Source organism: Pseudomonas sp. UMAB-08 (assembly GCF_900095225.1).
GTDB lineage: Bacteria > Pseudomonadota > Gammaproteobacteria > Pseudomonadales > Pseudomonadaceae > Aquipseudomonas.
The window spans coordinates 1-56,429 of sequence record NZ_LT607433.1 but is presented as its reverse complement, the minus strand read 5'-3'; the positions used below and the strand labels follow the sequence as shown (position 1 = coordinate 56,429).

Genomic DNA, 56,429 nt, shown 5'->3' with positions numbered 1-56,429 from the left:
GGGCCAGCGCGGATTATTTACCGAACAGGTGGTCCGCGAAATGCACAAGCATTGCGCCAAGCCGTTGGTGATGCCGATGTCCAACCCAACGTCTAAAGTCGAGGCCACGCCGGAGGAAATCCTGCGCTGGACCGATGGCAACGCCCTGGTCGCCACCGGCAGCCCGTTTGCTCCGGTATCGATCAATGGCCGTACGGTCCATATTGCTCAATGCAACAACTCTTACATTTTTCCCGGGATTGGCTTGGGCGTCATCGCAAGCAAAGCCTCGAGAATCACCGATAAAATGTTGATGGCCGCGTCCAACGCCTTGGCGGAGTGCTCGCCGATGGTGACGGGGCTGGGCGATGCAGTGTTGCCACCGATCAAGGATATCCAGGCAGTCAGCAGGAAAATTGCCTTGGCGGTCGCCAAGCAGGCTCAGGCTGACGGCGTGGCATTGGAAACCTCAGAAGATGTATTGCTCGCGGCAATCGAGCGCAACTTCTGGATGCCTAACTACCGCGACTATCGCCGCAAGTCTGTTTAATCGTCATCCGGCTTAAAAACCGTTGATAAAGGCCGCTGCAAGGCAACTTGCAGCGGCCTTTCGTTTTCTTGGAGAAAGCATAGGATGGCCCCGGACAACAAAACAATAAGAAGACCAGCGAGGGCTGCATGCAAGCGACGAGTGAGCCGTATGACTATGTGATTGTCGGTGCCGGACCCGCGGGCTGCCTGCTGGCCAATCGGCTTTCGCAAAACCCTGCACACCGCGTGCTGTTACTTGAAGCCGGCGGGCTGGACAACTACCCCTGGATCCACATCCCGGTCGGCTATCTCTACTGCATCGGCAACCCACGTACCGATTGGTGCTTCAAAACTGAAGCTGAACCCGGGCTTAATGGTCGTTCGCTCAACTACCCCCGAGGCAAAGTGCTGGGCGGCAGTTCATCCATCAACGGCATGATTTATATGCGTGGCCAGGCTCGTGATTATGATGACTGGGCGGCGCAAGGCAATGTGGGCTGGGGCTGGAAAGAGGTATTGCCGTTATTCAAACGCTCAGAAAATCACTACGCCGGCGACTCTGCCATGCATGGCGCGGGGGGCGAATGGCGGGTTGAACAGCAGCGATTATCGTGGGGCATTCTGGACGCTTTTCGCCAGGCTGCAGCGCAGACCGGCATCGAGTCTATCGACGACTTTAACGGCGGTGACAATGAAGGTTGCAGTTACTTCCAGGTCAATCAGCGGCGTGGCGTGCGCTGGAATGCTTCCAAGGCATTTTTGCGACCTGTCGCACAGCGCAAGAATCTGACAGTCCTCACCGGCGTGGAAGCGTCCCGTATCGAATTCGAGAACGGCCGCGCGAGTGCCATCGTTGCGCGTGTTCAGCAGCACGAGCAGCACCTGCGCGCTCGCCGCGAGATCATTCTGTGTTGCGGGGCCATCGGTTCGCCAGCGCTGTTGCAGCGTTCGGGCATCGGTCCGCGACCCTTGCTTGAGAAGCTCGGTATCGGTGTGCGCCATGAGTTGCCAGGCGTAGGGAGCAATCTGCAGGATCATCTTCAACTGCGGTTGATCTATCAGATCAGTAACGGTCAGACCCTCAATCAGATGGTCGGCAGCCTTTGGGGCAAGATGAACATGGGCCTGCGTTACGCGATCAATCGCAGCGGTCCATTGGCGATGGCGCCAAGCCAATTGGGCGCCTTCGCCCGCTCGGACCCTGAGCAGCGCTCGGCCAATCTTGAATATCACGTGCAACCGTTATCGCTGGAGCGCTTCGGTGAGCCGTTGCACAGTTTTGCCGCGTTCACTGCTTCAGTCTGCAATCTGCGGCCCCAGAGTCGCGGGACGGTCGAGATTCGTTCTGCCCTTGTGGATGAGCCGCCTTCGATTCGCCCTAACTATTTAAGCCATGAAGCCGATCTCCATGTGGCGGCCGATGCGATACGCCTGACCCGGCGGATTGTCGCGGCGCCTGCGTTGGCGAGTTTTCAGCCGGTGGAATATCTGCCTGGCGCGAGTCTGCAAAGCGAAGAACAACTGCGTCAGGCCGCCAGTAGCATTGGCACGACGATTTTTCATCCTGTCGGCACCTGCAAGATGGGGCAGGGCAGCGACGCTGTTGTCGATGATCGTCTGCGGGTGCGAGGTATCAGTGGTTTGCGCGTGGTGGATGCGTCGATCATGCCGACGATTGTGTCGGGCAACACCTGTTCGCCGACCCTGATGATCGCCGAGAAGGCTGCGGAGATGATTCTTGCTGACGGGGCTGCGATCAGACCAGGATAAAGGTGCGACGCCAACGCCATGCCGAGCAAAAAGGAAGATTGAAAGACAGGCTGGCGCGAATGGCGCAATCGACGGATGAGAGGGGATCAACGCGCCAGCGCCAGCCTATAGGGGAAAACGCTGAATGACTTCAGCGTTCCAATCACAACGAGAGGTCAGGCTTTAGAACTTCGCTTCCACATCCAACTGCAGGGTGTTGGTTTTGGCGTCGGTCTGGGTGCGGCTGGCGTAATCTGCGTCAGCCATGTAGTAAGTGGCGCCGAGTGCGAAGTTCTTGTCGATGTCGTAACCCACTTTGAACTTGTGCCCACGCGAACCGGTGGTGCCGTTGGCGAAGTCAGAGTCGGTGAAGGCGCCGACCACCGCGTTGCGCTGAACATCGCGGTAGTTGTAATCGAGGTTGAAGACATACAGGCGCGTCTTGAAGCCCGTCAGCCAAGCGGTGTCCTGGTCGCTGCTGGTCCCGCCGTTGACAACATATTGCCCATAGAGCGTGAGCGGTACTGGCAGGTTGCTGATGTCCACCTGACCGAAGCCTTCGTACAGTCGGAAGTCGGTAGTGGAGTTGCCGTTGACAGCCAGCGCGCAAGGTGTGGTCGTCGTTGTGCAGCGGCTGTCCTTGTCGTTGTCATAGGCATAGACGCTGCCGCCCAAGGTGACCTTGAGGCTATCGGTCGGCGCGAAGCGAGCACCGAGCTGACCTGCATACAGGCGCAGGTCGTGGCGGAATTGCACGCCATCGCCATCGACGTTGTCTTTGAGCGTGTAGTGACCGGCGCTGCCGAACAGCTCGGTTTTGCCGCCAAGCGGGTATTTGTAAGTGGCAGCCAAACCTTCGGGGTTGATGTCGTTATCCCAGATAATATCGCCCATGCTCACCCACGGCTGGGACATTTTACCGCCGATCAGGTGAAGGTTTTCCACCGCTTTGGGGTGGAAGTCGATATAGGCCTGGTCCAACCAGATTTGTTTCTTGTCGAAGTAGTTATCCAGGTCCTGGTTGGTGGAGCGGGCATCATCGCCGCCGCCAGTGGCGATGCGGATACCGGTGTCGACCTGCGGGTTGATTTCGCTATAGGCACCCAAGCGAGCACGGATGCGTTGGCGGTTCTTGTCACGGCCACCGTTGTTGGATTCGCCGTCGATCTTGACGGTCTCCTGGCGCACGCGGACATCGCCCTTGAACTGGGTCTTGGCAGCCCAAGCCACTTTTTGCTCGAACGCGGTCAGGTCATCTTTCTTGATCTGTTGGGAGGCAGCCTGTTGCTGGGCTTGCTGATCTTTGCTCAGCTCGGTTTGCAGCTCAGCATACTGTGCGGGCGAGATGGAGCCATTGGCCTTGAGCATTTCGAGCAGTTTTGCATCGACTGCGGCACTGGCTGGAACGCTCATGGCCAATACCATGCCACCACAAAGTCCCGCTGCAATTCGTGTAGAAACAAAACGCATATTGATCTCCAAATTTATGATGAGGTGACATAGGCCTCCTCAGGAAAAGCTGGCGCTTTCCGCACGCGCCATGAGGGGTTAGTAACCCCTCGTTCTAAAAACTGGCGCCAGTATTACCGGAGATCATTACAGAAAAGTGGCAGAGTGATAGCAGATTGGTGACACGGCCGTTTGACCGAAAAGGCTTGATCTAGAGCCGCTGGTGACATAGGAAGGAAGCGCAATTACGCCCAGACGGCGTAGCGCATTTTCGGGTTTTGATACGGCCGATGGAGGGCGTATCAATCTCACCATCAGTTCATTTTCCCTCGGACCATCCCCTCTTGTGCCTTAAGCAAAAGGGCGAGCTGGCGCCTGATCGCGAGCCCTATGGCTTGTCTTCGTTAAGAAGTGCCGTTCAAGTAAGTACGCTGCCTGAATAAACCTGAATGGGGTTTATCAAAAGACGGGTTTTGGTTTGGCGTGAGCGCGCGCATGGATGTTTTTGCGAATATTTAACCAGAAAGAAGGAGGCATTAATGATATTCAAAATAACGCTGAAGTGTGCCTGTAAAACCAATCGACTTGGCCTGGCACTAACCAAGCATTGGTGCGTATAAATGTTTATCCGGTATTTATACAGAATGCTTTGGCGCGCAGCTAAAAAATATCAGTTTGTAGGAAAGGTCTCTCGCGAATAACGGAATTGTACTTCAGGGTGTACTGAATCGGTGGGGCGAACAGATAATGCTATTGAGTTAGGATGGTCATGGTTGTACGGTTCAGCTTCGTTTGCAGGTTAATATAATTCAGGGTCATTAAATGAGCGAAGAAATTGCGCCTCAAAACTTGAGATTGACCAAGCTTGAAGCGAATAAGATAAAAATAGTTTTTAGCGATATTCCCTATAAACCGTATGGAGATCAATCCTATATAAAGCAACTCCGAATATTGGCGTATAAGCATTTCCCTGATCGGCTGCTGACCACGCTTGAGGATCTTAAAGGTAATAGCAGTTCGTACTGTATTTTCGATAATTTACCCATCGATGACGTTTTTGGGAGTCCGACGGGTGACGTTGATAGCATCAATTTTAAGAATGGCTACCTTTCAGAGAATATAATCTTGGCTTTCGCCTCAATAGTGGCAGAACCCTACTCTATACATTTCGAAGGGAAAAAAATCGTCAATGATCTTACACCTCACCCTGAAAGTACTAATGAGTACACCGGGCTAGGCTCCAAGGTGGAATTGGATTTTCATATAGAGAACGCTGCGCAAGTTTATGATTCCAGAGGGGATACCTCTCCCCTAGCGTTGTTTTTGCTTGGTCTTAGAAGTGATCCCGATGTCATTGGTCCAAAAACATATGTCGCTGACTCACGAGAGGCATTGAAGCGGATGACAGCCGCTGATATTAAACTTTTGTCCGAAAAAAAATTCATCATTCGTCAGCCTTACAGGTGGAGATCACATGATTCCGAAAATAGAGATACTGTTTTACACTCTGTACTCAGTGGTCCTATGGATCAGCCAAGAGTTACCATAGCTTTTTATCCTGATATGGTGATACCTGTAAGTAAAGAAGCAAAAACCGCATACGATAATTTTTATGAGCATCTCTACGATGTCGCTATTGGTGTTGACATACAGCCGGGACGACTAGTCTTTGTGAATAATCGTTTTACCTTGCATTCTCGTGAAAAGTTTACTCCAACCTTCGACAAAGATGGTATGCCTTATCGTTGGGTGCAACGAGTTTTTGTGACGGATAGCCTTTGGTCCTTTCGTTCATTTCATAAGCAGGGTGAACGCATTTTCGATCCGGGATTCTCTACGGTTAAATAATTATTTTTGAGGGTTGAGGTGAACGGTATGCCTGGAAGTCAATTTGAAAGTAGACCCTATAAAACGATTATTACTAATATTGGCGTGTTGCTTACGGGGGATCTGCAGTGTCCGGTATTGAATGTTGATACGGTGATTTGTTTGGACGGTATTATCACCATGATTGGCATGGCGAAAGATTTTGATTTGTCCGATGCGGATCTGTTGGTCGACGTTAAGAAGACGACTGTTATGCCCGGTCTTATCGATAATCACACTCATCCCACGCTGGGTGAGTTCAGCCCCCGATCAGGAAACCACAACTGGATCTGGCATTGCTTGCAAGGTGGCGTTACTACGATGGTGTCTGCAGGTGAGGTTCATGTTCCGGGTCTCCCTGATGATCGAGTAGGTATCAAAGCAATGGCGATAGCCGCGCAACGTGCCTACAGCCGTGCTCGTCCCTCGGGTGTAAAAGTGATCGCGGGTTCACCGTTGCTTAACAACGAATTTGAAGAAAGTGATTTTAGAGAATTAGCACAGCAAGGGATCACCCAGCTGGGCGAAGTAGGCATTGGGCCGGTAAAAGATGTCGCGAAAGCTGCCGAACTCGTGAAGTGGGCAAGGAAACACGGTTTAACTTCAATCACACATACCGGTGGCCCCTCTATTGCTGCTTCAAAGCGGATGGGCGCCGAAGAAGTGCTTGAGATTAATCCCGATATTGTTGGGCACATAAATGGAGGTTATACCGCTCTTCCTAAAGCTGAGATTCGATGTTTATGCGAATCTTGTTTAGGGTCGCTTGAGATAGTCCACAATGGCAATGAACTAGCGGCCGTGATGACGCTGAATTACGCCCGGGAGTTAGGTCGGCTAGATAGAATTGTTATTGGTACGGACGCACCCGCAGGTTGCGGTGTTCCTGCATTGGGTATGCTGCGCACGATCGCTTTATTAAGTAGTTTTGGAGATATTTCGCCTGAAAAAGCGATTTGCTTCGCAACCGGAAATACTGCAAAAGTCAGAAAGCTCAATAGCGGGTTCATTGAAGTTGGCAAGGATGCCGACTTCGTTATCGCTAGCGCCCCGTTGGGCGGAGGCGGACATGACGTGCTTTCAAGTCTTGCGCTAGGTGACCTTCCCAGTGTGACCTCGGTAATTATCGATGGCCGATTGGCGGTTCGTCAGTCGAAAAACTCTCCACCACCAGAAATAGCTCCTTATATTGTTGAATGCCACTGATTCATACTACTCCAATAAAAGGTTGGCTTTTTGTTTTAGGTTTTTTAATGAATAAGTTTTTAGAGTGGATCACAAAAAATGGCCCAAGTGTGCTGGCGCTCGGTGCAGTAGTAGGGCTTTTGGTCCCGGTGTTGACTGAGTGGGCCAGGCCGTTAATGCCTGTGACGGTATTTATATTTGTACTGGGTACGTTGTTGAGGATTGATAATCAGCAAATGCTGTTGGCCGCGAGAGATTTAAAGGTTTCTATCGTTTTTCCTTTTTTTATGGTTGTTATATGTCCGTACGTTGTCGGTACCTTCTGTTTGTTTGTCAACGTTGAACAGGAACTTTCGTTGGCGATAGCGCTTGCCGTAGCGGCGCCTCCCGCCAGTGGGAACGCTGCAGTCGCGAGAATGCTTGGACTTGATCCCTCGATGTCGCTTGTGGCTACGCTATGTTCAATGATGATTATGCCAATGACAGCACCCGTCATAATGAATTATTTTGGTGATGGCCTTGGCTTAACGATTGATCCGTTTGAATTGGCGTTTCGCCTGGCGCTATTGATTGGCGGTGCTGAGGGTATTGCGTTACTCATAAGGCGTGTCGCATCTAAACAGTTAAAGAATTATGGCGTGGCCATCGATGGGGTCGTGGTTGTGTCTCTGTTTGTTTTTGCGTGCGGAACCATGCGCGGTATGCAGAGCATCATCATAGAGACTCCCGGGATGGCGCTAACGCTGATGTGTGCGGCTTATGTGGTTAATATTTTTCTTCAAGTGGTGTGCTTTTGTTTTTATCCGGGAGATGTCAATGCGAGGTTCACAATGGCGCTTACAGGTGGGAATAGAAATGTAGGTTTGCTTTGGTCCGCGTTGGGTATCACTATTTCACCTTGCATGGCGCTTTTTTTTGCGTGCTCTCAATTACCTATTCATACGATGCCGAAAATACTTCAATATTTAATTCCTGCTATTAAGTTGATTCGCTTGAGGTGTAAAAAGACATAGCGATGGCCTTGGACTGTACGTACCTGGCAGCCTGGCCATTCGGCAATGGCGAGATGCAGTACGCCCCCCACAACGCTGCGCACCAAAAAAAACCGTAGGGATACGAACGCATTCTAAAACGGGCGTTTTCGAGCGTGTTTCAACCCTGCAGGCCCATGAGATTGCTGATCGGGTGGTGGCATTCTGCTTGCATGTGTTGGGTAAAACTGGGGGACATGTATGTTGCTATTGCGCGCACGGAAACGCCGAGCCCAAGACGATGATGCCTTGAGCATGCTCTTTGATGATCTTGACCTCACCGTACAGTTGTCTGAACACCAACCGCTGAACGCGCGTCTGAACAGGTTCAGTAAAACCCTGCACCAACGGTTGGGGGAAAGTCTCGCGGCATCGGTCGACATCGCCGCTCACGCGCCGGAGCTGGCGCGTATTGCGACGGCCACCGAACAAAGTGGTCAGACCCTGGCGAAAGCCTCGGAACTCATTGCCAGCGCCAGCGAGGAAGTCAGTACCACGCTGGATTCCGAGTTGGTGCCGGGCGCCGCTCAGGTCGCCAAGCTGTCCACTGAAGTCGCCACCACCTTGCGACAATGCCAGCAAACCGGCAATGAGGTGCTGGTTCAGGTGGACGCTATTGGCGCCAGCGAATTGAAACTCGAAGAGGTGATTGGACAGCTATTCGGGCAGTTGGAGGAGGTCAGTCAGGTACTCGGTGTGATCGCCAGCATCTCGCAACAGACCAATCTTTTGGCGCTCAATGCCGCTATCGAAGCGGCGCGCGCAGGCGAGCATGGTCGTGGTTTTGCCGTGGTTGCCGATGAAGTGCGGCGCCTGGCCGGGCACACCACGGAGTCTACGAAGAAGGTGAGTCACATCATCGATCGTTTCCGTGCAGACATGGACCAGCTTGGCGCCGCTGGCCAGAAAATGCATGCCGCCGTCGCCGATGGTCGTGAAGGCATGACGCGCATGGGCGAAGACTTGCACAGCACACGAGCGGCGATGGATCAGCTCGATCAACGTGTGGGTCATATCGCCGCCGGTACCGAACACATTGGCATCGCGGTTCACGCGATCAATCGCGATGTGCAGAACATTGCCGGGGTCGCCGCTGACCTGCTCAGCAAGGCGGGTCTGGTGCTCACCCACAGCGATGCCGTGCGCAAGAGTGGCGATCGTCTGCTCGACGGACTGGGTGGTTTTCGTCTGCAAATTCATAAAGAGGTGCAAGCCAGCGTCGAACGTCTGGCAATGGACGCGGCAATGCATGGCGACATCATCAGCGCAGAACGATTTATGCGCGACACGCTGCGGCATGATGCTCGTTTCGAATTGTTCTATCTGGTCGACAGAACCGGTGCGCAGGTCAGCGAAAACATTTCTGCCGAACAGCACGTCCAAAGTAAAAGCTACAAGGGCAGTAACTGGTCGCAGCGGCCCTGGTTCAGAGCGGTTGCCGAGCGCCTGAGCAGCCATATCACCCCGGTGTATCGTTCCTCGGCAACCGACGCGTTCTGTTTCACTGTTTCAGTGCCGATATTCGCCGCCAATGGTCAGCTTCAGCGGGTTCTGGCGGCGGACGTCAGGCTTTCGGCAATGATCTGAACGTCGCGCATTAATCATCCCGCGTCAGTACTTCCAGCAACTCAATGTCGAAAATCAGGTTTGAGTTCGGCTTGATGTGGGCGCCGACCTGCCTTTCGCCGTAGGCGAGGTGGGCAGGCACAAAGAGTTTGCGCTTGCCGCCGACTTTCATGCCCATTAATCCTTGATCCCAGCCTTTGATCACGCGTCCGGTGCCGATGACGCACTGGAAAGGTTTACCGCGATCATAGGAGGAGTCGAATGTGGTTCCGTCCTCCAGAAAGCCGTTGTACTGGGTGGTGATCAGGGCGCCTTTGACCACCGCCTTGCCGTCACCGAGTTGAATGTCCACGACCTGTAATTCGCTGCTCATCACGTACTCTCGTTCATTCGACAAACGCTGAAACGCTATCAACGCCTGTTCAGGAGGCGTGATCGTAGCCCACGGCGTTGCCCCATCAAAGCGAACTTGCCCCGTGGGGCATTTGACGAAGGGTGCGGAGGGCGAATGTTTAGTCCGCGTGTAACCAAGCATTGTTAAAACTGGATTGAATGACCTATAGCGCTGTGTGACGCTGCAACGCATCTATTGTCGGCGGCATTTTCTATGGATGGGTTGGGCGGAGGGATCAGGCATGGACTATCGGCTGATACAGCCGTGGCCTGCGTTCAGCCTCAACACCCCCTGCCGATGTCGGTGCCAGGCAGTTGCGCGCTCCCTTCCGAGTTGGACTTTTGGGCGTTGTGGCATTGTCGCCACGCGCGTCCACCGGATGGCTCTTTTTCGGGTTAAACCCTCATTCGCATTTGCCTGACGTTTTTCAACGTGCGGCAACGTGTGTGTTTACCACCTGGCAAGCGCTTGAGCGCGTGCCTGGACGGAAAAGTGAATCGCCATGAGTTTTGCTCCCCTGCAAGAAGCCCAGAGTTTTCTTGAGCTCAATCCCGATATCGAGATGTTCGAACTGTTCATCCTCGACAACAACGGCGTACCTCGCGGCAAGTTGCTGCACCGTGATGAATTACTCGCGGTGTATGAGAGCGGCCGGCCGCTGCCAAGCACGATTCTTGGCCTGACCATCAACGGTGAAGACGTTGAAAACTCCGGGCTGGTCTGGGACGTGGGCGATATCGATTGCCGCGCTTATCCAGTGTCCGGCAGCCTGCAGCGCATGCCCTGGCGGCAGATTCCCACGGCGGCGGTGCAGGTCAGCATGCACCCGGAGCAAGGTATGCCGGCATCGGTGGCGGACCCGCGCCGCCTGTTGGTCAAGGTTATTGATGGGCTCAGGGCTGACGGGTATTACCCGGTGATGGCGGCGGAGCTTGAGTTTTATCTGCTTGATCGCCAGCGTGACAGCAATGGCCGTCCGCAGCCGCACCGCGATGTAGATGGCGGTCGGCCTGTGGCGACTCAGGTGTACGGCTTACGCGAACTGGAGCAGATCGAGCCATTTCTCGCCGATCTTTACAGCGCCTGCAAGTTGCAAGGGATTCCGGCGCGCACGGCAATCTCCGAATATGCGCCGGGGCAAGTAGAGATCACCCTTGAGCACCGTGCCGATGCGTTGCAGGCGATGGACGAAGCGGTCCGTTACAAGCGATTGGTCAAAGGCATCGCGCACAAGCACGGAATGATTGCCTGTTTCATGGCCAAGCCGTTCGATGATCTGGCGGGCACCGGCATGCACATGCACGTCAGTCTCGCGGACGAGCAGGGCAACAACCTGTTCGCCAGCGAGGCTGCTGACGGCACGCCACTGTTGCGCCATGCCGTGGGCGGGATGCTCACGACGCTGCTTGATTCGTTATTGCTGTTCTGCCCGAACGCCAACTCTTATCGTCGTTTCCAGACCAACAGCTATGCACCGTTGGCGGCGAATTGGGGGGTAGACAATCGCACGGTCAGCCTGCGCGTACCGGGCGGTCCAGCGTACACACGGCATATCGAGCACCGTATCTGTGGCGCCGATGCCAATCCCTACCTGGCGGCGGCCGCGATTCTGGCGGGTATCCATGTGGGTATCCGCCAGCAACTGGACCCCGGTGCACCGGTCGAAGGCAATGGTTATGCGCAGGCCGCGCAATTATTGCCGACAGACTGGCTGACGACTTTACGCGCGCTGGAAGCCTCTGGCTGGGCGCGGGATGTATTTGGCAGTGAGTTTTTGCAGGTCTATCTCGCCGTCAAACATGCCGAGTATCGGCAGTTCATGGGTGAAGTCGGCGAGCAGGATTGGCGCTGGTATTTACATCAGGCTTAGGCCGCCAAGTGTAGCCAGTAGGCATGCTGAACGAAGACTCTGGCCTGTCATGGTTTCTTGTCCTACAGGAAAAGAAACCATCCGGACCCCTTCGTTCGCATCCTTTTCACAAAAAATTGATGCTTGATTGAGTAGAATTTACTGAGTCGGAGGTGGCCAGTGACCGGGTTTGTTTCGACGTATTTTAAATTTTATTAAGCAGACCTCATGCTGAACGTCAAAGCTGTACGCCCTGAACTTGTCACCCTGCTTGCCAGCTGTTTTTTGCTGTTCGGGTTCAACGTAACCCTGTGGCAGCACCTTTTTGCAATCACGGACGCCGACTGGAAAGGCATCGCCATGCGCGTTGCCTTTGGCGTCATGGTGTTCTGCATTTTTAATATCGTATTGACGTTTTTGGCGTTCAAACGTGTATTGAAGCCCGTCTTGATATTCTTGTTTTTGGTCAGTTCCAGCGTGGCTTATTTCATGAGTCAGTACGGCGTCATGATCGACACCGGAATGCTGCGAAACTTTGCCGAAACCAATGCCACTGAAGTGCGTGACTTGCTCTCGGTGAAGATGGCTGTGTATATCGTTTTGTTGGGTGTCGTGCCGTCTTTGATCCTCTGGAAAACCACGATCAACTACCGTCGCTGGCACCATGAACTGATCAGTAAAGCCGTGGTCACGGTGGCCTGCGCCGGGCTGATTGGCGTGGTCGCGATGGCGAACTATCAGGGCTTGTCGTCCTTGTTTCGCAATCACCACGAACTGCGTTTGATGGTAGTGCCGAGCAATTATATCGGTGCCTCGGTGGGGTACTTGCGTGAGCAGGTCGTTTCGGCGCAACGCCCGTTCGTGAAAATCGGCGAAGATGCCAAACGATCAACCGGCTGGGACCTGCACACCCGTAAATCATTGACAGTTCTGGTGGTGGGGGAGAGTGCGCGAGCCGAGAATTTCGGGATCCTTGGCTACGACCGCGATACAACACCGCAGCTTCAGAAAGAGAAGGGTGTGATTGCCTTCAGCGACGTACATTCTTGCGGTACCGAGACAGCCGTGTCGGTGCCCTGCATGTTTTCCAACATGGAGCGCAAGGACTACAACGCCAGCAAGGCCAAGAATCAAGAGGGCATGCTTGATGTGCTCAAGCATGCCGGGCTGAACGTCGTCTGGCGCGACAACCAGTCAGGCTGCAAAGGTACCTGTGATCGAGTCACCGTCCAGGACGTGAGCAAGCTCAAAGACCCCGTGCTGTGTGCCAATAACGAATGCCGCGACGAAATCCTTCTGCAGGGCCTGCAACAGTTTATCGATAACCTGGATCAGGACACGGTCCTGGTGCTTCATCAAATGGGCAGTCACGGTCCCGAGTATTTCAAACGCTACCCCAAGGCGTTTGAAAAATTCACCCCGGTATGCGAAAGCAACGCCCTGAATAATTGCAGCCGTGAAAGCATCGTTAACGGTTACGACAATACCTTGTTGTACACCGACCATGTCCTGGCCAGCTTGATCGATATCCTGCGCAGCAATCAGGGCAAGGTGGATACCGCCATGCTGTACATGTCCGATCACGGCGAGTCATTGGGTGAGTACAACTTGTACCTGCACGGCACGCCCTATCTGCTGGCGCCGGACCAACAGAAACATGTGCCGATGGTGGCCTGGTTTTCTGAGGCTTATCAGCGCGCGTTTTCGCTCAATGCGAACTGTTTGCTGCAACAGCGAAATGTGCCCTTGAGTCAAGACAACCTGTTTCACTCCATGCTCGGCTTGTTGCAGGTCAACAGCACCGTCTACGACCCCGGCCTTGATATGTTCGCGGGCTGTCGTGGCGTGATGACAGACGGTGTGTTGGCCAGTCAATAGCGTCGTGATGGATACCTTTGTTTTTGGCTTTTTGGCCGTTTATCTGCTGATCATTTAAAAAGAGTCTGCTGGCCATGTCTGCGCAACCACCCTCACCCATTGATCGTGAATTTTCCAGGCGGCGCGAGCATGAGCTCGCTCGGCACTCTCTGGAAAAACACCCTCTTGGGTTTTCAGGACGACTGGCCCATTGGCGTGATGAGCAATTGGCCCGGCACGCCTTGAAGGTGGCTGGCGACCCTGGGTTGGTTCTGGCCCTGCCCAGTGATGCAGGCCGTTTCTGGCCGGTACTGACCGAACATACCAATCGGGTGGTCCTGGCAGCGGACAACTCCTTGGAGATGCTTGCCATCGCCGAGGCCAGCTTTCCAGCTGAAAAGCTTAAACGGATCAAGACCTTTCAAACATCGCCGCTTTCTATCGACCTGTCAGCCAATGCGGTGGACTGCATTTTCTGCATGCGCCTGTTTCATCATGTCGCTGACAGTGAGCAACGCTCGGCAATCCTGCGTGAATTCCATAGGGTGACCCGTGACACCGTTATTGTGTCCTTGTGGGTGGATGGCAACATCAAGGCCTGGCGGCGCAAGCGTTTAGAGCGTGGCCGTGCGAGTACTGAGCCGACAGTCTCGAGGATGAATCGCTTTGTCGTAAGCAGGGGCGCTATAGAAGCTGAGTTCGAACAGGCAGGTTTCCAGATCCTCGGCCATCATGATGTTCTGCCCGGCTATGCGATGTGGCGGGTTTATGTGTTGCGTAAGTCATAAGTTTTAGCCCGATCATCGGTCGGGCTTTCCTCGCTGTATCGCAGGAAGTTGTTCAAGACTTGCAGTGCAGATGCGCGGTAATCGGTGAGGGCGATATATACTGCGCGCCATTCTTCAAGGGAGAGCCGTGTGGCCATTGATATTCACTGGATTCGCGACGACGCCAGCCTCGCCCAACATTGCCTCGAATGGCAGTCATTGCCCTTTGTCGCCCTCGACACCGAATTCATGCGGGTCGACACGTTTTACCCGATTGCCGCGCTGTTGCAGATCGGTGATGGTGCTCGCGCCTACCTGATCGATCCGTTGCTGATCAACGACTGGCGGCCAATGTGCGCGCTGCTCGAAAACCCCGCCGTGATAAAAGTGGTCCACGCCTGCAGTGAAGACCTGGAAGTACTCCTGCGTCTGACCGGCAGTCTGCCTGCGCCGTTGTTCGACACGCAGTTGGCTGCCGCGTACTTGAATCTCGGGTTTTCCATGGGCTATTCACGTCTGGTTCAGGAAGTGCTGGGGATCGACTTGCCCAAGGGCGAAACCCGTTCCGACTGGTTGCAACGTCCATTGTCCGAGACTCAGATCAGCTACGCCGCGGAAGATGCAGTGCATCTGGCTGAGGTCTACAGCATCCTGCAGCCCAAGCTGTCCGAAGAGAAACATGCCTGGCTGCTTGATGACGGTGCGGAATTGGTCGCCAATCTGCGCCGCGAAACCGATCCTGACGAGCTTTACCGTGAAGCCAAGCTGGCGTGGAAGTTGTCCCGCTCGCAGCTGGCGGTGCTGCGCGAGTTGTGTGCCTGGCGCGAGCGTGAGGCGCGGGCCCGCAACTTGCCGCGTAATCGGGTTATTCGCGAGCACTCACTGTGGCCCTTGGCCAAGACCCAGCCGGACAACCTTTCCGCGTTGGCAAAAATTGAAGATATTCATCCCAAAACCGTGCGGCAGGACGGTGAGTTTCTGATCGATCTGATCAAGAAGTCCGCCAGCCTGCCTCCGGAGCAGTGGCCACAAGCGTTGCCCGAGCCATTGCCTATCGAAGCAGCAGCGGTCCTGAAAACGTTACGTGTTATCGGCCAGCAACAAGCAGAACGGCTGAACATGGCCCCTGAACTGATGCTGCGCAAAAAGACCCTGGAAGCGTTGCTGAAAAGCGGCTATCCCAACGGTCCCTATCAATTGCCTGATTCGCTGCGTGGCTGGCGCCGCGAGCTGATGGGCCAAGCGCTGCTCGACAGCCTTGCCTCTGCTGGAGAACAGCCTTGAAACGTATTTGCTCCATTTATAGAAGCCCGCGTAAAAACGAGATGTACCTGTATGTGCTCAAAAGTGATGCACTCAAAAAGGTGCCGGCAGACTTGCTGATCGCTTTCGGGCCACCGACCCATACGTTCGATCTGGTGCTTAGCCCCGAGCGCAAGTTGTCCCGCGAGGACATCAATCAAGTGCTTGAGAATCTCGACAAGCAGGGCTATCACCTGCAAATGCCACCAGCAGAAGACGAGTACATCGAGCATCTTCCCGAAGAGCTGCTGCGCCGTAACGATCCTCTGTAAAGAGCTCTCGTTCGACACGTTGGCGCAGTGGACTGCTTCTTGAGTGCGACTGATATTGATGGGGGCTGCCCCCCGTCGACAGACGCATGTTCTGTTTTTAAAGGTTTTGAGCCATGCGCGTTCTGATTGCTGAACACGATTACCCCCTTTACACCCAATTGCTGGGCCAGATTGCACCCGACCTGGAAGTCATGAGTACCGGCGATTCGGCAGAGCTGTCTCGAATGGCCGCAGACTGCCCGGTCTGGCTGGGTCAGCCGGACCTGCTGGCCACCCTCTTGCGCCAGGGGCATACCCCGCAGTGGCTGCAATCGACATGGGCCGGGATTACTCCGTTACTGGCTGAAGGTCTGCCGCGGGAATACCGGTTGACCCGTGCCGTGGGCATCTTCGGTCAGGTCATGGCCGAGTTTGTGCTGACTTACATGCTGGGCCATGAGCGTGAAGTGCTGGCGCGGCTCGTTAGCCAGGTCGAGCGCAAATGGGATAACCGATTGGGCCAGAGTCTGGCCGGGCGCAAGGCGTTGATCGTCGGCGCTGGCGATATCGGCCAGAGCGTGGCGCAGTTCCTGCTGCCGTTCGGGGTTGAGTTGTATGGCATTGCTTCTGCGCCGCGTACCCAGGCACCGTTCGTTGAAGTCGGCGCTCTGACGGATCTGGATCGTCTGGTCGGCGAAGTGGATTACGTTATCAACCTGCTGCCGAACACACCGGAAACCCACGACCTGTTCGATGTGAAACTGTTCGCCAAATTCAAGCCCACAGGCGTGTTCATCAACGTCGGGCGTGGTGTGGCGGTGGTCGATGCGGATCTGGTCGAAGCGTTGAAGGAAGGGCATTTGGCGGGCGCGGTGATCGATGTCTGCCGTCAGGAGCCATTGCCGCAACGCCATCCATTCTGGACGGCCTGGGGCTTACTGCTGACCGGACACAGCTCGGCGCCTACTTCGCCTGCGGCGATGGTCCGGCTGTTTGTCGATAACGTGCGGGCGTTTCAGGCGGGAGAGGCGTTGCGCGGAGAAGTGGACTTTTCCAGAGGTTACTAGGGCGCTGCGCAATTGTGTGAGAGCGAATGTATTCGCTCTCACACAGCCTGCACAAGTATCGGCAATCGGCAATCGGCTTACAGGCTGAAATCGCCTTCGGCTGCCAGCTCCGACAGCGGACGGCGCGGGCTTGGTGTTTCCCGGGCTTGCAGGTATTCCGCCAGGGTCGATTTGTCGCCGAGTTTGCCAATAGCAATCGCCGCGTGCAGGGCATAGCCCTCAGGGATCTTCAATTCTTTGCGGGTCAGTTCCTGATCGAAGCCGGCCATGCCATGCGTGTGCCAGCCGCTCAGGCTGGCTTGCAGGGCGAGGTGGCCCCAGGCTGAACCGGTGTCGAAGGTGTGCCACAGGGCCGGGGTTTCTTCCGTGGCGCCGGGCGCGGTAAAGGTGGTTTTCGAGATCACGATCACCAGTGCCGATGCGTGCTGTGCCCAGCCACGGTTGAATTCATTGAGCAGGCCGAGGAAGCGTTCCCAGTTTGGCGTGTCGCGGCGAGCGTACAGGAAGCGCCAAGGCTGCGAGTTATAGGCCGACGGCGCCCAGCGTGCGGCTTCAAAAAAGCTCAGCAGGGTTTCCTCGGGAATGGCCTCGCCGGTAAAGGCGCGGGGCGACCAACGGTCAGTAAATTGTGGGTCGATCGGGTAATCGGCGATGCGGGGATTAATGCTCATGAATTTCCTGGCTAAATGACAAAGAAACAGACAACTCGGCAAGGCGCTCATCAGGCCTTGTCGGGCATGGCGAGATGGGCCGTGGACGGCAGGCATCGTCGAAATCAGGTTGATAAAATTACTTTGCTGGCCGACATCTGACAAGTCCGGCCTTACCGACAGTCGCCAGCGCTTGGCCCGCGCCTCTCGTGCCACTAGACTGGCGGCCTTTCATTCTTTGATGCTGATTGCCCAAACCCATGGCCGCTAAAGTCGAACCTTTCTGGATACGCAAAACCCTCGAACAACTCGATCAAGACGAGTGGGAGTCGCTGTGTGATGGCTGCGGTCTGTGCTGTCTGCAAAAACTCGAAGATGAAGAGGACAACAGCGTCTATTACACGCGCATCGCCTGCAAGTTGCTGGACCTGAAAACCTGCCAATGCACCGATTACAGCAACCGTCGTGCGTCAGTGCCGGACTGCATTCAATTGACGCCCGGCCAGGCTGATGAATTCAAGTGGCTACCACCGACCTGCGGCTACCGCCTGGTCAGCGAAGGCAAGGATCTGCCGCTCTGGCACCACTTGGTGTGCGGTGATCGCGACGCGGTCCACCATGAGCGTATCTCTCAGTCCGGGCGCATGCTCAGCGAGAACAGCGTGTCCGAAGACGATTGGGAAGAGCACCTGATTTTCCGTGCAGGCTGACGTCGTCATGTTCAACAAGGAGTCGTAAGCCTGTGCGTTACCCACTGCCGTTGTCCTTGCTGTTGTTGCTGTCCTTGCTGGTGAGCACGCCGTTGCTGGCGGCGAAGAATGTTGATCTGGATTACTACGTCAAACTACTGCCCCAGAGCGATCAGGCTGAAGTGCGCCTGACCCTGTCGAAGGGCGAGGCGGTGCGCAGTCTTGATTTTGATCTGGGTAACAAGGGTGACTACAGTGCTTTCAAGGCTGACGGCGAGTGGCGGATCAATACCGGGCAACCGGCAGGCAGCCAACGCGGGGTTTGGAGACCGACCAGCGGCAAGGCAAGCCTGACCTATCGCGTGCGCATCAGCCATGCACACGCGCCTGTAAGTCCGGTCTCGAGCAAGGTCGTGAGTTTCGACACACGGATGACCCCGAACTGGGCGTTGATGCGCGGCGAGGACCTGGTACCTCCGGCCCGACTGGATCAGCAGGACGGCACCCAACTGGTCTCACGCCTTGAATTCGAACTGCCCAGCGGCTGGATCAGTGTCGAAACCGCTTGGCCACGCATTGGCAAAAACCGCTTTCGGATCGACAACGTTTCGCGCTTGTTTGATCGCCCCACAGGTTGGATGTTGGCCGGTACCTTGGGCAGCCGCCGTACCCGTTTGGGCGAAACCGATGTCACGGTGACCGCCCCGCAGGGCCAGGGCATGAGGCGAATGGACGTGTTGACGATGCTGACGTTCGTGTGGCCGCAACTGCAAGCGGTGTTTCCGCGTAATCCGCCCAAGCTGGTGGTGGTGGGGGCTGCTGACCCGATGTGGCGCGGGGCGACGGCGGGCAATAACTCCATTTACCTCAACAGCACCCGGCCGGTGGTCAGCGAAAGCGGGACCAGCCCGTTGGTGCGCGAATTGGTTCATGTGTTCAGCCGGATCAATGACAACCAGCGCAGCGAATGGATCGGCGATGGCTTGGCCGAGTATTACGCCATCGAGCTGATGCGCCGTGCCGGGGGCATGAGTGAGGATCGTTATCAAACCGTACAAACGAATCTGACCAAGGTCAGCCGTAAGGTGACGACCCTGCGCGGCGAGCGCATCAACGCGGCGACCGTCGCTCGGGCTGTGCTGCTATTGCAGGAACTGGACCGCGAAATTCGCCAGCAGACCCGCAACGAAAAGTCGCTGGATAACGTCAGCCAGGGCTTGATGCGCCTCGATACCGTGAGCACCAAAGAATTCATCCAGCTCAGTGAAAGCGTGATCGGTGGGCCATCCACGGTGTTGGCGAGCGGGTTGTTGCAGTAGCGGCGTTGCGGCCCTTCGCATAAATTCGCTCCACCAGAGCAGGAGCTCCGAGGGAGTGAATTTATTCGCGATGACGGCGGAAAGTCAGGCGCAACAAGGGTGGAATCAGACCCCGGCTTTCGAGCTCTTCAACGAATCATTGCCTGTCACCACCGCCGCTTCAGTCGCAACCTCTGCATTGGTTTTCAGCTGGCTCAGCTTTGCGCCGACGCGTTCGATGCGTGAACGGGCTTTGTTCATGTCGCTGCGGCTCTGTTCAATTAGGGTTTTTGCCCCGCAGTGGCCGGTGATCCCGCGAGCCAGCACCGCACCGCCAATGGCCAGCTGGACCAGGCCCAAAAAGCCGCCACGACGCAGACCCTTGCCCATCATCAGTACGCCACCTGCCAAAGAAGCCGCGCGCTCCCAGCCGTGCACATTTTGCTGGGGCTGAGTGTCGAAAGGGGCGGAGTCAATGCGTTCGCTGCCTGGGATGTCGCTCATGATCGTTCTCCATGATGAGATGAGGTGAGTTCATTAAAACTGACTGCCCCCGGACACAACTGTTCAATCGGGAGGGGCGTCATCGGTCGCCGGGTGGATTCAGAACTTGGGGCCAGACCGGGTGTTATTGCCTTTGGCCATGCGGTCATACAACACCACATTGACGGTGGCAGCCAGGTTCATGCAGCCCGTGGTGGGGATGTACACCACGTCTTCGCACCAGTCACGGATGCTTTTATCCAACGTACCGTCTTCAGGGCCGAAGATGTAAATAGCGCGATCCGGGTGAGTGTATTCAGGCAGCGAGCGGGCGCCCTCGACCAGTTCCACGGCGACCGGGACGCAGCCCAGAGGCAGGATTTTCTTCAGATCGTCGATGCCGATCAGCGGAATGTCTTGATGGACTTTTTTGGTGTCGGTGATGAAGTCACGGGCGCGCTCATAGCGTTTGCCGGTGTAGAACACCGACGCCACGCCGTAGCAACCAGCCGCACGCATCACCGAACCGACGTTTTCCGGAGATTTCGGGTTATACAAACCAATGCAGCTGTACCGTTTATTCGCCACGTGCCGGTGCTCTTGAAGGAAAGCTGGCGATTATACGGCATAGATGATCGTTCCCACGCAGAGGGTGGGGCACGATCATCGTTTACAGGCTACTCGTCTTTCTTCATCAACCCCGCCAGGGCGGCGAAAGGGTTGTGGGTGGCTTTGGCAATCTTCGGGCTGCTGGTCGAGCCTTCGGAGAAGTACTGCTGATCGGTGTACCGCGAGTGTTCATTGTCGTGGCAGTACAGGCACAGCAGCTCCCAGTTGGAGCCGTCCTGGGGGTTGTTGTCGTGGTTGTGGTCGCGGTGGTGCACGGTCAATTCGCTCAGGCGCTTGCCTGCGAACTCACGGGCACAGCGGCCGCAAACATGGGGGTACATCTTTAACGCTTTGTCGCGATAACCCATCTCACGGTCGCGCTGGTTGTCGGCCAGAATGCGGTCCAGCTTGGCGGTGTGGGAGGGTGGGTTGGCCGAACTCATGGGTTTCACCTGTTTTACTGATCGGTAATGGATGCAAGTCTAGCGCTTTGCCGCGCGATCAGCCTTTGAGTTTTTCCGCGATCCAGATGGTGTGCCGGGTGCCCTTGTTACCGTGGGCGAACACCTGCACCTCTTCAGCCTTGAAACCGGCTTTGCGCAGCTTGTCGGAAAACTTCTGGTCCGCGCTGGCCGACCACACGGCCAGAATGCCTTTGGGCCGTAGCGCCTGGGCGCAGGCGCTAAGGCCGCCAGACGAATAGAGCCAGCTGTTGGACTTCTGCGTCAGCCCTTCAGGGCCGTTATCGACGTCAAGCATGATCGCGTCGAAGCCCTGGGGCTCGCTCTTGAGCACTTGGGCGACATCCTGAACGACAATTTTAGCCCGGGGATCGAGCAATGGATTGCCCGACTTCTCCCCCAGCGGCCCGCGATTCCACTCGACCACGCCAGGCACCAGTTCGGCGACCACGACTTCAGCGTTTTTGCCCAGGTGCTTGAGCGCGGAGGCCAGGGTAAAACCCATGCCCAATCCGCCAATCAACACCCGTGGAAGTACGCGATGGGTGACTTTTTTGCAGGGGATTTCGGCGAGCGCATCTTCGGAACCGTGCATGCGCGTGTTCATCAACTGGCCGCCATCGCCGCCCTGAATTTTGATCACGAAATCTTCGCCGTACTCGAACAGGCACAAGGCACCGCCGTTATCGGGAATCGGAGTGGTGTCGAGCAGAACGAAACGTTTCATTGAGAACTCATTGAAAGACAGCTTTTTGAGAGGGCAACTTTGCCACGCAAGGAGTAGCCTGAGCTTGACGAAAATTGCTTGGCATCGGAGGCCATTGATGAAGCGCTCTATTCTAACGGCGATTGTCCTGGCGACGCTCTCGGTAACTGCCGTTTGTGCAGACAATCTGCAACCTGTTCCCACGACACCGGCCCCCGGTTCGCCGGGTACAGCAACGCCGACGCCTTATCCACAAGTGATGCCGCCCAGCATCCCCCGAGCGGGTGGGAACGAAGGCAATGCGCCGTTGCTGCCAAAAATCGAAATGCCGCGCCCGCCCAAGGACCAGTCGTTGCCAGGTCTTGAGCAAAACGGCAAACACCTGGAAGACTCATCGCAAAAAGACAGCGCGCAAAAAAGTCTGTAGCGATCAGACCTGCTGTGAAAGCAGTTGTCCGTCGACCATGCGCAGGCGTTTGGACAACGCGACGGCAATCGAACGAATGATTTTTGCGGCAATTCTGGGTGCGTCGTTGAGCATTTTATCCAGCGAGTCCTTGCCCAGATTCAGCAAGCAGCAAGGGGTGGCCGCGATGCAACTGGCTGAGCGGCGTTCACCGTCAAGCACCGCCATTTCACCGAACGCGCGACCTTTACGCAGGTTGGCGATCTCGATCGATTGCCCATCATTGTTGAGTTTGCGCACCGAGACCGTGCCTGAATGGATGATGCACATGAAGCTGCCGGCATCGCCTTCCTTAAATATTTCCTGACCTTGCTCGATGGTGCTGATGCTGAAATAGCCCGCTGCCGCCTGAAAGTCGGCAGGCAGCAAGGTATTGAACAGACCGCAGTCCATCAGCATGTCGCGGATTTCATTGTTCAGGGAGGTGGGTTCTGACATGGCTCGACAGTCTTGTTTGTGGTTGGAGAAGGGGGCGATGGAAAGGGCCTGCGATGCAGACCCTCTTCTAAGACCCATCAAACGACGGGAGTTCCCTCGGTCAGTAGCAGTACTTTTAAAACAAACGCGTATTCCAGCGCCACGTCGCGTAGTCCTTGATAACGACCGCTCATGCCTCCGTGCCCTGCACCCAGCTCGGTCCTGAGCAGCAACAGATTGTCGTCGGTCTTGTTGGCGCGCAATTTTGCCACCCACTTGGCCGCTTCCCAATATTGCACGCGGGTGTCGTTGTAACCGGCAATCACCAGGGTCGCCGGGTAGGGTTGGGCGCTGACGTTTTCATACGGCGCGTACCCCTTGATGCGCTCGTACACGTCTGCTTCCTCCGGGTTGCCCCATTCGTCGTATTCCGTGACGGTCAGCGGCAGGTCTGGATCGAGCATGGTGTTCAGCACATCGACAAACGGTACTTCGGCAATCGCCGCCTTGAACAACTCCGGGCGCTGATTAAGTACCGCGCCGATCAACAAACCACCCGCGCTGCCGCCACTGATGATTAATTGCCCGGCTGTGGTCAGGCCGTTGTCGATCAGATGTTCGGCGCAGGCAATGAAGTCGCCGAAGGTGTTGTGCTTGTTTTCTTGCTTGCCGTCGCGATACCAGGCTTCGCCCAATTCGCCGCCACCCCGCACGTGGGCAATGGCGAACGCGATACCGCGATCTAGCAGGCTCAAGCGCGCATGGGAGAACCACGGATCGAGGCTTTCGCCATAAGCGCCGTAGCCATAGAGGTATAGGGGCGTCGAGGTGCCCTGGAGTTCTCGCTTGACCACCAGGCTGATCGGCACCTGCGTGCCATCGGCCGCAGTTGCCCACAGGCGTTGGCTGACGTAGGCGTCGGGATCGAACAGGCCGAGCACCGGAGTTTCCTTGAGCACCACTTGCTCGCCCGTGGCCAGGGCCAATTGGCGCACCTGTGCCGGGCGATTGAGCGATTGATAACGCAGGCGAATCGTGTCGCTCTTGAACTCGAGTGTGTCCTGCACATACAGGCTGTACGCGGCATCGGGCAATTGCACACGATAAGACGGCAGACCTTGGGGATGCACTTCAATGATAGGCAGACCGCCTTCGCGCAAACTCAGGCTCATGCCTTTGGCATTGAGGCTCAACCCTTCAAGCATCACCGTGTCGCGATGAGCGATCAGGGTTTGCCAGTCTTCACGGGAGGGTGCGCCGCTGGCTTTTTCAGCCGCCTGATACAGGGCGAAGTTGATACCGCTTTGGTTGCTGCGGATCAGCCAGTTCCATGCGCCATCGATTTGGCCGTGGTCCGGGAAGTACTCATGACCTTCGACGCGCGGCGCCATGCAGACAAACGCCTGATCGGGCTTTTCTGCGTCCAGCACCCAGGCCTCGCTGGTGGTTTTGCTGCTGAGTAACAGTACCAACTGCCGCTCGGAACTGGTGCGGTAGCAATTGAGGAAGAAGCGCCCGTCCGGTTCGTTGAACACCAGGTCCGCCGAGTCGTTGCCCAGGTGATGGCGATAAAGTTTATGCGGGCGATGGGTGTCATCCAGTTCGCCAAAGAACAGCGTCTGGCTGTCGTTGGCCCAGGTCATGCTGCCATCGCAATCCTCGAAGGGCAGGTGGGTGACCTGGCCGCTGCTCAGCTCTTTGACGTAGAGCTGGTAGACCTCTTCGCCATTGGTGTCGAGGCTGTAGGCCAGGCGCTGATGGTCGGGGCTGATGCTGAAAGCGCCCATCGAGAAAAAACCGCCAGCGGCCAGTACGTTGGGGTCGAGCAACAATTGTTGCTGCTGTTCATCGACGTGCAGCGAGTCGTCCGCCGGACGCGGGCAGCGGTAGTGCCGTGCGTATTCGTCGCCCTCGGTGGTGCGCGTGTAATACAAAAACGGGCCCCAGGGCGAGGGCAGGGACAGATCGGTTTCGAGAATGCGGCCCTTGATCTCCTGGAACAGGGTTTCGCGCAGGGCATCCTGATCGGCCAATTGCGTGTGCAGGTAATCGTTCTCGGCTTTGAGGTAGTCCAGAACCTCTTCGGTGTCGCGGTTGTGCAACCACGCATAAGGGTCGGAACCCGTGTCTTTACGAGCGATCGGCGCGGTGGAGCGGGTGGCGGATGAAGGCATGCGGGGCTCTCTATAAAAATAATCGGGCCGTGAAAGACCTTGATTCAGCCGAGGATTGCCGCTGGGTGGCAACCGATTACTGACGCCGGGGAGGCCGGGTCAGTGAAAAGCCGTTATCATAAGCGCCTCTTTGCCTGGCTTACCACGAACGTCATGACCGAGAACGATTATCTAACCGCCTGGGGCCTTTACGCTTTCGCTGCGCTGGGCTGCCTGTGGGTGTGGTTCAAGCTGACCGGCTGGATGTGGCGCTGGCTGCGCGAGCCGTTGCGAGTCCTGGGTGCGGTCTTGCTGTTCAGTCCGACCATTATTGACCCGGTGAAGGAAAAATTCGCCCCGGCAGTCGCAATCACCGCGCTGGATCTGGCCTTCAAGGTCGGCAGCAACGTCTGGCGGGCGGTGTCGGACCTGGCCATGTACACCATGATTGCCTTTGGCCTGTACCTTCTTTTTGTGCTGGTGCGCTGGCCGCTGGAAAAACGCCGCAAAGCCCGTCAGCCTCAGGCCGGGACCGAGCCGCCTACCCCTGCACAGAGCGACGATGACGAACCCTTTGCTCCGGTTGACGATGATCGTTATGGACGCAACCCCGCAGCGGCTCCCGGCAACAGCGCTAGCAGCCGTATACGGGTTGAACCGCGCCTGTAGAACTTCCGCTTCGTTGGCAAATGCGCCTCGCTTTGAGGCCGGCGCGACCTGCATTGCTGAACGCATTGAAGCGAGAGTTTAAGCATGTGTGAATTACTGGGCATGAGCGCCAACGTACCGACCGATATCGTGTTCAGCTTTACCGGGCTGATTCAACGGGGTGGACGTACAGGTCCGCATCGGGATGGTTGGGGCATCGCTTTTTACGAAGGGCGTGGCCTGCGTCTGTTCCAGGACCCGGCCGCGAGCAGCGAGTCGGAAGTCGCGCTGTTGGTGCAGCGCTACCCGATCAAAAGCGAAGTGGTCATTGGTCATATCCGTCAGGCCAATGTCGGCAAGGTCTGCTTGTCCAACACTCATCCATTCGTCCGTGAATTGTGGGGCCGCAATTGGTGCTTCGCCCATAACGGCCAGTTGGCGCAATTCAATCCCCGCGCAACGTTCTACCGGCCGGTAGGCGATACCGACAGCGAGGCGGCCTTCTGTGATCTGCTCAACCGGGTCCGTGAAGCCTTTCCCGAGCCGGTCGAGATCGAGCAGTTGCTGCCTTCGTTGGTCGAAGCCTGTGCCGAATATCGTAGCAAAGGTGTATTCAATTGCCTGCTGAGCGATGGTGACTGGCTGTTCTGTTTCTGTTCGAGCAAGCTGGCGCACATCACTCGGCGTGCGCCGTTCGGCCCGGCTCGCCTGAAGGATGTCGATGTGATCGTCGATTTTCAGGCAGAAACCACCCCCAATGACGTGGTGACGGTGATCGCCACCGAACCGTTGACCGAAAACGAGACCTGGACGCGTTACGAGCCGGGGGAATGGAGCTTGTGGCGCCGCGGCGAGTGCGTGGTCCAAGGCCGAACCTGAAAGAGAGGGATCTATGCTGCGAAGCTATCTGCGATTGGTATTGTTCACGGTGGGCCTGTTGCTCGGTGTGCAGATTCCGGGATTCATCAGCGATTACAGCAAGCGCGTGGAAGCGCACTTGATCGAGGCGCAGCAAAGCCTCAAGGGTTACTCCGACACTGCCGAACGCTTCTTCAAGGGCGACTTACAGGCGCTGGTTGCGCATTACCGCAGCAGTGAAGACCCGGTATTTCGCAGTGATGCCGACAGCCTCAACCAATTGCTGACCCGCAATCAGTTGCTCGACCGCGAGTGGCAGGCCTTGCAGGGCCCTTGGTACGCCAAGGCCTGGCATGTGGTCTCTGCCGCCAATCCCGACATTCGCCGGGAGACTTTCAATGCGTACACGTACCAAGTCCTGCTGGTCCCGGAAGTCATCGCCTGGGGTATCGTCTGCGCCTTGCTGCTGGCGCTGGTGGTGGAGAGCTTCTTCCTGCTGATCGGCTGGGTGATCAATGGCGGACGGCGCAAGCCGGTGCTGAATCGGGATCTGCGCTAAACCCTTTCGCGTCATCGGCTTGTCAGGCAGCAAAGGCCTGCCTGACAAGCCCCATCACTTTTTCTTATCCCGGCACCTTGGTTTTATTCGTTGGACGCCCTGTCCGATTACACTCAAAAATGTGCTCTACAGAGGCCAGTTCCTCAAAACTTCAACGCACACAGGACATTCCCTATGGGCCGCCTGTTATTGAATTGCGATATGGGTGAGAGCTACGGCGCGTGGACCATGGGTCTCGACGCTGAAGTGATGCCGTTTATCGACTGCGCCAATATCGCCTGCGGCTTCCATGCCGGTGATCCGGGGATCATGCGAAAAACGGTGAGCCTGGCCTTGGCCCATGACGTCATGATCGGTGCTCACCCGGCGTACCCGGATCTGGTGGGGTTTGGTCGGCGCTCAATGGCCTGTACCCCGGCTGAAATCCAGGACTTGCTGCACTATCAAATCGGTGCGCTGGACGGCATTTGCCGGGTACAAGGTGGCCGCGTTCGCTACGTCAAACCCCATGGGGCGATGTACAACGACATGATGGCCGACCCCGAGCAGTTGCGTGCCGTGATCCAGGCCATCGCCCGCTACGATGCGCAATTGCCGCTGATGCTGATGGCCACTCGCGACAACAGTGCCGCGCAAGTGCTGGCTGATGAATTCGGCGTGCAGTTGTGGTTCGAAGCCTTTGCCGACCGCGCCTACGACAGCGCCGGGCGCCTGGTGTCACGGCAACTGCCGGGCGCCGTGCACCATGACCCTGAAGTCATCATCGCCCAGGCCCTCACGCTCTCCCGTGGTGAACCCTTGCGTGCCAGCGATGGCAGCGATCTGCACCTGAAGGCCGATACCCTGTGTGTGCATGGCGATAACACCAGTTCGGTGAGCGCCGTACAGCGCATCCGCCAGGCGTTGGGTGAGCAATCAGCGTCATGAGGTTGCGCATAGAAGTGGTGGCCATCGATTGTTTGATGGTGCGTCTGTTCGATGCCATCGACGAAGCCAATATGCCGTGGATGCTTGCTGCCAGTGCACGTTTGCGTGAGAGCTTCGCCAGCCATTTGATTGATCTGGTGCCGTCCTACACCACCTTGATGGTCCATTACGACCTGACCCGGTTGAATCCGGATCAGGCTCGGGAATTGATTCATCAGGCGCTGGCCGATCTGGCGCCTGATCCGCAGGCCATTGGCAAACGCCATGTGCTACCGGTCTGGTATGACCTGAGCGTGGGCCCGGAGCTGACGTTGTTGGCCAAGCGCAGCGGCTTGAGCATCAGCGAGGTCATTGCGCGTCACAGCGAGCGCGACTATCAGGTGTTTGCCCTGGGTTTCGCGCCAGGGTTCGCGTTTATGGGGCTGGTCGAAGAAACCCTCGCCGCGCCACGCTTGAATACGCCGCGTAAGCGTGTGGCTGCCGGTAGCGTGGGCATCGCCGAGCGCCAGACAGCCGCCTACCCCGTGGTGTCGCCGGGGGGCTGGAACCTGATCGGCCGTACCCCCAGCAAGTTGTTCGATCGCCAGCGCGAGGGTTACAGCTTGATGCAACCGGGTGACCGTGTGTGCTTTACCGCCGTCGATCATGCCGAGTTCGTGCGCCTGGGCGGCGATGACACCCCGTTGGAGGTGCAGGCATGAGGGCTTTATTGATCGAAGCCAGCACCCCTTTGTGCCTGCTCCAGGATGCCGGACGTTTTGGTGTTCGTCATTTGGGCGTGACCCAAGGCGGGGCGGCAGATTGGGTCTCGATGTCCTGGGCGAACAAACTGCTGGGCAATCCGCTGGACGCGGCGGTGATTGAGGTGACGCTGGGCGGCTTGACCCTGATCGCCGAACAGGATTGTTGTCTGGCGCTGGCGGGTGCCGATCTTGGCGCGATGCTCGACAGTCGGCCTCTGGCACCCTGGCGCAGTTTTTTCATGCGCAAGGGCGAGCGGTTACGCTTTACCCAACCGATTCTGGGTGCGCGAGCCTACTTGGCGGCGCCCGGCGGTTTCGATGCGCCACCGGTGCTCGGCAGTTGCGCTACGGTGGTGCGCGAAGAATTGGGCGGGCTGGATGGAATGGGCAAGGCGTTGGCCAAAGGGGATCACCTGTCTTACGCCGGTTCGGCGTTCGTCCTGGATGCTCTGCCGGATCATTTGATCCCCGACCTCAACCTGAACAGTCCATTGGACGTCGTGCTCGGCGCACAAATTGGCCAGTTCAGCGGCCTGAGCCTGTTCGATGCCTTCAACAGCGAGTGGACCCTCGACAGCCGTGCCGACCGGATGGGCATTCGTCTGCTGGGACCGGAACTGGTTTACCAAGGCGCGCCGCTGATCTCCGAAGGCATCCCGCTGGGCGCGATTCAGGTGCCGCCTGACGGGCAACCGATTGTGCTGCTCAATGACCGGCAAACCATCGGCGGGTACCCAAGGCTTGGGGCGTTGACTCCGCTGTCATTGGCCCGACTGGCGCAATGCCTGCCGGGTGCACCTGTCCGGCTCAAGCCGATTGTGCAGGCAACAGCGCATCAGCAGCATGTGGCGTATGTGCAGCGTTTTCAGGGTTGAGGGTGAAAGTAATGGCCGCTTCGCGAATGAATTTACGAGGTGGCCATTACTGTCAGGCAGCTATTTCGCCAAAAACCGCATGCCTTCTTCCAGCCCACGCAAGGTCAGCGGGAACATCTGGTCGTCGATCAGATCGCGCACGATGTTGGTCGAGGCGGTGTAGTTCCAGGTGTCTTTGGGGTAGGGGTTGATCCAGATGAGCTTCTTGTATTTCTCCTTGAAGCGCTGCATCCACAGATAACCCGGCTCTTCGTTCCAGTGCTCTACACTGCCACCCGCCTGGGTGATTTCGTAGGGCGCCATGGCCGCGTCGCCGATAAAGATCACTTTGTAATCGCCACCGTATTTGTTCAGCAAGTCCTGGGTGGCGGTGCGCTCCGCGCCACGGCGCAAGTTGTTCTTCCACACCGACTCATAAATGAAGTTATGGAAGTAGAAATACTCCAGGTGTTTGAACTCGGTCTTGCACGCCGAGAACAGCTCTTCGCAGGTTTTGACGTGAGCATCCATTGAGCCGCCGATGTCGAACAGCAGCAACAACTTGATGGTGTTGCGCCGTTCCGGGCGCATCTGAATGTTCAGCAGGCCCGCATCACGGGCGGTGTGGTCGATGGTGCCGTCGATGTCGAGCTCTTCAGCGGCGCCTTGACGGGCGAATTTACGCAAGCGGCGCAGCGCAATCTTGATGTTGCGCGTGCCCAACTCGACCTGATCGTCGAGGTTCCGGTACTCGCGCTGGTCCCAGACCTTGACTGCTTTGCCTTGGCGCTTGCCAGCATCACCTACGCGGATACCTTCCGGGTTGAAGCCGCCTGAGCCGAATGGGCTGGTGCCGCCTGTGCCGATCCACTTGTTGCCGCCCGCGTGGCGTTCTTTTTGCTCTTCAAGGCGTTTCTTGAATTCTTCGATCAGCTTGTCCAGGCCACCCAGGGTCTGGATCTGCGCGCGTTCTTCGTCGGTCAAGGAGCGTTCGAATTCCTTGCGCAGCCAATCTTCAGGGATCAGCGCCTGCAGATGATCATCGAGCTTTTCCAGGCCGTTGAAGTAGGCGCCGAACGCCCGGTCGAACTTGTCGAAGTGGCGTTCATCCTTGACCAGAATAGTGCGGGCGAGAAAGTAGAACTCGTCCATGTCAGCGAAGGTGACCCGCTGTTTCAGCGCATTGATCAGATCGAGCAGCTCGCGCACCGACACCGGCACCTTGGCTGCACGCATTTCATTGAACAGGTTGAGCAGCATGGCAATCGCCCTTATTCGTGCTTAGCGGTTGCCGCGACGGCTCATGAACGCCAGGCGCTCAAGCAATTGCACGTCCTGCTCATTCTTGACCAAGGCTCCGGCCAGCGGCGGGATCGCCTTGGTGGGGTCGCGCTCGCGCAGCACCGCTTCGCCGATGTTGTCGGCCATCAGCAGTTTCAGCCAGTCGACCAGTTCCGATGTGGACGGCTTTTTCTTCAGCCCGGGGACTTTGCGCACGTCGAAGAACACATCGAGGGCTTCGCTGACCAGATCCTTTTTGATGTTCGGGTAATGCACATCGACAATCTTTTGCAGGGTGACGCGGTCCGGGAAGGCGATGTAGTGAAAGAAGCAACGACGCAGGAACGCGTCAGGCAGTTCTTTTTCGTTGTTCGACGTAATGATGATGATCGGGCGTACTTTCGCTTTGATCGTTTCATCGATCTCGTACACATAGAACTCCATCTTGTCGAGTTCTTGCAGCAGGTCGTTAGGGAACTCGATGTCGGCCTTGTCGATCTCATCGATCAGCAGGATGACCCGCTCTTCGGCCTCGAAGGCTTCCCACAGCTTGCCCTTCTTCAGGTAGTTACGTACGTCGTGGACTTTATCCACACCCAACTGCGAATCACGCAAACGGCTGACGGCGTCGTACTCGTACAGGCCCTGATGCGCCTTGGTGGTGGATTTGATGTGCCAGGTAATCAACCGTGCGCCGAAGGACTCGGCCAGTTGTTCGGCCAACATGGTTTTACCGGTGCCAGGCTCGCCTTTGACCAGCAGTGGCCGCTCCAGAGTGATAGCAGCGTTGACCGCGAGCTTCAGGTCGTCAGTGGCGACGTATGCGCTGGTGCCTTCGAACTTCATCTAAAAATCCTCGAACGGTATCGCCTGAAACGGCGCAAAAATGGGGTGCTTAATGTGCCGACTATACCGCGCAGGCCGGGCGACTGTGAACGCAGAGGCGCCATTCAGTCTCTGAATGGCGCGTCACGATTTGACTGGATCAAGATTAGATCAGCCGCTGTTTAAGTCCTGTCCCCTTTGAAAAAAGCACTAATCCACCTTGGCTACTGTGTTTTGCTGTTGTCATAGCGGGTGTTGAACGCTTGAATGAAGGCGTTGTGCAGGATCTGCAGGAATGCCTGAAAGCCGCTGATGTCTTGTTGGTGCACGCTGCCACTGAGTTCTACGCGGGTGGCGAACTGGTTTTTGCTCTGGTTCTTCAAGACGGTTTCGCTGGTGCCGACCACGGCTTCCCAGATCGAGCGGAAGAAGCTCTTGTTCTGGTTCTCGACATCCTGCTGCCAGTTGAACACCTCGACATCGCGCAGCAGCGGTTTGATATAGCCGCTGAGCTTGCCCTTTTTGGCTTGGGCTTCGATCACCACGTCACCGCTGCCGGCATTGAAGTCGAATTTGCCGTAGGCCGAAGCGAAGTCGTTGAGGCTTTTAAGTTCTATCCCGATCGAACGGAGGCGGAAATCGAAGTCTTCAAAATTACTGAATGGATCGAATGTGGCCGAGGTTTCCAGCGGTGCGTTCCCGGGTAACAGGGCTTTGCCCTCAAATCGGGCTTCGTGCATGCCTTTTGCATCGGCGATATTGGTCAGGTTGAACAGGCTGGCGTTGACGTGATCGGCTTCGATCCTCACTTTCGGCGTCGAGTTGAAATTATTGAAGGTGATGCGTCCATCATCTATACGTACTTCGTTGAGGGTAATGGGCAACAGCTTGTTCAATTGGGCACGCCAGTCGGTGCCTTGACCGGTCTGCGAAGCTTGTTTGTTGGTGCCGCCGTCGACGAAGTTCAGCTCGGGTTTGATGAAGATTACCTGGGCCACCACGGCACGGTCATACCATAACGAATGCCAGCTCACGGCCAGGTCGATGACCGGCGCGTTGACGAATGGCACGGGTACCTTGCCCTGCACCTTGACGATACTCAGCCCATTGATTCGGTACGCCCCACGCCACAGGGCCAGATCGACGTCGGCGACCTGGCCACGGTAGTCGCCCATATTTGCGAGTTTATCGTTCAAATAGTTACGCACCAGATAGGGCAGGGCGATGTCTGCGGCAATCAGCAAGACAACGATTCCCGCAACGGTCCAAAGAGGCCAGCTATAGCGACGTTTCATGTTGAGGGTCTCCTGTTCAGTAGAGCTGTTGACTGTCTGGCTCGGCATCCGTTCGCTACGACTGGACGCACCCCGGCTGGCGGCATACGCTTTGAGTTTTTCAAGCACGTGCACAAGGACACCGCCATGAGCCGCATCTACGCTGACAATGCCCATTCCATCGGTAACACGCCGCTGGTGCAGATCAACCGTATCGCACCGCGCGGGGTCACTATCCTGGCCAAGATTGAAGGGCGCAACCCCGGATACTCGGTGAAATGCCGAATCGGCGCCAGCATGATCTGGGACGCTGAAAGCAGCGGTAAGCTCAAGCCGGGCATGACCATCGTCGAGCCGACTTCAGGCAATACCGGGATCGGTTTGGCTTTTGTGGCGGCGGCCCGTGGTTACAAACTGGTGCTGACCATGCCTGCGTCGATGAGCATCGAACGACGCAAGGTGCTCAAGGCATTGGGCGCTGAACTGGTCCTGACCGAGCCTGCCAAAGGCATGAAAGGTGCCATTGAAAAAGCCGAAGAGCTGGTCGCCAGTAATCCGCCCCTCTATTTCATGCCCTCACAGTTCGATAATCCGGCCAACCCGGCGATCCATGAGAAGACCACGGGCCCTGAAATCTGGAACGACACTGACGGTGCCATCGATGTGCTAGTGGCGGGCGTGGGTACCGGGGGCACGATTACCGGGATTTCGCGTTACATCAAGCACACGGCGGGCAAGCCCATTCTGTCGGTGGCGGTCGAGCCCATTGGTTCGCCGATCATCAGCCAGACGCTGGCCGGTGAAGAAATCAAACCTGCCCCGCACAAAATTCAGGGGATCGGTGCGGGTTTCATCCCCAAGAACCTCGACTTGTCGATCATTGATCGGGTCGAGCTGGTCAGCGATGAAGAGTCCAAGGCCATGGCATTGCGTCTGATGCGCGAAGAAGGGATTTTGTGCGGTATTTCTTGCGGCGCAGCCATGGCCGCAGCGGTACGCATGGCTGAAACCCCGGAAATGCAGGGCAAAACCATTGTCGTGATCCTGCCCGACTCGGGTGAGCGTTACCTGTCGAGCATGCTGTTCAGCGATCTGTTTACTGATCAGGAAAATCAGCAGTAACCTATTTTGGTCTTAGGTCGCTTTGTACCCGGCCCGTGAAGGCTTATGATGGCCGGCTTCCAACCCGCTGTGCGCGCATTTCGCAAAGACGGAATGCGTGAGCGGTTGTTCCCGCAACAGCCGCTTTCAGGATCAGATAATTAAAACAGTGCCGCGGCGTGCAGTTAGTTGTCTATTTTCAAGGAGAGTTTCATGACCTTTTCTTTCGCCGCCAAGGCCTCGATTTTGATGCTTTTCGTAGGCAGCACGCTGTATGTGCACCTGCGGGGTAAAGCGCGACTGCCTCTGCTACGTCAGTTCGTTAACCATTCTGCGTTGTTTGCCCCTTATAACGCGTTGATGTATCTGTTTTCCGGTGTGCCCTCGAAGCCTTACCTGGACCGCACAAAATTTCCTGAGCTGGACGTGCTCAAGGACAACTGGCAAATCATTCGTGACGAAGCCATGCATTTGTTCGACGAGGGATATATCCGCGCTGCCGAGAAGAACAACGATGCCGGTTTCGGTTCGTTCTTCAAAAAAGGCTGGAAGCGCTTTTACCTCAAGTGGTACGACAAAGCCTTGCCGTCCGCTGAACTGCTGTGCCCCAAGACCGTCGCGCTGGTGAACAGCATTCCCAACGTCAAAGGTGCGATGTTCGCGCTGTTGCCAGGGGATAGCCACCTCAACCCGCATCGCGACCCGTTTGCCGGTTCGCTGCGTTATCACTTGGGGCTGTCGACGCCAAATTCGGATGACTGCCGCATTTACGTTGATGGACAGGTGTATGCCTGGCGCGATGGCGAAGACGTGATGTTCGATGAAACCTACGTGCATTGGGTCAAGAACCAGACCGAAACCACCCGGGTGATTCTGTTTTGTGACATCGAGCGGCCTCTGCGTTCCAAACTCATGACCCGCCTCAATCGCTGGGTCAGTAAGGTCTTGGGAAGCGCCACGGCGCCGCAGAATACCGATGACGAACGTGTTGGCGGGATCAACCAGGCGTATGCCTACAGCAAGCGTTTCAGCGATGGCATGAGCACCACCGTCAAACAGTTCAAGCGTCGTCACCCCAAGGCCTACCGCGTCATGCGTCCGGTATTGGCGGTCATCGTTCTGACCTTGCTCGGCTATTGGCTGTTCGGCTGATACAACGTCGGACGGGTGTTTGTGTTCCGCACGCTAATGCCCACCTGCTGAAGCCTTCGCCACTGCGACAGGTTTCAGCACCAGCCACAGCGCCACCGCAATCAATACGCCGCCATACAAATGTGCCCACGACAGCGGTTCATCGAGAAACAGTGCACCCCACAGCACGCCGAAGGGCGGGATCATGAAGGTCACGGTCATCGAGCTGAGCGGGCCAATGTCGCTAAGCAGCCGGAAAAACAGGATGTAGGCGAACGCGGTGCACACCAGTCCCAATCCGAGTAACGACAGCCACACGCTGCTCCCGCCCCAACTGGCGGGTGGATGGCTGATGACGCTGTAGCCGAACAGCGGCAGCAATAACAGCGTGGCGCCGAGCATGCTGCCGACGGTGGCGAGCCTTGGGTCAAGGCCACCTTGCTGATCGAGCCAGCGGTGAGCGAGGAAGCCGGCAAAGCCGTAGCTCGTCGTTGCCAGCAAACAGGCCAGCGCGCCGATCAGCAACTCCAGATCGAAAGCCACGGGCCCCGCACGGGTCAGGATGCCGACACCGAACAAACCGAGAAACACCCCCGCGATTTTCACCAGCGACAGTTTCTGGTTGAAGAACAACCCACCGATCAATACGCCCATCAGCGGCGTCGTTGCATTGAAAATCGATGAGTAACCGGCGGGCAATACTTGAGCGGCCAATGAATACAAGGTCGCGGGCAGCCCGGAGTTGATCATCCCCAGCAGCAGGCAGATTTTGAATTTGCCGCGAAAATCCCAATCAATCCGCATCAGCCAGAGGATCACCAGCAAACCGCCGGCGGCAATGGATACGCGAAAAAACGCTGTCGGCACGGTGCCGAGCACGGGTGCGATGATCCGCATGAACAGGAAACTGGCGCCCCAGATGGCGGCAAGTACTAATAAACGCAGGGTGTCAACAGGTCTCAAAGCCAGCTCCATGCCGGTGGTCGGGGCGCGAGTGTCTCCGGGGCAGAGGGCTCAGCGCAACCTGAGCGAGTAAAAATACGCTTCTCCTATGCCTGTCCACTGGCTAAGCTCGGGCTTCCGAATTCCTGACGAGATCTGTTTATGCCGCAGCAATGGCCAGCCGCCGATATCGCCCAAATGATTCTTGACGGTTTTGATGATTATCGAGAGCATTTTCGGCAGATTGCCGATGGTGCTCAGGCGCGCTTCGAACAAGCGTTATGGCAGGAAGCTCAGCGAGCATCGGCAGCGCGGATCAATCTCTACGAAGAGAAAGTCAGCGAAGTGACCGAGCGTTTGCACGGTACGTTCGATGCCCAGAGCCTGCTGGATGTAAGCTGCTGGCCGCTGGTCAAAAGTGCGTACATCAACCTGATCGACGTACGGTTTGACGATGAGCTGGCGGAAACCTGGTTCAACTCGATTTTCTGTGGCCTGTTCAGTCATGACCTGATCAGCGACGGCTGCATGTTCATCCACACCACGCGTCCGTCTCTGCGCCGCCACGACAAGGCGGCTCAAACCCGCACTTATCGGCCCCAAGGCGAACTGTCGAGCATGCTCAAGCAGATTTTTGCCGAGTATAAGTTCGATGTGCCGTTTGCCGACTTGCCGGGTGATCTGCAACGGCTCGAAGGGCAATTGCGGGAAAACCTGCCCGATTGGGTGTGCAAGGACCCGGCGCTCAGCGTGGAGCTGTTCTCGTCGATTCTGTACCGCAACAAGGGGGCGTATCTGGTCGGGCGCATTTTCACCCAGGACGAACAATGGCCGCTGGTAATCCCCCTGCTGCACCGTGAAGGCAGTGGTATCCAGATTGATGCGCTGATTACCGATGAAGCTGATGTGTCGATCATCTTCTCGTTCACACGCTCGTACTTCATGGTCGACGTGCCAGTGCCTGCGGAGTTTATCGGCTTTCTCAAGCGTATTTTGCCTGGCAAGCACATCGCTGAGCTGTACACCTCGATCGGCTTTTACAAGCATGGCAAGTCCGAGTTCTACCGCGCCCTGATCAACCATCTGGCCACTACCGACGACCGCTTTATCATGGCGCCCGGTGTGCGCGGCATGGTCATGAGCGTGTTCACCCTGCCGGGTTTCAATACGGTGTTCAAGATCATCAAGGACCGCTTCGCGCCGTCGAAAAACGTCGACCGTGCCACGGTGATCGAAAAATACCGTCTGGTAAAAAGCGTCGACCGGGTAGGGCGCATGGCCGACACCCAGGAATTCGCCGATTTCCGTTTTCCGTTGAGCAAGTTCGATCCTGAGTGCCTCGCCGAACTGCTGGACGTGGCGGCGTCGACCGTCGAAGTCGAAGGCGACACCGTCCTGATCCGTCACTGCTGGACCGAGCGGCGTATGACGCCGTTGAACCTCTATCTGGAAAATGCCAACGAAGCCCAGGTGCGCGAAGCACTGGACGATTATGGGCTGGCGATCAAGCAGTTGGCTGCGTCGAATATTTTCCCCGGCGATATGCTGCTGAAGAACTTTGGCGTGACCCGTCACGGCCGGGTGGTGTTCTACGATTACGACGAAATTTGCTACCTGACCGAAGCCAATTTTCGCCGCATCCCGGCGCCGCGCACGCCCGAAGATGAAATGTCCTCGGAGCCTTGGTACTCGATTGCTCCGCTGGATATTTTCCCTGAGGAGTTTCCACCGTTTCTGTTTGCCGACATGGGCCAGCGCCGGCTGTTCAATGAACTCCATGGTGAGTTGTACGACGCCGACTACTGGAAAAGCCTGCAAGACGCGATTCGGGCGGGCAAGATCATTGATGTCTTTCCCTACCGGCGCAAAGGGCGCATGGATGAGACGCTGGCCTGAGTCTTCAGCGCGGCAGTGCGCTGACTGCGTCTAGATGAGCTGTCAGCGCCCGCCGCATGAAGATTGATGGCTAGCCAGCAGGGCGCTGACGCCAGTCACCCCGTGCTTATGCCTTGCCCCGAATCAACGCCCGCAACGCGAAACGGTTGGGGTGGCAGGCTTCGGCAATGCTGCGGGGCAACGGCAGGGGTTCGTTGTCCAGCCAGGCAGCGAGCAATTCGCCTGACAGTGGCGCGGTGATCAGCCCACGAGAGCCATGACCACTGTTGATGTACAGGCCGTCGAGCCAAGGGCAAACGGTATCCGGCACTTGTCGGGCGTCTTTGCCCAGCGCCGCGTAAGCCTCCAGAAATCCCTGTTTATCCGCCAGTGGGCCGACGATGGGCAAGTAGTCCGGGCTGGTGCAACGGAATGCCGCTCGTCCTTGCAGGTGCTCAGGTTCCAGCGCGTCTGCGCCCAGCCGCTTGAGCAAGTCTTCGGAGATTTCCTGCAAGAGTTCGAGATTGCTCTGGTGCTCGGCAGTGGTCGGCGTCAGGTCATCGCTTTTGAAATCGAAGCTCGCCCCTAGCGTGTGTTCGCCCAGCCGGGCGGGCGCCACATAACCTTCGGCGCAGACCACGGTGCTCAAGACTTCGCTCGCCGGGGTCTGGGCAAGCCGGGTGATCTGCCCGCGAATACGTTTGAGGGGTAATTCCGCGCTGGCCGGGAAGCGCTTGACCTCTGCGGCGCCAGCCAATATCACCACCGGAGCCTCGTCGAGCAGTCGCTCGCCATCCCACGCCTGCCACTGTTCGCCGTTACGACGCAGTTCCAGTACGTCGTGATGTGCCAATAGCTGAATGTTGGGGTGTGTGGCCTGAAACCGGCACAGCGCCGGCGGATGTACCCAGCCCCCCTCGGGGAAAAACAAGCCGCCGCAAGACAGTGCAACACCGGCTCGGGCTTCTGCGTGTGCCTGGTCCAGCACGTGTAAGAGTTCGGGGGGAAACGCTTGCGCCAACTGCGCCTGGCGTTCGGCCTCCTTGTCATTGAAGGCCAACTGCAACACGCCGCAGCCGTCCCAGTCGGTACCCCGTTGCAGGTATTCCAGATGGCGGCGGGTGTAACCAAAGCCGCTCAAAATCAGTTGTGACAACGCCGTGCCGTGGGCAGAAAGCTTCAAGTACAGCACCCCTTGCGGGTTGCCCGAAGCTTCCTGCGCCAGATCGCCGTGGCGTTCCATCAGGCTGACCTGCCAACCCCGCGCAGCGAGGCTGGCAGCTGTTGCGCAACCGGCCAGGCCGGCGCCGATCACCAACGCCTTGCGCTGAGTCGTGATCGGCGCCGGGCGGGCAAACCAGGGCTTGACGACTGCAGGCTTGGGCACGTCTTCCGGCCAGCCGATAAACGCCCCGCGCAGCACCTCCCATTTATGCCCGATACCCGGCGTGCGGCGCATTTTGAAGCCCGCTGCGTTCAGCGCGCGCCGTACCCATCCGGTACTGGTGAAAGTGCTGATGGTCGAACCCGGCGCCGCCAGCCGTGCCAGTTCGGCGAACAGTTCGGGAGTCCACATTTCCGGATTTTTTGCCGGAGCAAAACCGTCGAGGAACCACGCATCAATCTGCCCGTCCAGCTGCGGCAACATGTCTAAAGCGTCGCCGATCAACAGGGTCAAGGTCACGCGCCCGCCGTCGAACACCATGAGCTGAAAACCGTCATGCACGGCGATGTACTGATCGAGCAATTGCCCGGCGCAGGTGGCCAGTTCGGGCCATAAGGCGAGGGCCCGCTGCAGATCACTGTGGGTCAGTGGAAACTTCTCGACGCTGACAAAGTGCAGGCGTGCGTCGGCGACGGCGTGCTCGGCAAACAGCTGCCAGGCGCAAAGAAAATTCAAGCCGGTGCCGAAGCCGGTCTCACCGATAACGAGGCGCTCGCCTGCCGCCAGAGCCGCAAACCGGTTTGTCAGATCATTCTGTTTCAGAAAGACATGACGTGTTTCGTCCAGACCGGATTGGGTGGAGAAATAGACATCCGAGAATTCCCGCGAATGAGGATTACCCTGTTCGTCCCAGTCGATCTGGGCGTGGGATGTGAAGGTCATGGTCGGCTCGACGGCGGCAGGAGCGCGGGATATTAACGCAATCAGCGAGTTGGTGAGGGCGCAAGGGGTAGAAGGGGGGTCCCTTAAGCCTGTTCAATTGACCCATCGCAACGAATGGCTGTCTTACCCAGCATTGATTCATGCGATCCGTTAATCTTGACGATCTTGAAGGGGAGCTGTGCATGTTCGAATCCGCCGAAATCGGTCACGCCATCGACAAAGAAACTTACGACGCCGAGGTGCCGGCGCTGCGCGAGGCGTTGCTCGACGCGCAATTCGAACTCAAGCAGCAAGCGCGCTTTCCGGTGATCGTATTGATCAACGGCGTCGAAGGTGCGGGCAAGGGCGAGACGATCAAGCTGCTCAATGAATGGATGGACCCACGGCTGATCGAGGTGCGTACGTTCGATCAGCAGACTGACGAAGAGCTGGCCCGACCACCCGCGTGGCGCTATTGGCGGCATTTGCCGGCGAAAGGGCGCATGGGGATTTTCTTTGGCAATTGGTACAGCCAGATGATTCAGGGGCGAGTGCATGGCCACTTTAAGGATGCCGTGCTCGATCAGGCAATCAATGGCGCTGAACGTCTGGAGAGAATGCTCTGCGATGAGGGCGCGCTGATTTTCAAGTTCTGGTTTCACCTGTCCAAAAAACAGATGAAGGCCCGGCTCAAGTTGCTTGAGGATGACCCGTTGCACAGCTGGCGCATCAGCCCGCTGGACTGGCAGCAATCGAAAACCTACGACAAATTTGTCCGCTACGGTGAGCGCGTGCTGCGTCGAACCAGCCATGATTACGCGCCTTGGCATGTCATCGAAGGCGTGGATCCGCATTATCGCAGCCTGACCGTCGGGCGGCTGTTGCTCGATGGGCTACAGGCAGCCTTGGCCAACAAAAGACCCCCTCAAGGTCCGCTGACCATTGGCCCGCTGCCGACCAATATTGATGACCTCAGCCTGCTGAACAGTCTCGACATGACTCAGCATCTGGAAAAAGAAGATTACGAAGAACAACTGATTACCGAGCAAGCGCGCCTGGCGGGCAACGTGCGTGATAAACGCATGAAACGGCACTCGCTGGTAGCGGTGTTCGAAGGCAATGATGCCGCTGGCAAAGGTGGTGCCATCCGGCGGGTCGCGGCGGCGCTGGACCCGCGTCAGTACAATATCGTGCCGATTGCCGCGCCCACCGAGGACGAGCGTGCACAGCCTTATCTCTGGCGCTTCTGGCGGCATATGCCGCCACGCGGCAAATTCACCGTGTTCGATCGGTCGTGGTATGGCCGGGTGCTGGTAGAACGCGTTGAGGGTTTTTGCAGCCCGGGAGATTGGCTCCGGGCATACAGCGAGATCAACGATTTCGAAGAACAACTGACCGATGCCGGTACCGTGGTGGTCAAGTTCTGGCTGGCCATCGATGAGCAGACTCAACTGGAGCGTTTCGAGGCGAGGGAGCAGATTCCATTCAAACGCTTCAAAATCACCGAGGACGACTGGCGCAATCGGCAGAAATGGCCGGACTACCGCGTGGCCGTGGGCGACATGGTTGATCGCACCAGCACTGAAATCGCACCGTGGACCCTGGTTGAGGCCAATGACAAACGCTGGGCGCGGGTGAAGGTGTTGCGCACCATCAATAACGCGTTGGAAGCCGCTTTTGAAAAGGACAAAAAGTCTAAGTGACGCCATGATTTTCCATACAGCCAGTGAATGATCATCGCGGACAAGGATTGTCTGGCTCTATGCTCAATGCCTTCTCATCAACAATAAGAGTGGAGGTGTGTCATGCGTGAAGTGGTGATTGTCGATAGCGTGCGGACGGGATTGGCCAAGTCGTTTCGCGGCAAGTTCAACCAGACCCGTCCCGATGACATGGCAGCCCATTGCGTCAACGCACTGCTGACGCGCAATGGCCTGGACCCGGCGTTGGTCGAGGACTGTATCGTCGGTGCCGGTTCCAACGAAGGTGCGCAGGGCTACAACATTGGGCGCAATGTGGCGGTGCTGTCGAAGTTGGGCATCCAGGTTCCCGGCATGACCCTCAACCGCTATTGCTCATCGGGCTTGCAGGCCATTGCAATCGCGGCCAACCAGATTGCCTCCGGTTGCAGCGAGATCATTGTTGCCGGTGGTGTCGAATCCATCAGCTTGACCATGAAAAGCATCAACACCGACAACCTGATCAATCCATTGCTTAAGGAACAGGCCCCGGGGATTTACTTTCCCATGGGCCAGACCGCCGAAATCGTCGCGCGCCGCTACCATGTCAGCCGCGAGCAACAAGACCTCTACGCCTTGCAAAGTCAGCACCGCACTGCAGCTGCTCAAGCTGCGGGGCTGTTCGATGATGAAATCGTGCCGATGGCCGTGACCTACCGCGTCGAGGACAAAAATACCGGTGCGATTAGCCTGGTTGAAGGCATCGTTGATCGTGACGACTGCAATCGTCCGGACACCACCCTGGAAAGCCTGGCGGGCCTGAAGCCGGTATTTGCCGAAGACGGTTCGGTGACCGCAGGCAACTCGTCGCAGTTGTCCGATGGGGCTTCGATGACGCTGGTCATGAGCCTGGAAAAAGCCCTGGAGCTGGGCCTCAAACCGCGTGCGTATTTCCGTGGCTTCACGGTGGCGGGTTGCGAGCCGGACGAGATGGGGATTGGTCCGGTGTTCTCGGTGCCCAAATTGCTCAAGGCCAAAGGCCTGCAAGTGGCCGACATCGACCTTTGGGAACTCAACGAAGCCTTCGCGTCGCAGTGCCTGTATGCGCGTGATCGCATGGGAATCGATAACGCCAAATACAATCTCAGCGGTGGCTCGATCTCCATCGGCCACCCGTTCGGCATGACCGGTTCGCGCCAGGTCGGTCACCTGGTTCGCGAGCTGCAACGGCGCAACCTGCGCTACGGCATCGTGACCATGTGCGTCGGCGGCGGGATGGGGGCAACGGGGTTGTTTGAAGCGTTCAAGTAGAGCGCTAACTGCTGGGTCGTCTTCGCGGATGAATGTGCACCCACAGGGTCTCTACGACCTTTGTGGGTGCTATGCCTCTGATGCAACGCCTAAAGCCTGCTCAACGTCTTCTGCCGCAGGATATAGATCGTCACCAGCACTGCGCTGGTCAGCATGAAACCGCGTGCCCATGGCAAAGGCACCAGATAGCAGGACAGGCCGATGCTCAGCCACATCAGGCCGACGGCGTAGACTTTGCCCTTGAGCGGGATGCCGTTACCGTCGAGGTAATCACGAATCCAGGGGCCCAGATGGCGATGGCTGACCAGCCACTCATAAAAGCGCGGCGAGCTTCGGGCGAAGCAGGCCGCTGCCAATAATAGAAAGGGCGTGGTGGGTAACACCGGCAAGAAAATCCCGATCACCCCCAACGCTACACTCAGCCAGCCAATGCCCTGAAGTACATGGCGTACAAGCCAATGTTTGCTTGTACGCGTCGAGTCTTGCGCCATAGGCGTGGACTCAGTGGTGGCGAGGCTTGAGAATCGCTGGTTTCTCGTCTGGCGCCTGCAGCAGCAGGTACAGCGCGGTCAGTGCTTCCGGGATCTGCACAATCATGTCATCCATCAGATTGGCGTCCTGGGCGATGTCGGCAAATTCTGGCTGTTCGTCGAACAAACCCGAACCGACCATGATCGGCAGGAGCATTTCGCTGACTTCGTCTTCGGCGCTTTCGAACCATGCGTTTTCGCGCAGGAATACGCCTTCCATGAAGCCGATGCACCAGCCGCGGAGGTCGGAGTCATCCGGCTCGTCACCGAGGTCCAGATCACACGGCAATTCGAACTCTTCGTCGGAGGCCAGTTGGCGGGCGATATGCGCTTGCAGCTGGATCAGCGTGGCTTCGATTTCTTCGCGCTGGGCATCACTGGTGTAATGCGGCGGCTCGGAGAACAGCGTATCGATCCACTCGCGCTCAGGGACCGTTTCGGCACAGATCGACAGCGCGGTCAGGTAGCCGTGGGCGGCCACATAGTCCAGCGCTTCGTCATGCAGCTCATCGGCATCGAGGAAGGCTTGCAGGCGGTGTAGTTGCTCAGCGAAGGACATTGACGGGCTACCTTGGGAATAAACAATGCTGAATTCTAGGCTGTGTAGGGCCTGTGCGCCAGTACAGAGGCGCTTAGAAGCTGTTATGTCTTTTATATCGACCGCCGGTATCGCCTTTGTGCTTTGCCTGGAACCCCTCGGGTATAATGCCGCGCTTTGCGATGCCAATAGCGATTGCGACAGGCTGTAGCAGGGTCGCTTCTGCAATATTTTGGGGTTTTTATGCTCGAACAGGCTCAACGCGTACTTAAAGACATCTTTGGTTACGACAGTTTTCGTGGTCGCCAAGGTGCCATTATTGAGCGTGTTGCCAATGGCGGCGATGCCTTGGTGTTGATGCCCACCGGTGGCGGCAAGTCCTTATGCTTCCAGGTCCCGGGCCTGCTGCGTGAAGGCTTGGCAGTGGTGGTTTCACCGCTGATTGCCTTGATGGACGATCAGGTCGCGACCCTGGAAGAGCTGGGTGTGTCGGCGGCCGCGTTGAACTCCACGCTGAGCGCAGAGCAACAGCGGGATCTGGCCAACCGGATACGGTTGGGCGAGATCAAAATGCTCTATCTGGCGCCCGAGCGCCTGGTTCAGCCGCGGATGCTGGCCTTCCTGCAGAACCTGAAAATCGCCCTGTTTGCCATCGACGAAGCGCACTGCGTGTCACAGTGGGGGCATGATTTCCGTCCTGAATACTTGAAGCTGGGGCAGCTCGCCGAGTTGTTCCCCGACGTGCCGCGTATCGCCCTGACCGCCACGGCCGATAAACGCACCCGTGAAGAGATCGTCGAGCGCCTGCATCTGCAGAACGCCGAGCGCTTTCTCTCCAGTTTCGACCGCCCCAACATCTTTTATCGCATCGTGCCCAAGGAACAGCCGCGCAAACAACTGCTGGCATTCCTTTCCGAGCGGCGCAGCGATGCAGGCATCGTTTATTGCCTGTCCCGTAAAAAGGTCGACGAAGTCGCCGCTTTTCTGTGTGACAACGGCTATCCGGCCTTGCCGTACCACGCCGGGCTGCCTAACGAGACACGTGCCTTCAACCAGAAGCGCTTCCTCAATGAGGAAGGCCTGATCATGGTCGCGACCATCGCTTTCGGTATGGGCATCGACAAACCCAACGTGCGGTTCGTCGCCCATATGGACTTGCCCAAATCGCTGGAGGCGTACTACCAGGAGACGGGGCGCTCCGGCCGTGATGGCCTGCCCGCCGATGCCTGGATGGCCTACGGTCTGCAAGACGTGCTGATGCTCAAGCAGATGCTGCAAAACTCCGAAGGCGACGAGCGACACAAGCGCCTTGAGCAACACAAACTCGACGCCATGTTGTCGCTTTGTGAAGAGACCCGCTGTCGCCGACAGACGTTGCTGGCCTACTTCGACGAAGACATGCCTAACCCGTGCGGTCATTGCGACAACTGTGTCGATGGCGTGCAGACCTGGGACGCGACCGAGCCTGCGCGTCAGGCTTTGTCGGCCATCTATCGCACCGGCCAACGCTATGGCGTCGGCCATCTGGTGGACGTCCTGTTGGGTCGCGACAACGACAAGGTGAAGAGCTTTGGTCACCAACATCTGGCGGTTTTCGGCGTCGGCAAGGCGCGTGCAGAAGGTGAGTGGCGCTCGCTGTTCCGCCAGTTGGTGGCGCGCGGCCTGGCTGATATCGATCTGGAAGGCTACGGCGGCCTGCGTTTGAGTGACACCTGCCGACCGCTCTTGCGCGGCGAAGTCACGCTGGAACTGCGCCGTGATTTGAAACCGCAAACCACCCCGAAAAGCGGTTCGGGCAGCCCGGCCAGTCAATTGGTTCGTGGCGAAGAGCGCGAGCAGTGGGAGGCCTTGCGCGCCCTGCGGCGCAAATTGGCCGAAGAGCATGGGGTGCCGCCTTATGTCATTTTCCCCGACTCGACCTTGCTCGAGATGCTGCGCAGCAAGCCCGGATCATTGCCGGAAATGGCTCAGGTCAGTGGGGTCGGTGCGCGCAAGCTGGAGCGTTATGGTGAAGCGTTCCTCGAGGTGCTCGGCGGTACCGCCGAGGCACCAAGGGTTGTGGCTGACGTGCGTCACGAATTGATCAGCCTGGCCCGTGCCGGGATGACGCCGGCGCAGATTGCCGGCCAGTTGCAGTGCACCGAAAAGAACGTCTACACGATGCTCGCGGAGGCTATCGGCAAGCAGCAATTATCACTGGAGCAAGCGCTGGACTTGCCTGAGGACGTGCTCAATGAAATTCAGGATGCGTTCCTTGATGGCGAAGGAGAATTGCCTGCGGTTGCCGCCGTTGCCGCACAGTTCGCCGGTCGCGTGCCAGACGGCGTGCTGTATTGCGTGCGTGCGGCGCTGCAGTCCGAGTTTGAAGTCTGATTTTCCTGGGGTTTTTACCCCCTGCGACGATTGGTTACAGTGAGTGACACTTGCCTCGGTGCGGGCATCATGGTTAGCTGACTAATAATTAGTACAAGCCTTTAATCATGAGTTTCTTATGCCTTTAACTGATCAACACCGCTTCGGCATGCAATTGGCTCAGATGTCACGTGGCTGGCGAGCCGAGCTCGACCGGCGTCTCGCTGACCTGGGCCTGTCGCAGGCGCGCTGGCTGGTGCTGCTGCACCTTGCGCGCTTCGAAGAAGCACCGACGCAACGTGAGCTGGCGCAGAGTGTTGGCGTCGAAGGGCCGACCCTTGCGCGTTTGCTCGACAGTCTGGAAGCTCAGGGGCTGGTTCTGCGTCAGGCGGTGGTCGAAGATCGACGGGCTAAGAAAATCGTTCTGTGTGCAACGGCGCGGCCGCTGATCGAAAAAATCGAGACAATCGCAACCGCGTTGCGCCATGAACTTTTCGTCGGCATCGACGAGGACGAGCTGGGAATCTGCATGCGGGTACACGCACGGATCCTGGCGAACCTGGAAAAATCCTGAACACCTGACATTCAGTGGCTCAAGCGCTTTTACCCCTTTAAGCATTGGTGAAAGCGTGCGAGCATCAGGCCCGATTTGCCCCCATACTTGCGCTATCTGCGTGTGACAGCGAATGTGCTGAGAAGCCTGCTTTGGTTTTTATAAGGATTTTCATGCTGAAGAGTTCTCAGGCCGCGTTAAAACGGGCCGATCGCCCGTTGCGGCAGGTCGTTCGTCAATGGTGTGTGGCTGCGGCCGCAACATCACTGTTTTATTCGGCACTGGCCCCAGCATTGGGGCTCGGAGATATCACCCTGCATTCGGCGTTGGATCAGCCGTTCAATGCCGATATCGAATTGGTAGAAACCGCAGGCCTGAGCGCGGATGACATTGTGGCGAGTCTTGCTTCGCCGGAAGCCTTCAGCCGGGCAGGCATCGAACGCCTGTTCTTTCTCAATGATTTGCGCTTTACCCCCATCATCCATGGCAATCGTGGTGTGGTGCATGTGGAGTCGAGAAAGCCAGTCACTGAGCCTTACCTTAATTTTCTGGTGCGCCTGGTTCGTCCTAATGGCGACGTGCTGCACGCGTATACGGTGTTGCTCGACCCGCCCGACTCGGCGATAGGCGCAGCCGCGTCGCGCTCCAGGCTAGCCGATCCTTCTTCACAGCGCGGTGCTGAATCACGTATGCCCGTCGCGCCGCCGCAAGCGGTGCAGGGTAATCGCTACACGGTCGCCAGCGGCGATAACCTCGGAACGATTGCCAGGCGTCTGCAAGGGCCGGGCAGCAAAACTTCCGCCAGTGAGCTGGCCCGAGGTATCGAGGCGCTCAATCCCCAGGCGTTTTCCAACGGTAACAGCACTCGGTTGAAAGTCGGACAGAGCCTGCTGCTGCCAGACAGCGCGGTGTTGCCGCGTTCGACAGGGGTGCCTTCGGTCGCAGCAGCCACTCAAACTACGCCACCCCCTTCGGCGGCAAATGAAGCAGCAGCTTCTGCGGATGGGTTGCAGCAAAACGCTGAGCAACTGGCCAGTACCGTTATCGAGAACCAGCAACTGACCAAAACCGTGGGCGACCTGAAAGGGCAGATGCAAGCGCTTGAGGGGCAAATTTCGGGTAAAGACAAGCAGCTCACCGAACTGAATGCCGCCCTGGCTGAACTAAAGTTATCCACAACCAAAACGGTCACCCCCGTTGTCCCGGCTGTGGCCGTGACGCCAACGGCGGTGCCCGCCCCGCCAGTAACCGAGGCGCCAGCGGAGGAATCGTCCGGCAACATGTTGCTGTTGTCGGGGGCAGTGTTGGTGCTGTTGTTATTGCTGGGGTTGGCTTATTCCGTACGGCGCAAGCGGTTGATAAACGCCCTGCCTGTGCAGAATATCGTCGACACGGCTGCGCCGAGGCCCACGATGGCGACTGCTGTGCCCGTGGTTGAAAAACCTTCCGTGGTCGCTGCACCGACAGCGCCAGTGGTTGCGGTTCCGACGCCTGGTACCCAACGGTTGGCCGGTGCTGCCACCGATGCCATGGACGGTGCGAGCATTTATATCGCATACGGCCGGATCAGTGAGGCGCTGGGCATTTTGCGCGATGCACTGCAGAAACAGCCGCAGCGAACGGATCTGCGCCTGAGAATTCTTGAGTTGCTGGCCCAGCAGGGTGACGCCGACGGTTTTGCCCGCGAGGAGCAAGCGGCGCTCGATCAGGGTGTCAGTTCGGACAAATTGCAGGAAATACGCGCGCAGCATCCCCAGTTGTTCGCGACACCTTCACCCGCGCCAGAGGCCCTACCGCTGCCTTCGTCAGAACCGGTGCTGCCTCAAGCGGTGGTCAATGAGCCTGTTGCCTCTTCCTTGAGCGCGCAGCCTGCTGACGAATTCCAATTGAACCTGGAAGATTTGTCGATGGACGCCGATTGGGATTTGGTCGATCCCTTCGAAACCACGCCGGCCGTACGCAGCAAAAGCCAGCCGGAACAAGCGCCGACGGAGGACCTGGATTTCGCGTCCAACCTCACGGAGTTGCCGGAAGTCTTCGAAATGCCTGATGAGCAGTTCCTCAGCGACTTCTCAGAGCCGGAGCCTATTCTCCACGCCAGCAGCGACAGTCTGGATGATGCGTTTCTTGAAGGCTTCATGGATGATTCGGCGGGCTTCGATATGCTCGACCTGAGCGACGAGCCCCTGAGCAAAATCAACCAGGCTCAGGTGTTGATTGATGACGGTGATCTGCAGGCTGCGCGTGAGCTGCTGCTGGAAGTGATCAACGAAACTGACGATAACCAGCAGCAGACTGCTCGGGATTTGTTGGCGGGAATAAGCTGATTGCAGAGAGGTTGCGGGCAGATTGATCCGATGCCTTGCGTGGGATCAGCGACCGGCTCTTAAAATGTCTGCCCCAGATTCAGATAAAGCGCCTTTGAACGCCAACCCTTGAGGAGTGTGAGTCAGGATATGTCTCTCGCCAAACCTGAAATCGTCATTACCTACTGCACCCAATGCCAATGGCTTCTGCGGGCCGCGTGGCTCGCTCAAGAGTTGCTCAGCACGTTTTCCGACGATCTGGGCAAGGTCTCGCTGGAGCCTGCGACCGGTGGGGCGTTTCGAATCACGTGCAATGGTGTGCAAATCTGGGAGCGCAAGGCCGATGGCGGGTTTCCTGAAGCCAAGGTACTCAAGCAGCGAGTGCGTGACCAGATCGACCCGCAGCGCGACCTGGGGCATAACGATCGTCCGCAGGCGTAAGCATTCAGTGGGCTGAAGCGGCGCCGGCTTTGTGCTCGATTGTTTTAGATCCCAGCCGGCTCGAGACCACGATCGCGACGATGATCAGTGCGCCACCCAGTAACATCCGCATCGTGGGCTGTTCGGTGAACAGCAACCACGCGAAGGTGATGCCATACACCGGCTCAAGGGCAAAGACCATCGCGGCGGTGCGCGCCTTGATTACTGCCAGGCTGGCGACGAACAAGCTATGCGCCACACCTGTACAGAACACCCCAAGCAGACCGATCCACAGCCAGTCGAGGGGTGTGACGCTGCTCAGGCCCGGCGCCGCGGCAGGCAACAGGCACGCCGCGACTACCAGGTTTTGACACAACGCCGCTTGCACGGCCGGAATTCGCCCGGAGCTGGCGCGGTTGGTCAGTGACAACAGTGAGAACAGTAAACCGGACAAAACGGACCACAGCAGGCCGAGAGTGGCCTGACTGGCGAGGTCGAAATCCGGGGTGACCAACACCAGCCCGACGCTGACCAGCAGCACCAGGATGATTTCATTGCTGCGAATCCGCTCGCGGAAAATCAGCCCTTCGAGGACCACGGTAAAGGCCGGGAAGCTGGCAAAGCCGAGTGTCGCGATGGCCACGCCGGCAACTTTCACTGAGATGAAGAAGCTCACCCAATGCCCGGCCAGCAGCAACCCACCCAGAACCAGTCGACGCCAATCACTGCCGCGCAGTGATTGCCAGGCGGTGTTGCTGGCGAAACGGGCGAAAAAGGCCAGGGCAATCACTGCAAAAGCTGCGCGGCCGAACACGATGATCGAGGGCGAGGCGGCGGCCAGTTTGCCGAACACCCCGGTCAGGCCGAACATCAGGGCGCCAATATGCAGAGCGCCAAGCGCAGAACGGTGGTTCATTACAGTCCTTATCAGTCAGGCTTTTACGGTGCGGGGATGACCGCTAAGTGTAGAGCGCATGCCTGACCGTTGTCTGTTGGCGTTTTTGGATCATTTGTCATCCAATCGCCACGCCAATGTCATGTCCAATTAACCCGCGCCGGGCAAGCTCGCTAAAACCCTGCCGGAGGTTGTCCATGAGCAGCGCTCAGCTCGCTAAACCCAGTCGCAAGCAACGGGTGAGAACCTTGTGGATCTCAGATGTACACCTCGGCACACGTGATTGCCAGGCTGAGCATCTGTCGAACTTTCTCAAGCAGTATCACGCTGACAAGGTGTATCTGGTCGGTGACATCATCGATGGCTGGAAGCTGCGCGGTGGCATGTATTGGCCTCAGGCGCACACCAATGTGATCCGCCGTCTATTGACCATGAGCAAGCGCGGCACCGAAGTAATTTATGTTACTGGCAACCACGACGAATTCCTGCGGCGTTACTCGACGTTGATCCTGGGCAATATCCGATTGGTGGACGAGGCCGAGCACGTGACGGCTGATGGTCGTCGTCTGCTGGTGGTGCACGGCGATCAGTTCGACGTGATTACGCGCTATCACCGCTGGCTGGCCTTTCTCGGCGATTCGGCCTATGAATTTACCTTGACCCTTAATCGCTGGCTGAACCACTGGCGCGCGCGTTATGGCTACGGCTATTGGTCGCTGTCGGCGTACCTCAAGCACAAGGTCAAAACGGCGGTCAGTTTCATCAGTGACTTCGAAGAAGCCATCGCTCACGAATGCGTAAAACGTGGCTTTGACGGCGTGGTCTGCGGGCACATCCATCATGCTGAAATCCGCACCGTGGGCGAGGTGGAGTACCTCAATTGTGGCGATTGGGTCGAATCCTGTACCGCGCTGATTGAGCATTTAGATGGCTCGATCGAATTGTTCCGGCTGGCTGATGCTCATCTGCGCGAGGCGCGGGTCCCCGTCCGGCAGAAACGGGTCGAGGAAGACGAGGGGCGGGTCAGCGAGCCGGTTATTTAAAGCCGACCCTGCCATCAAGACGATGAAAGATCTTGCTCTATGGCAGATTGATAGATCGAGCGTTTCGGGTGGGTAAAAACCCGTTCCAGCATGGGTTCGAAGAAGCTCAATGGCAGCGTGTTGTATGCAGGGTCGAACGCGGCGGCATCGTATTTTGCGCAGAACTCGATGGTTTGCTGATACTGCGGATGCGCCCGGAATTGCTCGCGCAGCATGCGGTCCATGCCCAGGTGATGAAAAAAGTAATAGCCCTGGAATATCCCGTGCTTTTCCACCATCCACAGGTTTTCCTCGCTGACGAAAGGCTTGAGAATGGCCGCAGCGATGTCCGCGTGGTTATAGGACCCCAGTGTGTCGCCGATGTCGTGGAGCAGGGCGCAGACGATGTATTCCTCGTCGCGACCGTCGTGGCAGGCACGCGTGGCGGTTTGCAGGGAGTGGGTCAGGCGATCAACGGGAAAGCCACCGAAGTCACCGTCGAGCAGCCGAAGATGGGTCAGGATTCGCCCCCGGCAACTGTTTGGCGTAGGCGCTGAAGTCCTGGGCAATGATCGCCCAATCCTCCTGAGTACCTTCCTTCATATGGGTAAAGCGGGCCTGAGTGTTCATCGACGGTCCTGTCTTTGTTATAGGTAAACAAAGACCCAGTCTATGCTGCGTGTGGATTTCGGCAGTGACCGTGAAAGACGCATTGCTGGCCCTGCGCGCCGAGTGCCATTCAGGGTGAGGTTTCTAGAAAGGCACTTTGCCCATCACCATATCGCGGTACATGACGAAGTCGCCCAGCAGGCTATAAAACGGGTGCTTGAACGTGGCGGGGCGATTCTTCTCGAAAAAGAAATGTCCGACCCAGGCAAAGCTGTAACCCGCAATGGGTACTGCCCATAACAACGGCCAGCGGGCGCTGCCAATCGCGAAGGCCGCGATAAAAATCACCAGCGTGGTGCCGATGAAGTGCAGTCGGCGACAGGTGCTGTTGCTGTGCTCCGACAAGTAGTAGGGGTAGAAGTCAGCGAAACGTGTGAACGACTGGGTGGCTGTCACGACGTGTACCTTCGATTCTTGTTTTAGGGGCTGAGTGTAATGTGCCCGATTAATCAGGCCAGTGACATTAAGCGCCAGAATAGTATCCTTGTGCCAGTAGCTGCAGGACGCGGCTTATCTTGAAGAAACCGCCATGAGCGAAAGAACGACTTCTGCAAGTTGGGCGATGGGTATCGTCAAGTCATTGGAACTGGATGGTCTCGATTGTCGTTCGCTCTTCAAGGAACTGGGGCTTGATTATGCCGATCTGGATAACCCTGATGCGCGCTTCCCTCAGGACGCCATGACACGGCTGTGGCAGCGAGCAGTGGAGCTTTCAGGCAACCCGGCGATTGGTTTGAACATGGCCAAAGTCGTGCGTCCGGCATCCTTCAACGTTGCCGGCTATGCGTTGATGTCCAGCCAGACCCTCAAGGAAGGCTTTATGCGGTTGGTGCGTTATCAGCGGATCATCGCTGAAAGTGCCGACTTGAGCTTTCGTCTGCTGCCCGAAGGTTACGCGCTGATCCTGACCGTGCATGGCGACCATCTGCCACCGACCCGGCAAAGCGCCGAAGCATCACTGGCCTCGGCCTTGACCTTCTGTGGTTGGTTGACCGGCAGGACGTTGCAGCCGCGCGAGGTGTTGATTCAGGGCGATCAGCCCAAGGACCTGGAGCCCTATAAAAAAGCCTTTCATGCACCGATGACGTTCAACGCGCCCTATGACGCCCTGGTGTTCGAGCGGGCAGATATGGAGGCACCGCTGCCGACCGCCAATGAAGCCATGGCGCAGTTGCATGATCGTTTTGCCGGGGAATACCTGGCGCGTTTCTCGGAAAGCCGCGTCACCCATCAGGCCCGTCAGGTGCTGTGCCGGTTATTGCCTCAGGGCGAGCCCAAGCGTGAGACGGTCGCGCAAACCCTGCACCTGTCCCAGCGCACGTTGCAGCGCCGCTTGCAGGAAGAGGGCACCAGTTTTCAGGCTTTGCTCGACGTCACTCGCCGTGAGTTGGCCGAGCAATACCTGGCGCAGCCGAACATGACCTTGCTGGAAATCGCCTACCTGTTGGGGTTTGCCGACCCCAGCAATTTCTTCCGCGCCTTCCGCCGTTGGTTCGATGAGACGCCGGGGGAATACCGCGCGCGGATGTGATCTCAGTGCCGCCAGAACGCTGGAACGCAGAGCACCAGCACGGTGATGATTTCCAGTCGGCCGAGCAGCATACCCAGCGATAGAATCCATTTAGCCGCATCCGGCAGCCCGGCGAAGTTACCCGCCGGGCCAATGATTTCACCCAGCCCCGGACCGACGCCGGAGACCGTACTGGCCGCACCGGTCAGGGCGGTCATCCAGTCCACGCCCAACAGCGACAAGAGCAGTGCAATCACGCAAATGGTGATTGCGAAGAAGAATGAAAAGGTCAGGATCGAGCGGACAATTTCTTCGTCCAGGCGGTGACCGTTGTACTTCTGCTTGATCACTGCGCGGGGGTGGATCAGTTGATTGAGGTTGGCTCTGAGCAGGATATAAGCGACCTGAAAACGGAAAATCTTGATTCCGCCCGCCGTCGATCCTGAACAGCCGCCCACGAAGCCCAGATAGAAAAACAGCATCAACGCGAAGTTACCCCACAGGCTGTAATCGCCCAGGGCGAACCCGGTGGTGGTCATGACCGACGTCACGTTCAGTGCCACATGACGCAGGGCGTCCAGCCAATGCATGCTGGTGGTTGCCCAATACCAGGTGCCGAGTATCAGCCAGGTCACCAGCAGAAAACCGAGCAGCCCGCGCACTTGTTCGTCCTTGAACAATGCCCGCCGATTGCCACGCAAGGTAGCCACGTACAGGGCGAAGGGCAAGCTGCCGAGGATCATCACTACAATCGCGACCCAATGTACGGCGGGCTGTTGCCATTTCGCCAGTGATTGATCGGAGGTGGAGAAACCGCCGGTGGAGATCGCTGACATGGCATGGTTGATCGCATCGAACAGGCTCATGCCGGCCGCCCAGAAGGCCAGGCTGCCCAGGGTGGTGATGCCGACATAAGTCAGCAGGATGTACTTGGCCACCATGTGTGAGCGCGGCATGACCTTCTCCGAGCGGTCGGAGGATTCCGTCTGGAACAGGCGCATGCCCCCGATACGCAACAGTGGCAGGATCGCCACCGCCATGCCGATAAAACCGATACCGCCGAGCCAGTGCAGCAGCGAGCGCCAGATCAGAATCCCTGGCGACATGCTGTCCAGCCCGCTCATTACGGTGGAACCGGTGGCGGTGATCCCGGACATGCTCTCAAAAAACGAATCGGTATAGCTCATGTGCTGGGACAGCAAAAACGGCAGTGCGGCAAAGATGCAGACGACGACCCAGCTGGACACCGTTAGCAGGTACATGTCCCGTGGGCGCAGATGAATGTGCTCGGGACGTCCCGGGATGACCAATGCCAGGCCGACAATGAACGTAATCAGACTCGCCCAGAGAAAGGCGCGGATATCGCTGGTGTGGTCGAAAATCACCAGTGTCAGCATGGGGACGACCATGGCGATAGCCAGGGTGATCAGGAAAATGCCGATAATGAAACCGATGATGCGAAGGGTCGGCAACGCCATGCAGGGGCTCTGACTTGGGAGTGGAAAGGCGCCATTCTACCTGCGTTCGAGGGGATATAATTCGATGAACTCTTGTTACAAGTTGTAAGCACTGATTGTAATTATTGGGTCGCCGCGCTCGTTATTGAGGGTGAACACATCCTAGAATGGCCCATCATTTTAAAAGGAGACAGCTCAATGGAGGCGCTCGACGCTTTGCTCAACCGTGTATCGGTACCGCGGTTGATCGACCCGGCACCGGACGCGGCGCAACGGGAAATATTGTTCAGCGCGGCCCTGCGCGCACCTGATCACGGTCAACTGCGGCCTTTCCGCTTCCTGACGGTTGAAGGTAAAGCGCGCGAGCAGATGGGCGAGTTACTGGTGCAAGCGTTGCAACAGAGCGATGCCGAGGCAACACCGCAAGCATTGGACAAGGTACGTCAGGGGCCGATGCGTGCGCCGTTGGTGGTGGTGGTGATCGCCAAACTGCAGGATCACCTCAAAGTGCCGAAGCAAGAACAACGGATCACCGCCGGTTGCGCCGCCCACGCGGTATTGCTCGCGGCATTTGCGCTGGGGGTCGGGGCCGTGTGGCGTACGGGTGAGTTGTCGTATTCGGCCCAGGTCGCCAAAGGCTTGGGATTGGAGGCGGATGAGGAGGTTGTTGCGTTCCTTTACCTGGGCACCCCACAACATCCCCCCCGCACCGCGCCGAAGCTGGACACGGCTGATTTTGTCAGTGAGTGGCAGGGCTAAGCCGGCCTAAAACTCGGAAGGGTGAAGGCAGTTGCTTTTGCAGTAGATCGAAGCCAGAGGCGGCTCAGCCGCCCGCACTGCCCAACGCCCCCTTCACCTGATCCAGCAACCCCATCTTCGATTCGTCAGGCAACTGGTCGAGCAGGTCCTTAACCTTCGCTAAAGCCTTCGCCGCCTCCGTGGCCTTGAGCAGTTTTTGCAGCTCGGGCGTGGTCGCGGTTTCTGCGCTGAGGGCCGGTGGCGTGGGCATGGCTTTCACCAGCTTCAGCATATCGCCGGGGTCTTTGCTGAACGCCCGAATGTTGTCGAGATTGTCCAGCATCGGCAGGGCGATGCCCGTGACAGAATCAAATGCGCTGACTTGCGGAAAGCCCACCTTGCCGCGAAACACGGGGATGCCCAGCGATGGAATCAGCAGCCCCACCAGATAACGCGGGTCGTGACGCTTGATGCTCAAACCGACACTGGCCACCGCAATACCCACCCCAATCACTTGCCCAGCCCTCGCCACCGGCGACAGGGACTTGTTGGATTCGGTGTCGAAAAAGA

At 57.4% G+C, this 56,429-nt stretch carries 52 protein-coding genes and 3 pseudogenes (1 of these 55 running past the window's edge); 34 read left to right on the top strand and 21 right to left on the bottom strand.

Going from position 1 to position 56,429, the window contains the following annotated elements; all coding sequences use genetic code 11:
- Together K0F75_RS22900 and K0F75_RS22895 are read left to right on the top strand one after the other, a co-directional pair.
- Positions 1-529: the 3' portion of an NAD-dependent malic enzyme gene (locus tag K0F75_RS22900; protein ID WP_219064244.1), read on the top strand. The gene continues 1,160 nt to the left of window position 1, outside the view; the window shows 529 of its 1,689 coding nt (coding positions 1,161-1,689); its start codon lies off the left edge, out of view; the stop codon is at positions 527-529.
- 128 nt (positions 530-657) lie between these two features.
- Positions 658-2,280 carry a GMC family oxidoreductase gene (locus K0F75_RS22895; RefSeq protein WP_219064243.1) on the top strand — a complete coding sequence of 541 codons (1,623 nt, stop codon included), beginning with the start codon at positions 658-660 and terminating at the stop codon, positions 2,278-2,280.
- A gap of 162 nt (positions 2,281-2,442) precedes the next feature.
- Here the strand turns inward: K0F75_RS22895 and K0F75_RS22890 are convergent, their stop codons facing one another.
- Positions 2,443-3,729, bottom strand: coding sequence for a putative porin (locus K0F75_RS22890; RefSeq protein WP_219064242.1), 1,287 nt, complete (start codon positions 3,727-3,729; stop codon positions 2,443-2,445).
- A gap of 801 nt (positions 3,730-4,530) precedes the next feature.
- On the opposite strand from K0F75_RS22890, the gene K0F75_RS22885 reads away from it, so the two are divergent.
- The 5 genes and pseudogenes from K0F75_RS22885 to K0F75_RS26350 all read left to right on the top strand — a co-directional run bounded on the left by K0F75_RS22885 (position 4,531) and on the right by K0F75_RS26350 (position 9,377).
- Positions 4,531-5,556, top strand: a complete 1,026-nt coding sequence (locus K0F75_RS22885) for a TauD/TfdA family dioxygenase (RefSeq protein WP_219064241.1) — start codon at positions 4,531-4,533, stop codon at positions 5,554-5,556.
- Between the two features lie 27 nt (positions 5,557-5,583).
- Positions 5,584-6,780: an amidohydrolase family protein gene (locus K0F75_RS22880; RefSeq protein WP_219064240.1), complete on the top strand. Its 1,197-nt coding sequence runs from the start codon at positions 5,584-5,586 to the stop codon at positions 6,778-6,780.
- Positions 6,771-7,772, top strand: coding sequence for a hypothetical protein (locus K0F75_RS22875; RefSeq protein WP_257604470.1), 1,002 nt, complete (start codon positions 6,771-6,773; stop codon positions 7,770-7,772). The genes K0F75_RS22880 and K0F75_RS22875 overlap by 10 nt, the downstream gene beginning before the upstream one ends.
- 702 nt (positions 7,773-8,474) lie before the next feature.
- A pseudogene (locus K0F75_RS26355) lies at positions 8,475-8,819 on the top strand (methyl-accepting chemotaxis protein); the annotation flags it as partial.
- A 204-nt stretch (positions 8,820-9,023) separates the two neighbouring features.
- Positions 9,024-9,377, top strand: a complete 354-nt coding sequence (locus K0F75_RS26350) for a PDC sensor domain-containing protein (RefSeq protein ID WP_374029220.1) — start codon at positions 9,024-9,026, stop codon at positions 9,375-9,377.
- 10 nt (positions 9,378-9,387) lie between these two features.
- Here K0F75_RS26350 and K0F75_RS22865 read toward each other — a convergent pair whose 3' ends face one another.
- Entirely contained in the window at positions 9,388-9,729 is a 342-nt protein-coding gene (locus tag K0F75_RS22865; protein WP_219064238.1) for an FKBP-type peptidyl-prolyl cis-trans isomerase, read from the bottom strand.
- A gap of 523 nt (positions 9,730-10,252) precedes the next feature.
- Between K0F75_RS22865 and K0F75_RS22860 the strand changes: the two genes are divergently transcribed.
- From K0F75_RS22860 to K0F75_RS22835, 6 genes are all read left to right on the top strand, one after another.
- On the top strand, positions 10,253-11,620 hold the full coding sequence (locus tag K0F75_RS22860) for a glutamine synthetase family protein (protein WP_219064237.1): 1,368 nt from the start codon (positions 10,253-10,255) through the stop codon (positions 11,618-11,620).
- A 207-nt stretch (positions 11,621-11,827) separates the two neighbouring features.
- On the top strand, positions 11,828-13,477 hold the full coding sequence (locus tag K0F75_RS22855; protein WP_219064236.1) for a phosphoethanolamine transferase: 1,650 nt from the start codon (positions 11,828-11,830) through the stop codon (positions 13,475-13,477).
- A gap of 74 nt (positions 13,478-13,551) precedes the next feature.
- Positions 13,552-14,244 (top strand): class I SAM-dependent methyltransferase, encoded by a 693-nt coding sequence (locus K0F75_RS22850; protein WP_219064235.1) that lies wholly within the window; start codon positions 13,552-13,554, stop codon positions 14,242-14,244.
- A gap of 129 nt (positions 14,245-14,373) precedes the next feature.
- Complete coding sequence (gene rnd / locus K0F75_RS22845) at positions 14,374-15,507, top strand: ribonuclease D (protein ID WP_219064234.1); 1,134 nt, start codon at positions 14,374-14,376, stop codon at positions 15,505-15,507.
- Positions 15,504-15,797: a YcgL domain-containing protein gene (locus K0F75_RS22840; RefSeq protein ID WP_219064233.1), complete on the top strand. Its 294-nt coding sequence runs from the start codon at positions 15,504-15,506 to the stop codon at positions 15,795-15,797. The genes rnd and K0F75_RS22840 overlap by 4 nt, the downstream gene beginning before the upstream one ends.
- 113 nt (positions 15,798-15,910) lie before the next feature.
- Positions 15,911-16,843, top strand: a complete 933-nt coding sequence (locus tag K0F75_RS22835) for a D-2-hydroxyacid dehydrogenase (protein ID WP_219064232.1) — start codon at positions 15,911-15,913, stop codon at positions 16,841-16,843.
- A 77-nt stretch (positions 16,844-16,920) separates the two neighbouring features.
- On the opposite strand, the gene K0F75_RS22830 is transcribed toward K0F75_RS22835, so the two are convergent.
- A complete protein-coding gene (locus K0F75_RS22830; RefSeq protein ID WP_219064231.1) occupies positions 16,921-17,514 on the bottom strand; it encodes a nitroreductase family protein in 594 nt (197 codons plus the stop codon).
- Between the two features lie 239 nt (positions 17,515-17,753).
- On the opposite strand from K0F75_RS22830, the gene K0F75_RS22825 reads away from it, so the two are divergent.
- Both K0F75_RS22825 and K0F75_RS22820 read left to right on the top strand, forming a co-directional pair.
- On the top strand, positions 17,754-18,203 hold the full coding sequence (locus tag K0F75_RS22825; RefSeq protein WP_219064230.1) for a YcgN family cysteine cluster protein: 450 nt from the start codon (positions 17,754-17,756) through the stop codon (positions 18,201-18,203).
- Between the two features lie 32 nt (positions 18,204-18,235).
- The gene (locus K0F75_RS22820) at positions 18,236-19,501 is read left to right on the top strand and encodes a hypothetical protein (RefSeq protein WP_257604469.1); all 1,266 of its coding nucleotides are present in this window, start codon (positions 18,236-18,238) and stop codon (positions 19,499-19,501) included.
- Between the two features lie 105 nt (positions 19,502-19,606).
- Here the strand turns inward: K0F75_RS22820 and K0F75_RS22815 are convergent, their stop codons facing one another.
- The 4 genes from K0F75_RS22815 to K0F75_RS22800 form a co-directional block, all read right to left on the bottom strand.
- Entirely contained in the window at positions 19,607-19,984 is a 378-nt protein-coding gene (locus K0F75_RS22815; protein ID WP_219064229.1) for a DUF2892 domain-containing protein, read from the bottom strand.
- Between the two features lie 99 nt (positions 19,985-20,083).
- The gene (locus tag K0F75_RS22810; protein WP_219064228.1) at positions 20,084-20,551 is read right to left on the bottom strand and encodes an RNA methyltransferase; all 468 of its coding nucleotides are present in this window, start codon (positions 20,549-20,551) and stop codon (positions 20,084-20,086) included.
- Positions 20,552-20,640: 89 nt separating this feature from the next.
- Positions 20,641-21,015, bottom strand: coding sequence for a YajD family HNH nuclease (locus K0F75_RS22805; protein WP_219064227.1), 375 nt, complete (start codon positions 21,013-21,015; stop codon positions 20,641-20,643).
- Positions 21,016-21,073: 58 nt separating this feature from the next.
- On the bottom strand, positions 21,074-21,760 hold the full coding sequence (locus tag K0F75_RS22800; protein WP_219064226.1) for a spermidine synthase: 687 nt from the start codon (positions 21,758-21,760) through the stop codon (positions 21,074-21,076).
- 97 nt (positions 21,761-21,857) lie between these two features.
- On the opposite strand from K0F75_RS22800, the gene K0F75_RS22795 reads away from it, so the two are divergent.
- Positions 21,858-22,166 (top strand): hypothetical protein, encoded by a 309-nt coding sequence (locus K0F75_RS22795; protein ID WP_219064225.1) that lies wholly within the window; start codon positions 21,858-21,860, stop codon positions 22,164-22,166.
- 3 nt (positions 22,167-22,169) lie between these two features.
- Here K0F75_RS22795 and K0F75_RS22790 read toward each other — a convergent pair whose 3' ends face one another.
- Positions 22,170-22,643: a Crp/Fnr family transcriptional regulator gene (locus tag K0F75_RS22790; RefSeq protein WP_219064224.1), complete on the bottom strand. Its 474-nt coding sequence runs from the start codon at positions 22,641-22,643 to the stop codon at positions 22,170-22,172.
- A gap of 77 nt (positions 22,644-22,720) precedes the next feature.
- Positions 22,721-24,796 carry a S9 family peptidase gene (locus K0F75_RS22785; protein WP_219064223.1) on the bottom strand — a complete coding sequence of 692 codons (2,076 nt, stop codon included), beginning with the start codon at positions 24,794-24,796 and terminating at the stop codon, positions 22,721-22,723.
- A 153-nt stretch (positions 24,797-24,949) separates the two neighbouring features.
- Here K0F75_RS22785 and K0F75_RS22780 point away from each other — a divergent pair, with 153 nt between their 5' ends.
- From K0F75_RS22780 to K0F75_RS22755, 6 genes are all read left to right on the top strand, one after another.
- Positions 24,950-25,444 (top strand): MFS transporter, encoded by a 495-nt coding sequence (locus K0F75_RS22780; RefSeq protein WP_219064222.1) that lies wholly within the window; start codon positions 24,950-24,952, stop codon positions 25,442-25,444.
- Between the two features lie 84 nt (positions 25,445-25,528).
- Complete coding sequence (locus K0F75_RS22775; protein ID WP_219064221.1) at positions 25,529-26,302, top strand: class II glutamine amidotransferase; 774 nt, start codon at positions 25,529-25,531, stop codon at positions 26,300-26,302.
- 13 nt (positions 26,303-26,315) lie between these two features.
- The gene (locus K0F75_RS22770) at positions 26,316-26,840 is read left to right on the top strand and encodes a DUF2937 family protein (protein ID WP_219064220.1); all 525 of its coding nucleotides are present in this window, start codon (positions 26,316-26,318) and stop codon (positions 26,838-26,840) included.
- Positions 26,841-27,014: 174 nt separating this feature from the next.
- Positions 27,015-27,767, top strand: a complete 753-nt coding sequence (locus K0F75_RS22765) for a 5-oxoprolinase subunit PxpA (protein WP_219064219.1) — start codon at positions 27,015-27,017, stop codon at positions 27,765-27,767.
- Positions 27,764-28,468 (top strand): 5-oxoprolinase subunit PxpB, encoded by a 705-nt coding sequence (gene pxpB / locus K0F75_RS22760; protein WP_219064218.1) that lies wholly within the window; start codon positions 27,764-27,766, stop codon positions 28,466-28,468. Before K0F75_RS22765 ends, pxpB begins: the two co-directional genes overlap by 4 nt.
- Entirely contained in the window at positions 28,465-29,385 is a 921-nt protein-coding gene (locus K0F75_RS22755; protein WP_219064217.1) for a biotin-dependent carboxyltransferase family protein, read from the top strand. The genes pxpB and K0F75_RS22755 overlap by 4 nt, the downstream gene beginning before the upstream one ends.
- 60 nt (positions 29,386-29,445) lie before the next feature.
- Here the strand turns inward: K0F75_RS22755 and K0F75_RS22750 are convergent, their stop codons facing one another.
- The 3 genes from K0F75_RS22750 to K0F75_RS22740 all read right to left on the bottom strand — a co-directional run bounded on the left by K0F75_RS22750 (position 29,446) and on the right by K0F75_RS22740 (position 32,765).
- Positions 29,446-30,624, bottom strand: coding sequence for a VWA domain-containing protein (locus K0F75_RS22750; RefSeq protein ID WP_219064216.1), 1,179 nt, complete (start codon positions 30,622-30,624; stop codon positions 29,446-29,448).
- A 21-nt stretch (positions 30,625-30,645) separates the two neighbouring features.
- Positions 30,646-31,491, bottom strand: a complete 846-nt coding sequence (locus tag K0F75_RS22745) for a MoxR family ATPase (protein WP_219064215.1) — start codon at positions 31,489-31,491, stop codon at positions 30,646-30,648.
- 203 nt (positions 31,492-31,694) lie between these two features.
- Complete coding sequence (locus tag K0F75_RS22740) at positions 31,695-32,765, bottom strand: DUF748 domain-containing protein (protein WP_219064214.1); 1,071 nt, start codon at positions 32,763-32,765, stop codon at positions 31,695-31,697.
- A gap of 126 nt (positions 32,766-32,891) precedes the next feature.
- Between K0F75_RS22740 and cysK the strand changes: the two genes are divergently transcribed.
- Both cysK and K0F75_RS22730 read left to right on the top strand, forming a co-directional pair.
- Positions 32,892-33,866 carry a cysteine synthase A gene (cysK, locus tag K0F75_RS22735; protein ID WP_219064213.1) on the top strand — a complete coding sequence of 325 codons (975 nt, stop codon included), beginning with the start codon at positions 32,892-32,894 and terminating at the stop codon, positions 33,864-33,866.
- Positions 33,867-34,058: 192 nt separating this feature from the next.
- The gene (locus K0F75_RS22730; RefSeq protein WP_219064212.1) at positions 34,059-34,997 is read left to right on the top strand and encodes an aspartyl/asparaginyl beta-hydroxylase domain-containing protein; all 939 of its coding nucleotides are present in this window, start codon (positions 34,059-34,061) and stop codon (positions 34,995-34,997) included.
- A gap of 33 nt (positions 34,998-35,030) precedes the next feature.
- Here the strand turns inward: K0F75_RS22730 and K0F75_RS22725 are convergent, their stop codons facing one another.
- Positions 35,031-35,939 carry a DMT family transporter gene (locus K0F75_RS22725; protein WP_219064211.1) on the bottom strand — a complete coding sequence of 303 codons (909 nt, stop codon included), beginning with the start codon at positions 35,937-35,939 and terminating at the stop codon, positions 35,031-35,033.
- A gap of 141 nt (positions 35,940-36,080) precedes the next feature.
- Between K0F75_RS22725 and aceK the strand changes: the two genes are divergently transcribed.
- Entirely contained in the window at positions 36,081-37,814 is a 1,734-nt protein-coding gene (gene aceK, locus K0F75_RS22720) for a bifunctional isocitrate dehydrogenase kinase/phosphatase (protein WP_219064210.1), read from the top strand.
- A gap of 106 nt (positions 37,815-37,920) precedes the next feature.
- Here aceK and mnmC read toward each other — a convergent pair whose 3' ends face one another.
- Positions 37,921-39,900 carry a bifunctional tRNA (5-methylaminomethyl-2-thiouridine)(34)-methyltransferase MnmD/FAD-dependent 5-carboxymethylaminomethyl-2-thiouridine(34) oxidoreductase MnmC gene (gene mnmC / locus K0F75_RS22715; RefSeq protein ID WP_219064209.1) on the bottom strand — a complete coding sequence of 660 codons (1,980 nt, stop codon included), beginning with the start codon at positions 39,898-39,900 and terminating at the stop codon, positions 37,921-37,923.
- A 182-nt stretch (positions 39,901-40,082) separates the two neighbouring features.
- On the opposite strand from mnmC, the gene pap reads away from it, so the two are divergent.
- Together pap and K0F75_RS22705 are read left to right on the top strand one after the other, a co-directional pair.
- Positions 40,083-41,582: a polyphosphate:AMP phosphotransferase gene (gene pap, locus K0F75_RS22710; RefSeq protein ID WP_219064208.1), complete on the top strand. Its 1,500-nt coding sequence runs from the start codon at positions 40,083-40,085 to the stop codon at positions 41,580-41,582.
- Positions 41,583-41,684: 102 nt separating this feature from the next.
- Positions 41,685-42,869 (top strand): thiolase family protein, encoded by a 1,185-nt coding sequence (locus K0F75_RS22705; protein WP_219064207.1) that lies wholly within the window; start codon positions 41,685-41,687, stop codon positions 42,867-42,869.
- An 89-nt stretch (positions 42,870-42,958) separates the two neighbouring features.
- On the opposite strand, the gene K0F75_RS22700 is transcribed toward K0F75_RS22705, so the two are convergent.
- Together K0F75_RS22700 and K0F75_RS22695 are read right to left on the bottom strand one after the other, a co-directional pair.
- Positions 42,959-43,360: a YbaN family protein gene (locus K0F75_RS22700; RefSeq protein WP_219064206.1), complete on the bottom strand. Its 402-nt coding sequence runs from the start codon at positions 43,358-43,360 to the stop codon at positions 42,959-42,961.
- Positions 43,361-43,370: 10 nt separating this feature from the next.
- Positions 43,371-43,958, bottom strand: a complete 588-nt coding sequence (locus K0F75_RS22695) for a YecA family protein (RefSeq protein WP_219064205.1) — start codon at positions 43,956-43,958, stop codon at positions 43,371-43,373.
- A gap of 222 nt (positions 43,959-44,180) precedes the next feature.
- Here K0F75_RS22695 and recQ point away from each other — a divergent pair, with 222 nt between their 5' ends.
- The 4 genes from recQ (at position 44,181) to K0F75_RS22675 (ending at position 49,589) form a co-directional block, all read left to right on the top strand.
- Entirely contained in the window at positions 44,181-46,310 is a 2,130-nt protein-coding gene (recQ, locus tag K0F75_RS22690; protein ID WP_219064204.1) for a DNA helicase RecQ, read from the top strand.
- A 118-nt stretch (positions 46,311-46,428) separates the two neighbouring features.
- Positions 46,429-46,863 (top strand): MarR family transcriptional regulator, encoded by a 435-nt coding sequence (locus tag K0F75_RS22685; RefSeq protein ID WP_219064203.1) that lies wholly within the window; start codon positions 46,429-46,431, stop codon positions 46,861-46,863.
- Between the two features lie 152 nt (positions 46,864-47,015).
- Positions 47,016-49,169 (top strand): FimV/HubP family polar landmark protein, encoded by a 2,154-nt coding sequence (locus K0F75_RS22680; RefSeq protein ID WP_219064202.1) that lies wholly within the window; start codon positions 47,016-47,018, stop codon positions 49,167-49,169.
- Positions 49,170-49,298: 129 nt separating this feature from the next.
- The gene (locus K0F75_RS22675) at positions 49,299-49,589 is read left to right on the top strand and encodes a SelT/SelW/SelH family protein (protein ID WP_219064201.1); all 291 of its coding nucleotides are present in this window, start codon (positions 49,299-49,301) and stop codon (positions 49,587-49,589) included.
- Between the two features lie 4 nt (positions 49,590-49,593).
- On the opposite strand, the gene K0F75_RS22670 is transcribed toward K0F75_RS22675, so the two are convergent.
- A complete protein-coding gene (locus tag K0F75_RS22670; RefSeq protein WP_219064200.1) occupies positions 49,594-50,484 on the bottom strand; it encodes a DMT family transporter in 891 nt (296 codons plus the stop codon).
- Positions 50,485-50,660: 176 nt separating this feature from the next.
- Here K0F75_RS22670 and K0F75_RS22665 point away from each other — a divergent pair, with 176 nt between their 5' ends.
- Positions 50,661-51,506 carry a UDP-2,3-diacylglucosamine diphosphatase gene (locus tag K0F75_RS22665; RefSeq protein WP_219064199.1) on the top strand — a complete coding sequence of 282 codons (846 nt, stop codon included), beginning with the start codon at positions 50,661-50,663 and terminating at the stop codon, positions 51,504-51,506.
- Positions 51,507-51,520: 14 nt separating this feature from the next.
- On the opposite strand, the pseudogene K0F75_RS22660 reads toward K0F75_RS22665, so the two are convergent.
- Together K0F75_RS22660 and K0F75_RS22655 are read right to left on the bottom strand one after the other, a co-directional pair.
- Positions 51,521-52,115, bottom strand: a pseudogene (locus K0F75_RS22660) (HD domain-containing protein).
- Positions 52,116-52,238: 123 nt separating this feature from the next.
- Complete coding sequence (locus K0F75_RS22655; protein ID WP_219064198.1) at positions 52,239-52,550, bottom strand: DUF962 domain-containing protein; 312 nt, start codon at positions 52,548-52,550, stop codon at positions 52,239-52,241.
- Between the two features lie 133 nt (positions 52,551-52,683).
- Between K0F75_RS22655 and K0F75_RS22650 the strand changes: the two genes are divergently transcribed.
- A complete protein-coding gene (locus K0F75_RS22650; RefSeq protein WP_219064197.1) occupies positions 52,684-53,685 on the top strand; it encodes an AraC family transcriptional regulator in 1,002 nt (333 codons plus the stop codon).
- Positions 53,686-53,687: 2 nt separating this feature from the next.
- On the opposite strand, the gene K0F75_RS22645 is transcribed toward K0F75_RS22650, so the two are convergent.
- Entirely contained in the window at positions 53,688-55,142 is a 1,455-nt protein-coding gene (locus K0F75_RS22645; RefSeq protein ID WP_219064196.1) for a TrkH family potassium uptake protein, read from the bottom strand.
- Between the two features lie 177 nt (positions 55,143-55,319).
- Here K0F75_RS22645 and K0F75_RS22640 point away from each other — a divergent pair, with 177 nt between their 5' ends.
- On the top strand, positions 55,320-55,880 hold the full coding sequence (locus K0F75_RS22640) for a nitroreductase family protein (RefSeq protein WP_219064195.1): 561 nt from the start codon (positions 55,320-55,322) through the stop codon (positions 55,878-55,880).
- A 64-nt stretch (positions 55,881-55,944) separates the two neighbouring features.
- Here the strand turns inward: K0F75_RS22640 and K0F75_RS22635 are convergent.
- A pseudogene (locus K0F75_RS22635) lies at positions 55,945-56,429 on the bottom strand (DUF2235 domain-containing protein); the annotation flags it as partial.

What these genes read in the sequence shown, in the direction of transcription:
- K0F75_RS22895 (WP_219064243.1), top strand. Translation starts at nt 658, where the DNA reads ATGCAAGCGACGAGTGAGCCGTATGACTATGTGATTGTCGGTGCCGGA.
- K0F75_RS22890 (WP_219064242.1), bottom strand. Translation starts at nt 3,729, where the DNA reads ATGCGTTTTGTTTCTACACGAATTGCAGCGGGACTTTGTGGTGGCATG.
- K0F75_RS22885 (WP_219064241.1), top strand. Translation starts at nt 4,531, where the DNA reads ATGAGCGAAGAAATTGCGCCTCAAAACTTGAGATTGACCAAGCTTGAA.
- K0F75_RS22880 (WP_219064240.1), top strand. Translation starts at nt 5,584, where the DNA reads ATGCCTGGAAGTCAATTTGAAAGTAGACCCTATAAAACGATTATTACT.
- K0F75_RS22875 (WP_257604470.1), top strand. Translation starts at nt 6,771, where the DNA reads ATGCCACTGATTCATACTACTCCAATAAAAGGTTGGCTTTTTGTTTTA.
- K0F75_RS26350 (WP_374029220.1), top strand. Translation starts at nt 9,024, where the DNA reads ATGGACGCGGCAATGCATGGCGACATCATCAGCGCAGAACGATTTATG.
- K0F75_RS22865 (WP_219064238.1), bottom strand. Translation starts at nt 9,729, where the DNA reads ATGAGCAGCGAATTACAGGTCGTGGACATTCAACTCGGTGACGGCAAG.
- K0F75_RS22860 (WP_219064237.1), top strand. Translation starts at nt 10,253, where the DNA reads ATGAGTTTTGCTCCCCTGCAAGAAGCCCAGAGTTTTCTTGAGCTCAAT.
- K0F75_RS22855 (WP_219064236.1), top strand. Translation starts at nt 11,828, where the DNA reads ATGCTGAACGTCAAAGCTGTACGCCCTGAACTTGTCACCCTGCTTGCC.
- K0F75_RS22850 (WP_219064235.1), top strand. Translation starts at nt 13,552, where the DNA reads ATGTCTGCGCAACCACCCTCACCCATTGATCGTGAATTTTCCAGGCGG.
- K0F75_RS22835 (WP_219064232.1), top strand. Translation starts at nt 15,911, where the DNA reads ATGCGCGTTCTGATTGCTGAACACGATTACCCCCTTTACACCCAATTG.
- K0F75_RS22830 (WP_219064231.1), bottom strand. Translation starts at nt 17,514, where the DNA reads ATGAGCATTAATCCCCGCATCGCCGATTACCCGATCGACCCACAATTT.
- K0F75_RS22825 (WP_219064230.1), top strand. Translation starts at nt 17,754, where the DNA reads ATGGCCGCTAAAGTCGAACCTTTCTGGATACGCAAAACCCTCGAACAA.
- K0F75_RS22815 (WP_219064229.1), bottom strand. Translation starts at nt 19,984, where the DNA reads ATGAGCGACATCCCAGGCAGCGAACGCATTGACTCCGCCCCTTTCGAC.
- K0F75_RS22805 (WP_219064227.1), bottom strand. Translation starts at nt 21,015, where the DNA reads ATGAGTTCGGCCAACCCACCCTCCCACACCGCCAAGCTGGACCGCATT.
- K0F75_RS22800 (WP_219064226.1), bottom strand. Translation starts at nt 21,760, where the DNA reads ATGAAACGTTTCGTTCTGCTCGACACCACTCCGATTCCCGATAACGGC.
- K0F75_RS22795 (WP_219064225.1), top strand. Translation starts at nt 21,858, where the DNA reads ATGAAGCGCTCTATTCTAACGGCGATTGTCCTGGCGACGCTCTCGGTA.
- K0F75_RS22790 (WP_219064224.1), bottom strand. Translation starts at nt 22,643, where the DNA reads ATGTCAGAACCCACCTCCCTGAACAATGAAATCCGCGACATGCTGATG.
- K0F75_RS22785 (WP_219064223.1), bottom strand. Translation starts at nt 24,796, where the DNA reads ATGCCTTCATCCGCCACCCGCTCCACCGCGCCGATCGCTCGTAAAGAC.
- K0F75_RS22780 (WP_219064222.1), top strand. Translation starts at nt 24,950, where the DNA reads ATGACCGAGAACGATTATCTAACCGCCTGGGGCCTTTACGCTTTCGCT.
- K0F75_RS22775 (WP_219064221.1), top strand. Translation starts at nt 25,529, where the DNA reads ATGTGTGAATTACTGGGCATGAGCGCCAACGTACCGACCGATATCGTG.
- K0F75_RS22770 (WP_219064220.1), top strand. Translation starts at nt 26,316, where the DNA reads ATGCTGCGAAGCTATCTGCGATTGGTATTGTTCACGGTGGGCCTGTTG.
- K0F75_RS22765 (WP_219064219.1), top strand. Translation starts at nt 27,015, where the DNA reads ATGGGCCGCCTGTTATTGAATTGCGATATGGGTGAGAGCTACGGCGCG.
- pxpB (WP_219064218.1), top strand. Translation starts at nt 27,764, where the DNA reads ATGAGGTTGCGCATAGAAGTGGTGGCCATCGATTGTTTGATGGTGCGT.
- K0F75_RS22755 (WP_219064217.1), top strand. Translation starts at nt 28,465, where the DNA reads ATGAGGGCTTTATTGATCGAAGCCAGCACCCCTTTGTGCCTGCTCCAG.
- K0F75_RS22750 (WP_219064216.1), bottom strand. Translation starts at nt 30,624, where the DNA reads ATGCTGCTCAACCTGTTCAATGAAATGCGTGCAGCCAAGGTGCCGGTG.
- K0F75_RS22745 (WP_219064215.1), bottom strand. Translation starts at nt 31,491, where the DNA reads ATGAAGTTCGAAGGCACCAGCGCATACGTCGCCACTGACGACCTGAAG.
- K0F75_RS22740 (WP_219064214.1), bottom strand. Translation starts at nt 32,765, where the DNA reads ATGAAACGTCGCTATAGCTGGCCTCTTTGGACCGTTGCGGGAATCGTT.
- cysK (WP_219064213.1), top strand. Translation starts at nt 32,892, where the DNA reads ATGAGCCGCATCTACGCTGACAATGCCCATTCCATCGGTAACACGCCG.
- K0F75_RS22730 (WP_219064212.1), top strand. Translation starts at nt 34,059, where the DNA reads ATGACCTTTTCTTTCGCCGCCAAGGCCTCGATTTTGATGCTTTTCGTA.
- aceK (WP_219064210.1), top strand. Translation starts at nt 36,081, where the DNA reads ATGCCGCAGCAATGGCCAGCCGCCGATATCGCCCAAATGATTCTTGAC.
- mnmC (WP_219064209.1), bottom strand. Translation starts at nt 39,900, where the DNA reads ATGACCTTCACATCCCACGCCCAGATCGACTGGGACGAACAGGGTAAT.
- pap (WP_219064208.1), top strand. Translation starts at nt 40,083, where the DNA reads ATGTTCGAATCCGCCGAAATCGGTCACGCCATCGACAAAGAAACTTAC.
- K0F75_RS22705 (WP_219064207.1), top strand. Translation starts at nt 41,685, where the DNA reads ATGCGTGAAGTGGTGATTGTCGATAGCGTGCGGACGGGATTGGCCAAG.
- K0F75_RS22700 (WP_219064206.1), bottom strand. Translation starts at nt 43,360, where the DNA reads ATGGCGCAAGACTCGACGCGTACAAGCAAACATTGGCTTGTACGCCAT.
- K0F75_RS22695 (WP_219064205.1), bottom strand. Translation starts at nt 43,958, where the DNA reads ATGTCCTTCGCTGAGCAACTACACCGCCTGCAAGCCTTCCTCGATGCC.
- recQ (WP_219064204.1), top strand. Translation starts at nt 44,181, where the DNA reads ATGCTCGAACAGGCTCAACGCGTACTTAAAGACATCTTTGGTTACGAC.
- K0F75_RS22685 (WP_219064203.1), top strand. Translation starts at nt 46,429, where the DNA reads ATGCCTTTAACTGATCAACACCGCTTCGGCATGCAATTGGCTCAGATG.
- K0F75_RS22680 (WP_219064202.1), top strand. Translation starts at nt 47,016, where the DNA reads ATGCTGAAGAGTTCTCAGGCCGCGTTAAAACGGGCCGATCGCCCGTTG.
- K0F75_RS22675 (WP_219064201.1), top strand. Translation starts at nt 49,299, where the DNA reads ATGTCTCTCGCCAAACCTGAAATCGTCATTACCTACTGCACCCAATGC.
- K0F75_RS22670 (WP_219064200.1), bottom strand. Translation starts at nt 50,484, where the DNA reads ATGAACCACCGTTCTGCGCTTGGCGCTCTGCATATTGGCGCCCTGATG.
- K0F75_RS22665 (WP_219064199.1), top strand. Translation starts at nt 50,661, where the DNA reads ATGAGCAGCGCTCAGCTCGCTAAACCCAGTCGCAAGCAACGGGTGAGA.
- K0F75_RS22650 (WP_219064197.1), top strand. Translation starts at nt 52,684, where the DNA reads ATGAGCGAAAGAACGACTTCTGCAAGTTGGGCGATGGGTATCGTCAAG.
- K0F75_RS22645 (WP_219064196.1), bottom strand. Translation starts at nt 55,142, where the DNA reads ATGGCGTTGCCGACCCTTCGCATCATCGGTTTCATTATCGGCATTTTC.
- K0F75_RS22640 (WP_219064195.1), top strand. Translation starts at nt 55,320, where the DNA reads ATGGAGGCGCTCGACGCTTTGCTCAACCGTGTATCGGTACCGCGGTTG.